The following is a 55207-nucleotide window of genomic DNA, read 5'->3' as shown; positions in this document are numbered from 1 at the left end:
GCCGCGCTCGACGGACGCGCCGCCCTCGCACTGCGCCTGCGCCAGGGCCAGGACGGCCGCGGCGGAGTTGCCGCACACGCTGATCGGCACGCTGATCGGCGCGAACACCTGGTTTCCATTCAGCGCCCCGACGTTGCCGACCGAGGCCTGGTTCACCTCGGGCCCGCCGCCGCGCTCGACGGACGCGCCGCCCTCGCACTGCGCCCCCGCGGCGGCGAGCACCGCGGAGACCGCGTTGCCGCAGACGCTGATCGGCGCGTTGATCGGGGCGTACACCTGGTTGCCGTTGCCCAGGCCGACGTTGCCGTAGCTCAGCTGGTTCAGCTCGCCGCCGCCACCGCCGTGGCGGTGGCCCCCCCGGTCGGCGCCGCGGTAGCCGTTGCCGGACCCGCCGGATCCGACCTGCGCCCCGCCGGTGCACTCGGCCTGGCTGAGCCCGGCGATCGCGATGGCGTTGCCGCACACGTCGATCGGGATGCTGATCGGCGCGAACACCTGGTTGCCGTTGCCCAGCCCGACGTTGCCCGCCGAGGCCATGTCGACGTTCCCGGAGTCGCCGTGGCCGAAGCCGCCTTGCCGGGCGCCGTCGTACATGCTCCCGAAGTCGCCGGGCAGCGTGGCGGCCCCCGCGGTGCCGGCGGAGCCGAAGGCGGCGCCGGCGACGACGGCACCCGCGGCCACCAGGGCGGCGCGGCCGGTGTTCCTTGCCCACTTGCGCATGGTGTTGCTCCTGTTCGCATTGGTGAATCGGTGGTTCGCTGCGCGCATTGCAGGTGAGCGCAGCCGGCAGGGGCCCGATGGGCCGATGCCGCTGGAGGATGGTCCGTGGAGTCGATCACCGGGGTGATCGGGGACGGGCGGCGCGCGTCAGCGCGGCGCGCGGGCCGTCGGGAAGTGGCCGCCTCGGGCCGGGTGCCCCTAGTCGGGGACGACGGAGGGGCCGCCGGGCGCGGACACGTCGGTCAGCGCCGTGCGGTGGAAGGTGCCCGGCTCGACGGCGGGCGGTGCCGCGGGGTGCCGGTTCTTGAGCAGGTCGGCGACCGGCGTGAAGGTGTGCCCGCCGGAGCCCGCACCACGCGGGTTGTCCTGGCCTGAGGGCAGGACCGGGTCGGCCGGGTGCCGGTCTTCCTGGCATCCGGTGCAGTGGCCCGGTGCGTCGTCCGCCGTCGCGGTGCCCGCGAGGGACGACCGGGCGGCGGGGGCGGCCTCGGCGCCGGCGGGCGGCTCCTCGCCGCTCGCGCGGGCCTCGTCGGCCGTCGGGATCTCCGGGGTTTCGCCGGCCTGCGGCTCGTCGTCCAGAAGGCCGGGCCGCACGTCGGTGATGCCCTGCACGAGTTCGCCCCCGAGGGGCGCGGTCGGCCGGACCCCGGCGATCTCCACGCGCGGGACGCCGACCGCGTCGGCCAGCCCCCGCACCTGGTGGACGGCCCGGTCCTTGCCGTCGAACACCTCGTGCCGCCGCTCCTGGAGGTACCGCACGGGGTCGTGCTCGATGTCCCGCAGGCGGTCCGGCACCCCGGAGATCTCCCGCTTCCAGGCCCCGAGGGCCCGGAGCCGGCGGTCGCCGTTCTCCCGCACCTGCGCCGGGACGGCGCCGAGCACGGGCCGGACGCCGGCCTCCGCGCGGGCGGGCCCCTGGAGCGCGGGAGCGGCCTCGCGGACGGTGCCGTCCCCCGGCACGGACGCGCGCGGCCCCGGCTGGGCGGCGGACGCGGAGTCGGTCAGCGCCGCCATGGCGAGCCAGCCCGCGACCGCGAAACCGGCAATGGCGATCACGCGGACGACAACGAGGACGACGGCATGCCGCGGACGACCCTGGGGGCGGTTCGCCCCTCGGTGGATCGGTGCGGACTCCACTGCCGGTTCTCTCCTCGCATGGTCCGGTGCCTTCGGAACGGCACGAACGTAGCACCATGGAACGCGCGATCAATGAGTCGTTGCCCGGTCTTCCGGCGCGTCCCCGAATCATTTACCCGGGCATGAATTCCCGTTTCCCCGGCGCGGAATCTCCCGCCCGCTAGAGCCCATTTCGTCGCCCTTTGTAGCCTTTTATGGGCCGGTGCAAGGTCCCGCGACGGAATCCGGGAGAAGCATGGTGGGCGGTATCCGTTGCGCTACGCTCTGCGAGCAGCCGGTCACGGAGGCCACCCGCCCGAGGAGCATGCCGATGCCCGACACCCCGTCCGCGCTCGCGCGCCTGCGGCCGGCGCGCCGCCGGCGCCCCCGCCGCACGCTCGTCACCCGCACCGAGGTCCGCGTCCTCGTCGTCCCCGTCGTCCCCGAAGCTCCGGGCACCCGCGCGGAGCGGCTCCGGTCCGGTGCCTGGACGCTGTACTCACGCTGGGAGTGGTGGCTCGCCAAGGCGCGCACCGACCGCGCGCGCCGAGCCGCGCACCCGTACTGGCGGTGACACCCGCACTGGCAGTGACGCGGCCGGCGGGCCGCCCGGACGGGCGGCCCGCCGGCCGGAGGAGGATCCTTCACCGCATGTCGGGCTCCAGGACGGCGGCGTGCCGCCCCGCGGAAGGCCGCCTGCGCGGCGTCCGCCGGATGATGTGGTGCGCGATCCGGCGGGCCGCGAAGTCGGCGCCGTGCACGAACCGCATGACCGGCCCGAACGTCGGCGCCGCGGCGAGGCCCGCGAAGTACAGCCCCTGCAGGGACGACTCGAAGTCGCGGCTGAGCACCGGCGCCCCGTGCCGGGTGGTGACGCGGGCGCGCAGCTCCGGCGAGAGCATCGTCAACCGCGCCACGTCCGGGACGAACCCGGTCGCGGCGATCACGTGCTCCACCTCCGTCACCAGGCGCCGCCCGGCGCGGTCGACGGTCGTCAGGGCGACACCGTCCTCCTCCTCGACGACCTTGGCGATCCGCCGACCGGTCGAGACGCGGATGCGGTCGTCGAGCCGGTCGCGCAGCCACCACGAGCCCGCGGGCGGGAGCGTCTCCCGGACGAGCCGGTCCCGGGTGGCCTCCGGAAGGTGCCGGACGAGGCCGGGCTGCTCGGCCCACAGCCACGTCCGGTAGCCGGTGCCGAGCCCCGACCGGGGGCCGCCGCGCGCCAGCTTCCAGAGCGAGCGCCTCGCCTCGGGCACCGTGTTCCAGTCGAGTTCGGCGCGGCGGGCGATGACGTGCGGGCGGGCGCCCGCGTCCGCGAGCAGGACCGCGGTCTCCAGGGCGGACTGCCCGGCGCCGACCACCGCCACCTCCTTGCCCGCGAACAGGCCGAGTTCGTGGTGGGCGCTGCTGTGCGAGACGAGCCAGGACGGCAGGCCCGCCAGCTCGTCCGGGATGTGGGCGAACGGGCCGACGCCGACGGCGGCGACGACCGTGCGCGCCGCGATCGTCTCGCCGGTGGACAGCGTGACGGTGTACCCGGCCCCGCCGCCGCGCTCGACGTTCACGACCTCCGTGCTCTCGGTGCCGGGGATCGCGACGGCGGCGAACCAGCGCCCGTAGGCCACGAACGTGTCCAGCGGGATCGGCTGCCCCAGCCGCCAGTCCGGGTGGCGGTCGGTGAAGCGCATGCCCCGGTGCGGCGCCCCGAGGCTGGACGCGAACGGTTCGGACTTCAGGTACATGCCGGCCGGCATGTTCTCCGCCCAGAACCGCATCGGCTTCCCGATGATCCGGACGCCCAGCCCGAGGTTCTGCAGGTGGGCGGCCGTCGACAGGCCGTAGGGCCCGGCGCCGGCGATGACGACGTCGCTGGCCGAGTCGCTCATTGTTCGATCCCCCGTTTGAGTGTGGTGTTACCTGGTGCGGAGCCGCTCGACCGCGCGGAGCACGCTCTGCCGGCCCATCGCGAGGAAGGGCGGCAGGTCGTCGCCTGCGTACCAGGCGAACTCGTCGGCTTCGCGGAGCGGGCGGAGGGTCCTCGGCCGCAGCAGCGGCCGGCCGGCGGCCTGCTGGAGGTAGTGGTTCTCCACCAGCAGGTTGCGGCCGAAGGCGGGACGCGCGCCGGGGACGCGGCGGCCCGACTGGTGCAGGTGCAGGACGCGGGCGAGGTCGAGCCCGGCGCGGTCGGTGAACAGCCGGAACTGCGCGCCGATCCGGGGGTTGAAGTCGAGCAGGTGGTACGCGCCGTCGCCGGCGTCGTAGCGGAAGTCGAGGTCGACGAGCCCGCGGCAGCCGAGCAGCCGGACGATCCGGACCGCGAGGCGCCGCAGCTCGGGGTTGGGCGCCCACTCCCCGGCGACGGTGTGCCCGGCCTGCGGCGGGTGCGCGAGGTGCTTGCGGCCGGTTCCGCCGAACAGGCAGCCGAGGGACTCGTCGAAGTAGCCCTGGAAGAACCAGTCGCCGGTGGCGGTCGGGATGCGCCGCTGCAGGATCAGGGGGCCGGCGTCGCCGTCCGGGTCGCGGTCGCGGGCGGCGCCGAACAGCCGGTGCGCCGCGCCGAGGGTGGGCACGACGGTGGTGCTCCGCATACCGGGGGCGAGCCGCCACGGGCGGGCCCACTTGGCGATCAGCGGGAGGCCCAGGTCGGCGGCGGCCTCGTCCACCTCGCGGGCGGACGCGGGCGTCCGGCTCGGCGGGCAGGTGATGCCGTGCCGCTCGCACGCCGCCGCCAGCAGCGCCTTGTCGGCGACCCGGCGCGGGACGTCCGGGTCCTGGTGGGGGAAGACGAAGTGGGGCGCCAGCGCGTCGGCGTGCTCGGCGATGAAGATCGCGCCGGCGTCGTCCACCGGGACCAGCAGCGCGGGGCCGCCGATCCGCTCGCCGACCACCCGCAGATGGCTCAGCAGCGCGGCCGGCCGCTCGGCGGGCGGGGCCCACGGGTGCCCGCGGTAGAGGTAGCGGGAGCGGGACGCGGGGTTGGCGCGCCCCTCCAGGATCGCGTGCACCGGCACGCCGGCGCGGCCCAGGCTCCTGATCACGCCGAGCGTCCCGTGGTGGAACACGTTGCGGTCGGTGCGCAGCAGCAGGACGGGAAGGCCGGCGTCGAGGCGCGTCCCCGGCGGGGCCTGTGTGTCGAAGAACATGCGGTCAGCGGACCCATTTCAGCGAATTGTGGGGCAGGACGCCCTTCCGAAGATCCGGAAACGTAAATTCTGGCGCCGCCCGCCCGGTCCCTTTGTTCGGTGGCGGACACCTTGGGCATACCATACGCATGCGAGCTCCCGATATCCATTCGGCGGGGCGGCCGTGCGGGCGCCGGCGAAAATGGACGATTCCGTTCTGTCCGCTCCCTTCCATTTTGGCCGTGTCGGTCACGATGGCGGCGCTCACCGCTTCGACATTGGCGACAGGGCCGTTCACTCCGGCGGTGCAGAAAACACGGAAGTACGTGCCGCTGGGGGCTTTTCTCGGTTCGGGCGAGGACGGCGTCGCACGGGTCGGCCCGTTCCAGCGGTGGCTCGGCTCCACGGTGACGGTCGGGCGCACCTACCTCCCGGGAAACCACTGGGCCGACATCGACGGCCCGCCGCGGATGCTCGACGTGTGGGCGCGGTGGAAGGCGGCCGACCCGCGCCGGATGCTGGTGGTCAACGTCCCGATGATGGCGCCGAACGAGTCCGGGTTGCCGGAGCCCGTGGTGCGCTCGCTGCTGCGGGGCGGCGCGGCCGGCGCGTTCGACGGCCACTACCGCACGCTCGCCGGACGCCTGGTCTCCCTCGGGGCCGGCGACTCGGTCATCGTGCTCGGCTGGGAGATGAACGGGGAGACCTACACCGGCCGCTGCGCCCCCGACCCCCTCGTCTGGAAGGCGTACTGGCGGCGGATCGTCACGACGATGCGGGCGGTGCCGGGGTCGCGCTTCCGTTTCGACTTCGCGCCGACGCGGGGACGGGACGCCATTCCGTGGACCGAGTGCTATCCCGGCGACGACGTGGTGGACATCATCGGTTCCGACAGCTACGACCAGCCGGCGGGCGAGTCGTTCGAGGATTTCGTCAACGAGGAGCACGGGCTGCGCGCCCAGGCCGAATTCGCCGCCGCGCGCGGCAAGCCCATCTCGTTTCCAGAATGGGGCCTGTTCCGCAATTCCGACAACCCGGAATATATCCAGGGAATGCACGACTGGATCATGTCGCACGATGTCGTGTACCAGACGATCACGGACTACTGCCCGCACGGCGTCTGGGCCTGCGGGGCCAATCCGCGTTCGTCCCACGTCTACCGCGAGCTGTTCGGCGGGGTGACGGCCCCGGAGCCGTCCCCGGCGCATCCCGCCGTACCGACGCCCTGGACCTGGCCGCCCGTGCCGCCTTCCACACCGCCCACCCCGCCGCCTTCCTCGCGGCCGCCCACGCCGTCCGCCGAGCCGTCCGCGACTCCTTCGCCCAGGGCTCCTTCGCCGCGGGCGCCGAGCAGGCCGCCCGCGACCGCCCGCACGTCCCCGAGGACCTCCTCAGGCGTCTCGCCGAGCCCCGCGACCTTGCGGGTGACGGCGGCCAGCAGCGACAGCGTCCGCGCCACGTCGTAGGCGGCCGACGCGGCGGCGGCCTCCCGTCCCTCGCGCTCGGCGAGCCCGGGGACGAGGAGCCGCACCGCGATCTGGTCGGCGAGCGCGGCGGGGTCCTCGACGGGCACGAGGGCCCCGAGCCCGGGCCGGAGGACCTCGCTGATGCCGGGGACGTCCGTCCCGACGAGGGGACGCCCCGTGGCGAGGGCCTCCAGCGCCGTCAGCGGCAGCCCCTCCCACCGGGACGGCAGGACGACGACGTTCGACGCGGCCAGCCAGGGCCGCGGGTCGGCAACCGCCGGGACGAACAGGACCCCCGGTACGGCCTGCCGCTTCAAGGCGCCGAGGTCCTCCCCGTCGCCGACGATGGCGAGCCGGGCGTCCGGGCAGCGCTCGATGACGTCCGGCCAGGCCGCGAGCAGGACGTCCTGCGCCTTCTGGCGGGTGAGGCGGCCGACGCAGACGGCGAGCGGCGCTCCGGCGGGGAGGCCGAGGCGGGTGCGCGCGGCGCGCCGGGCGTCGTCGCCGGCGGGCGTGAACCGCCGCCGGTCCACGCCGTTGCGGACGAGCCGGTACGGGCCGCGGACACCGGCGCGCCTTCCCTCTTCCAGTTCGCCGTTCCCGACGCAGATCAGCGCGTCGCTCCGGCGGGCGGCGAGCCGTTCCCAGCACCGGCTGACGAGGACCTGCGGCCCGGTGGCGGCGAGCCACGACCAGCCGTGCGGCTGGAAGATCACGGGCGTGCCGCGGCGGCGCAGCAGCCGTCCCGCCAGGCCCGCCTTGGCGGAGTGCAGATGGATCACGTCGGGTGCGAAGCCGCGCACCAGGCGGCGGAGGCGGAGCACCTCCGGCAGCGTCCGGGGGCCGGGCGCCCGCCCGGCGGGCCACCTGAACCAGGGCACGCCCGCCGCGGCGCACCGTGCGGACAGGTCACCGCCGGGCGGCGCGGCCACCGCGACGTCCCAGCCGCGCCTGCGCTGGTCGCCGGCCACCTGCGCGACGTAGCCGGCGACCCCGCCCGCGGTGGGCCAGCTGACGTGCAGCACGCGCAGCGGTGCGGCTCCGCCGGAGCGCTCCCCCGCGTCGGCCTCGGCCCGGTCTTCGGCCCCGTGTTCAGCCCCGTGTTCAGCCCCGTGTTCAGCCCCGTGTTCAGCCCCGTGTTCAGCCCCGTGTTCAGCTCCGCCTTCAGCCATGGCCTCCCCACCGCCCGTGCCGCCGGGCGGCCAGGTGCGCGCGGGCGCGGGCCAGGCCGGCGAACGCGGCCGCGGAGGCGGTCCGGCCGAGGATGATCCGCTGGTTCTGCACCGGGGTCGGGCGCCATTTCAGCTTGTACGGCTCGTCGCCGCGCAGCAGGCTCACGCCCTGCCGGTTACGGTCCCGCGCGAGGGCCAGGTTCTCGCGCAGCAGCATCAGCGAGACGTCCACGGAGCCCCGCAGGTCGGGGATGGACCCGTACAGGTAGGCGCCGACGTACCGGTGCCCGATCAGGACGAGGTCGGCGGCGACGAGCCGCCCGTCCCAGCGGTACTGCAGGACGGCGGCGCGCCCGTCCCGGACCATCCCGCTCGCGGCCTCGGCCAGGTGGCGCCGGAACCGGTCGCGCGTGTGCTCGGGGTTGACGGGACGGCCCCGCCACTGACGGAGGTGCAGGTCGACCAGCGCGTGGACGGCGTCCGGCACCCCCTCGTACGGCACGGGCTCGACGGTGATGCCGCGGACGTCGACCTTGCGGAGCTTCGCGCGCATCTTCCCGGCGGTGCGGCGCGGCAGCCGCGCGAGGACGTCGTCGATCCCGGCGGCGGGCAGCTCCAGGCAGACCGAGGACGGCATCCGCCACGACCGGCGCGGCCACTGCTCCGCCACCAGCTCCGCCGCCGACCCGGGGCGGACCTCGCGGAGGTCCAGCGCGCACCAGCCCTGCTCGTCCAGCAGGGCCCGGGTCAGGTACCGCACGGCGCCGTCGGCGTACACGGGGTCGATGAGGAAGTCGGTGAAGTCGCTCTGCTCCCCGGCCACCGGCAGGAGCACCGGGAACCCGTGCCGGACGCCCGCCATCAGCGGCGCCGCCGCGACGACCCGGCCGCGGCACCGGACCAGCGCCAGGCGGAGGCGGCCGCTCGTCCCGTACCAGCCCCACCATGCCTTGAGCCACTCGTACGTCTGGAACGGCGTCGCCGCCGGGCAGCGGTCGTACAGGTCGCGCAGTTCGCCCGCCAGGCCGACGAGCGCCTGCTCGTCGCGGTGCACCTCCACCGACCACTCGGCGGCGGAGGGCGCGAACGCGGCGGGAGCGGCATTGCCGCGGGTGAGACCGGACAGGCTCACGATCCCACCCCCGCGTGGCCGGCACCGGCCGGCGCCGCCGTCTCGGTGCTCCTGGCCGGGGCGCCGGCGGACGGGCCCGGCACGGCGACGCCCCGGCCGCGGGCCGCGGCCGCCCGCCCGCGCCGGCCGCTGAGGACGGCGGCGCTGAGCCCGGCGAGCAGCCCGCCGGACACGGTGCCGACGAGGACGTCCAGCGGCGGGTTCGGCGACACCGGCGCGGCCGGCGGCTGCGCGGGCGTCATCAGCGCGACGCGGACCCCGGTGTCGGCGCGATGGGCCGCCCCGTACCGGACGAGCGCGTCGGCGGCGGCGTTGGCGTACGCGGCGGCGTCGCGCGCGGTCCGCCCGCTGCCCGCGAGCCGGATCAGCGGCGTGTCCGGCGAGGTGGACGCCTGGATGTGCTCGCGGGTGGCGCCGGGCGCCGTCGCGGGCAGCCGCACTCTCGCGTGTCCGAGGGTCTCCGGCATCGGGGCGAGCCGCCCGTACGCCTGCGCGAAGCTCACCGCCGCGGGCCCGGACTGCCCGCCGGCCGCTTCCTCCTCGACGACGATCACGAAGGCCGCCGCGGTGTAGGTGGTGGGCGCGAGCAGCCCGTACCCGAGACCGCCGAGGAACCCGGCCACGACGAAGGCGATGGGCAGCCGGAAGCGCACGAGCAGCGCGCCGGCCGGCCGGCGCGCGCGCCCCGCGGCCACGACGATCGCGCGCCGCGGGCGGCGGCGCACGGGCTCGCCCGGCGGCCGGACCCGCCTCCCCGCGGGTCTCCGCTTGTCATCATGTTGCGGCATCATGCGCCCTTTCTCGTGTCGGAGCGCCCGCGCGGAACGACGGCTCGGAGACGGTGGTCAGGCCGTCCTCGTAGAGCCGGGCCAGCCGGGCGGCCTGCTCGGCGATGGCGTACCGGGCGACGACCGGCGGCACCGGCGTCCGCTCCCGGGGCCCGCGCATGACGCGTTCGAGTTCCGCGCTCCAGATCCGCGCGTCGGTCGGGAGCCGCCGCGCCTGCGGCGCCTCGCCGGGCGGGCGGTCGTCGAGGGCCGGGCAGGTCGTGTACAGGACGGGGAGCCCGGCGGCCAGCCCCTCCAGGACGGCGAGGCCGAACGACTCCTGGACGGACGGGGCGGCGAGCACGTCCATCGCCGCGAGGGCCCCGGCGACGTCCGAGGTGCCCCCGGCGAAGAGCACCCGGCCGGTGGCTCCGAGGTCCCGGGCGAGCCGTTCCAGCCGCGCCCGCTCGGGGCCGGTCCCGACCAGCAGCAGCCGGACGCCGCGCAGCGGCGCGACCGCCTCGACCAGCAGGTCGAACCGCTTGGTCGGGACGAGCCGCCCGACGGCGCCGACGATCCGCTCGTCCGGGGCGATGCCGAGCCGCCGCCGGGTCGCGGCGCGGCGCGCGGCGTCGAACGCGAACCCGGCGGCGTCGATGCCGTTCGGGATCACGACGATCCGGCCCGGCCGCACCCCCCAGCCGCACAGCCGCGCGGCCACGGTCGGCGACACCGCGACGGTCGCCGACCCGAGCCGCTCCGTCGCCCGGTACAGGACCCGGACGCCGCGCGACGGGACGCGGCCCTCGATGTGGCCGTCGCCCAGCGAGTGCTCGGTCGCGACGATGCGGGGCGTGCCCGCCAAGCGGGCGGCGATGCGGCCGTAGACGCACGCCCGGTACAGGTGCGTGTGGACGACGTCGTACCGCCCCCGCCGGATCAGCCGCGCGAGCCGGGGCAGCGCCGCCAGGTCCCGGTTGTGCCGCATCCCGATCTCGTGGACGGGGACGCCCGCGGCCCGGAGCTGGGCGCCGAGCGTCCCGGTGCGGGTGAGCGTCGCGACCTCGCAGGCCACCGGCAGGTGGCGCAGCAGCAGCACGAGCTGGCGTTCGGCGCCGCCGTGCTCCAGCCCGGTGATGACGTGCAGGACCCGGGTCACACGCGGCTCCGGCTGCGCAGCTCGTGGCGGAGGAGCTTGGCGCGCATCCGCAGCGGCCCGTCCCGGTCGCCGACGTAGGCGCGGGGCAGCGCGTGCCGGGACGCCTCGTCCGGGCGGATGTGGCAGGCGTAGTCGTAGCCGGCGGCGCGGGCCGCCTCGACCTCCCGCTCCGTGGCGTGCCCGTAGGGGAAGGCGAAGCCGGTGACGGGCCCTTCGACGACCTCCTCCAGGCGGGCGCGGCTCTCCTCCAGCTCCTCGCGGAGCTCGGTGTCGTCGGTCTCCGGCAGCGACACGTGGTGCCTGCCGTGCGACGCGATCTCGATGCCCGCGGCGGCGACGGTGCGGAGCTGCTCGTCCGTCATGAGGGGTTTGCGGGGGCCATCGTCCCACGCGTTGTAGGTGCCGGTCCGCCCGGACACGATGAACGCGGTCGCGCCGAACCCGTACCGCACCAGCACCGGGAGGGCCCTGGTCGCGAAGTCGGCGTACCCGTCGTCGAACGTGAGCCCGACGAGGCCGCGCTCCCGGCCCGCGGCGCGGGCGTCCAGCAGCTCCGCCACGCCGACGCCGCGCAGGCCGCGCGCCCGCAGCCACGCCATCTGGCGCTCGAACCGCGGCGGGGACACCGTCACCAGGTGCGGGTCCTCACGGAAGTGGTCGACCGAGTGGTACATCAGCACCAGCGGCGCCCGCCGGATCCTCTCCGCCGGGCGGATCCCGCCGGGCCGGGCGGTCTCGGTCAGGTGTGTCGTCGGTTCGGTGGGCTGGGTCACTGGTCTCCCCCGAGTCGGTGCGGAAGCGGCGTCCGAGCGCGCCGGACGGTCCCGCGGTGTGCCATGAAGCGGTGATCCACGAGGCGACGGGGCCGGGTCCCGCCAGGACGGTCAGGACGGCGAAGGCCGCCGCGGTGCCGGCGGCGCCGGCGGCCAGCCGGACGAGCACGGGCGTCCCGGCGCCGAGCACGGCGTCCATGCCGAGGCCCGTGCCGAGGCCCGCCGCGCAGGCCCCGGCCGCGATGAGCATGAGCCGCAGGACGTCCGCGGCGATCCGGCGCAGCGGGACCGGCGCGACGTCCGGCCGCAGCCCGGCCAGCAGCAGGACGGCGGCGAGCGTGATCCCGGCGGCGTTCGCGGCGGCCAGCGCGAGCGTCCCGGCGGACGCGGCGAACACGCCCCCGATCGCGGTGGTGACGGCGAGGCCCACGCCTATGAAGGCGGCCGGGCGCCACGTCGGCCGCCGCTGCGCGAAGAAGGCGCGTGCGGCCAGGCCGACCGCCGACTGCCCCCACAGGCCGAGGGCGTAGACGCGCAGGATGGCGGCGGTGCGCCGGGTGTCGTCCGGCGTGAACTCGCCGTGCTCGAACAGCACCTTGATGACGGCCGGCGCGAACGCGATCAGGAACGCGGCCGAGGCCAGCACCATCGCGCTCGCGACCGCGAGGTCCTGCCGGATGCGGTGGGCGACCCGGGCGGTGTCGCCGTCCGCCATCGCGCGGGCGAGGCTGGGGAACGTCACCGTCACGATCAGCAGCGACAGCACCATCGGCACCTGCGCGACCTTCTGCGCGTAGTTGAGGTGCGAGATCGACCCGGCGGCGAGCTCGGAGGCGAAGAAGCGCTCGACGAACACCTGCGCCTGCCGGGTCACGGTGTAGACGACGATCGGCGCGACGGCCAGCAGCACGATGCGCGGCTCGACGTCCCGCTCCCGGGCGGCGGGCGGCGCGGCGGGCGACGCGCGCAGGCAGCGCACGAAGGCGGGCGCCTGCACGGCGATCATCAGGACGCTGCCGCAGGCGACGCCGACGGCCGCGGCGGTGATGCCGACGAGGCCCGACAGGCCCGCGAGGAACGCGAGGATGCCGACGTTGTAGGCGAGGTAGATCGCGGCGGGCGGCCCGAACCGGTGGTGGGCGCGCAGCGTCGCGCTCATGAACCCCGCGACGCCGAACGTGACGACCGTGACGGCCGTCAGCCGGAAGCACCGGACGGCCGCGCCGCGCTCGGCGAGGCCGGGCGCGAGGACGTCCACCACGAAGGGCGCGGCGGCCACGAGCACGAGCGCTCCGGCGGACAGCGCGATGACCAGGCGGGGCAGCGCCGTCCCGACGAGCGCCCGGGGGCCGTCGCCCCGGGCGAGCAGCCGGGTGACGACGGGCACCATGAGCAGGGCCATGGCGTCCTCGATGAGCAGCGGCGAGACGGTCTCCGGGATCGTCCACGCGACGAGGAACGCGTCGGTGTCGGCGCTCGCGCCGAACAGGTGCGCCACCAGCAGGTCGCGGACGAACCCGAGTCCGGTGCCCGCGCCGATCAGCACGCCCGACAGGGCCGCGGCACGTCCCACCGAAGTGGCGCGGGCGGCCGGGGTCATGGCCGCGCCTCCGCGGACCCGTGCTCGGCGAGACCGTGCTCGCCGAGCTCGCCGAGCGCCCGGCACGCCACGATCCCGAGGACGATCGCGAACAGCGCGCAGGTCGGCCCGCCCAGATCGGCGTACAGGAAGTTGACCAGCAGGAACGCCATCAGCGACACGGCCACCAGCCAGAACGGGTCGCGGACGCGGCGGCGCGTCCACAGCCCGGCGAGGAGGACGCCGATCATCGCCGCGAGCCCCGCGAGGCCCACCACGCCCTGCTCGGCCAGGAACAGCAGGTACTCGTTGTGCGGCGACAGGAGCGGCTGCCGGATGTACCCGTGCACGGGGTCGGCGGTCTCGCTGCCCGACGACAGCTCGATCCCGGCGTAGGAGTCGCGGTAGGCGGGGAAGTTCTTCGCGCCGACGCCGGTGACGGGGTTGTCCTCCCAGATCCGCACGGCCGCGGCCCACAGGTGGTAGCGGTCCGCGACGGACCGGTCGGGATCGCTGATCGACGCGGCCATCGACCCGGCGCGGTCCAGGACGGCCGCGGACCCGCCGCCCGCGAGGACGGGCACCACGAGCAGCAGCGCGCCGCAGCACGCCAGCACCTTCGCCGCCGTCCACCGGTCGAAGACCACCAGGGTGAGGACGGCGGCGGCGCCGAGCGCGAGCCACGTCCCGCGGCTGAGCGCCAGCGCGAGCGCGAGCGCCAGCACGCCGAGCCCGAGCAGCGCGGCCGGGAGCGCGGCGCGGCCGCGGCCCGGCGCCCACAGCGCGAACACGGTCAGGATGAGGAACGCCATCCCGGCCACGACCGACATGGCCATCACGTCGACCGCGCCGAACGTGCCGACCGCGCGGATGTTCTCCCCGTTCAGCGACGCGCCGTTCCCCGTGACCGACTGCCAGATCCCGTAGCCGGCCTCCCCGAGCCCGAGCGCGAGCACCGCCGAGCAGACGATCGCGAGGTCGCGGCGGTCCCGGACGAGCAGGACGACGGCCAGCGGCACCAGCACGAACAGCTGCACGTTCCGCACGAAGCCGGGCAGGCTGACGAGGATGTCGGCCGAGCACACCGTGCTGACCCCGAACGCGGCCACCAGCGGCCCGAACGCGGGCAGCGCCGCGGACGGCATCGCGACTCGCCGGGTGACCAGCAGGAACGCGGCGGCCGCCACCAGCAGGACGCTCGCGACGTCCCCGGCCGCGACCTGGACGCCGGGCCGGAACGCCTGCGAGCCGGACGGGATCGCGATGCTCGCGACCGCCGCGGCCACGAGCCAGCTCGGCCGCGCGAGCGACGCCCGGACCGCGCGGGCCGCCTGGACGGCCCGCCGCGGCCTGCTCACCGGAGCCGCGTCAGACCAGGCGAACGGGGAGGCGTAGTGGGTCATCCGGCGTCCCTGCACAGCATCGCGCGGACGGTCAGCAGCAGGATCTTCAGGTCGACCGCGAACGACCAGTGGTCGATGTAGTGGTTGTCGAGCCTCGCGCGCAGCTCGATGGACGTGTCGCCGCGGAACCCGTGGATCTGCGCCCAGCCCGTCATCCCGACCGGGACGCGGTGCCGCAGCAGGTAGCCGGGGCAGCTGCGCGAGAACTGCTCCACGAAGTGGGGGCGTTCCGGGCGCGGACCGACCAGGCTCATGTCGCCGCGGATGACGTTCCACAGCTGCGGGAGCTCGTCCAGCGAGGTCGCCCGCAGGAACCGCCCGACCCGGCCCATGCGGTCGTCGTCCTTGACCGTCCAGCGGGTGTCGGACTCCTGCTCGTCGGCCGGCTTCAGCGTGCGCAGCTTCAGCAGCACGAACTCCTCGCCGCCGAGCCCGATCCGCCGCTGCCGGAACAGCACGCCGGGGCCGCCCTCCAGCCGCACGGCGAGCGCGCACAGCGCCAGCACCGGCGACACGGCGACCAGGAGCACCGAGGCCGCGACGAGGTCGAGGAGCCGCTTCGCCCACCGGGCCGCCGGCTCGCGCAGCCGCCAGTCGACCCGCGCGCACGGCAGCCCGGCCAGGTACTCCCGCCGCGCCGGCGCCACCGGGACGACGTCCGACGGCGGCTGGACCAGCAGCGTCTCGCAGGGCAGCCCGAACGAGATGCGCAGCACGGCGTCCAGGTGGCCGGGATCGACGTCCTCGGCGACCACGATCAGCATGTCGATCCCGTGCTCCTCGACGAGCGCGGGCAGGTCGGAGGTCTCCCCGAGCACGGGCGCGACCGCCCCGCCCGGCCCGGTGTCCGGGTCCGCCGCCGCGACCTGCCCGACCGCCGCGAGCCCGAACTCGCCGCGCTCGCCCAGCAGGGCGACCAGGTGCGCGGCGGTCCCGCCCGTCCCGACGACGAGGGCCGGGCGGGCGCGGGATCGGCGGCAGCGGTACGTCCTGACCGCCGCGTTCGCGAACGCGCGGACGCCGAACGACACCGACACCGTCACCACCGCGATCCACAGCCACGCGGCCGCGGCGCCGCGGGCCGGTCCCGGCAGCAGCACCGCCGCGAGCGCGCCGACGAGCAGCGTCCGGACGAGCAGCGCCGGCGCCTCGGCGAGCAGCGAGGGGCTGCGGCGCGTCCGGTACAGGCCGCCGGCCGCGTTGCACGCGACCACGGCCACGGCCGCCGCGCCGGGCACGACAACGCCCGCGGCGGGCCGGAACACGGCGACGGCCATCGCCGAGCCGTCCGCCGCGGCGAGGCACACCGGGTACAGGACGGCCAGGATCCGGGGGCCCACCGGGCCGCGGCGTCGCGGGACGACCGGGGCGAGAACCGCCACGGGCCCGCCCGACGCGAGATCCGCCGGGGCCGCGCCCGAGTCGATGGTGGGACTCAGCCCCTGGGCACTCATCGCGCGTCCCTTCAGACAAGAACTCACCCGGGAGGTGACTTTGCGGGGCCGTCGCGGGCGGCCACGACCCAGCATCGCAGCGCTTTCCGGCAAGGAACACCGCTTTTAACCACCACCTCCCCAATCTTGAATAGAAGATCAGGGGAAGCGGCCTGACCTGCGAGAACACCTCAAGAAAGCTGCGATATCAGATCAAAGCGGAGACCATTCGGCGCCATTGATCACCGCATTTTCTTTTTAGCCGGAAAGGGCCGAATATGGTGCGGCGCGTCCGGGAGCGCCCCGCTCCGCGCCGCGGCCGCGCGACGGGAACGCGGCACCGAGATCCCGGAACGGCCCACCCGCGGCGAACCTTCGCGGGACGATGGACGTACACGTGAATGGACGCCGCCGACCGGCCGTCCCGCCGGGACCGAGGCCGGTTCCGTGGACGATCCCGGTGCCGTCCCGTGCGACGCGGGTCCGGCGGGCTGATGAGGGAGAACGGTGCGAGGAAAAGCGTTTGTGATGACGCTGGTCCTGGGGCTCGTCGCGGCCTGCGGCGGCGGTGACGACGGCAAGGGCGGCGGCGGGAAGACCGCGGCGGGCGGCGACGAGGGCACGCCGCGGGTGGTGATCGTCCCGGCGCACGGCAGCGGCGGGGCCCGCCCCGACCAGGGCGTGACGGTCACCGCCGCGGGCGGCACGCTCGGCCAGGTCTCGGTGAAGCTGAAGGGCGCCGACGTCCCCGGCCGCCTCTCCCCCGACAAGACCACCTGGCGCTCCAGGTGGACGCTGCAGCCGGGCGGCCGCTACCAGGTGTCGGCGACGGCGACGTCGCCCGAGGGCAAGTCCACCACCGCGACCAGCGCGTTCCGGACCAGCCGCGCCACCGCGGCCACCCGCGTCAACAACGTCGTCCCGTCCGAGAACGAGACGGTCGGCACCGGCATGCCGGTCTTCGTCCAGTTCAACAAGGCCGTCCCCGAGCGCGCCAAGCCCGCCATCGAGCGCAGCGTCGAGATCTCCTCGACCACCCCCACCGAGGGCGCGTGGCGCTGGCTCAGCTCCGGCGAGTCGTTCAACGGCCTGCCGTCCCTGGTGTTCCGGCCGAAGCGTCCCTGGAAGCCCCGGCAGAAGGTCTCGGTCACCGTCCACTACGCCGGGCTGCGGATCGGCGACAAGGTCTTCGGGGACCGGGACGTGACCCGCACCTTCAAGATCGGCGACTCCCACACGGTCACCATCAACGGCAAGACCCACCGCCTCGTCGCCAAGCAGAACGGCCGCACCGTCCGCACCTGGGGCGTCAGCCTCGGCTCCGGCGGCGAGGTCAAGAACGGCGTCGACACCCTGCTCACCACCAGCGGCGTCCATCTCACCATGGACCGCAGCCGCATGGAGCGCATGGTCTCGCCCGGCAAGAAGAAGGGCGACCCCGGCTGGTACGACGAGAAGATCCCGTGGGCGACCCGCATCACCAACAGCGGCGTCTACATCCACCAGAACACGGCCGACCCCGCCTGCCTCGGCCGGCGCAACTGCAGCCACGGCTGCATCCGCTCCCCCACCGCCGACGCCAAGTGGTTCTTCCACTGGGCCTACCGCGGCGACATCGTCAACGTCACCGGCACCAAGCGCGACCTGGCCTGGACGAACGGCTGGGGTTACTGGCAGCTACCCTTCTCCAAGTGGGCGAAGGGCAGCGCCCTGGGCAAACCGGTAACCACCACCCGCGCCTGACCCGTCAGGCCGACGGAGCGACCTGTGCCATCCAAGATCGTCCTGCACATCGGCCTGCAGAAGTCGGGCACCACGTTCCTGCAGCACATGCTCCAGGACAACCACGAGACCCTGGCGGAAGCGGACGTCCTGTACCCGATCCCGCGGGACTGGCAGCGCGGCCGGCGCACCGTGGCCAACCACGAGTGGGCGAGCTACGGTCTTCTCGGCACCGAGTACCCGTGGGTGTCGGAGCTTCGGGCGGCCAAGGAGGAGCCCTCGTGGCGAGCGCTGCTGGAAGAGGTCAGGGCGTGTCCCGGGACGGTGCTGCTGTCGGCCGAGGCCCTGTCGGTGATCCGGTCCGACGCCGCCTCCCGGCTGCTCGCCACGCTCGGCGCCGACGACGTCGAAGTCGTGGTCACCGCCCGTAGCCTGGGCCGCTCCCTGCCCTCGCTGTGGCAGCAGCACATCCGCAACGGGCTGAGCACGAGCTTCGACACCTACCTCAAGGGCCTCGCCCGGCAGCGGGACGCCGGCATCGAGACCGACCCGGACGCGCACATCTGGCGGGCGTTCATCCTCAGCGGGCTGGTCCGGCGCTGGTCGGGGGCGGGGGCGTCCAAGGTGTCGGTGGTGACCAGCCCCGGCAGGCCCCCTCAGCTCCTCCTGGACCGGTTCGCCCAGGCGGCGGGCCTACCCGGCCTCACGCACACCTCCGTCGCGGACCGCCAGGCCCACACCGGCCTGACGGCGCCCGAGACGCTGGTGCTCGCGTCCCTGAACGCCGCTTTCACGGAGAAGTCCTGGCCGAAGGGAAAGGCCGACCGCGCACGGCAGGCCGTCACGCAGAGCTTCCAGGCCCGCGACCAGCGCGGCGGCAAGGTCACCGTCCCGCCCGCCTGGCGCTCCCGCGTCGCCGAGTGGAGCAAGGAGGACCTGGACGCCCTCCAGGAGACGGACGCCCACATAGTCGGCGACCTGAGCGACCTCCACTACGACCCCGCCGCAGAGGGAACGGACCCGCCGACCCCCGAGGAGACCGCCCGCGCCGGCGCCACAGCAGCGCTGACCCTGCTCAACGCAGAGCCCCAAGAGTCAGCCCTACACCGCAAAACCCGCCGCCTACGCCGCCGCCTGATGCCCTGACTCACCAGGTGGACGGGAACAGGCGGTGCTTCAGGAGCAGATCGACTTGCTCCGCCGCCGCCTTGGCGTCCCCGCAGGGGAAGAGGTAACCGGCCCGTCCCCGCTGCACGTCGTGGTAGGCCCACATCCCACCGGAGACGGCCCGCACGCACACCACGACCCCGACGTCCTCCGCGACCCCGCTGGCGTAGACCCAGAGCAGCGGCCGGGGGAACTCGCGCCCGTACAACCGCACGCACCGCCACCCGCGCGCCTTTACCGCGAGCGCCAGCACATCGAGATAGCGGACGGCGACGCGCCTTCCTTGGTAGGTGCGCCACCACAGCGCGTACCGCTCCACCCTCAGCACGCGACGGCCGCCCAGACCCATTTGCCGGACGGCTCGGTCCTGCGCACTCCGCACTCGGTCGAGAGCGCCTGGACGAGCGGAAGCCCCCAGCCGCCCGTCCCGTCGTCGTAGCCGTCGTCCAGCGCCCGCGCGTCGGGAACGACGTCGTCCAGCGTGAGTTCGGTGACCGGACGCACCACCGGCATCTCATCGGACGGGTCCCACACCGCCAGCACGACCGCCCCTGCCTCCCGCGTGAACCTGACCCGGATCTCCCGATCCCGCGCGATCCGCACCGCATTGGCCACGATTTCCCCGCCGATGAGCAGAACATCCCCGGCGAGCTTCTCCAACTCCCATTCGGCAAGCCGGAACTCCACCAGCGCCCGCACCATCCCCGGCACCGTCCCCGCTGCCAAACAAGAAATGTCCAACTCACCCGAGGTTGTGGCTTTCACAAGCATTTCACCTGCCCTTCCATCTCCGCGTTTCCGGGACAAGCGTTGCTTGAGCGAGTTAATTTCGGAAGGTTCGCGAAGCAGATGCAACAGCAAAGGAGAACCGATGAGCCGCGCCGACTCACTGCGTCCCGACTTCTCCCTGTGGCACCTGATAGCCGTTGAGCTGCGCAGACATCGCCAGCTACGCAAGATCTCCGGTGCCGCGCTCGGCCTCACACTCGACTGCGACCGCTCAACTGTTGCACGGTACGAATCGGGCGACGTTCAGCTTCCCATAGGGCGCGCTCGCGTCCTGGACCGCGAATGGGGGATGCCAGGCTTCTTCGAAAACCTCGTCAAACACGCCAAAAACGCCCAGGACCTCGACTGGTGGGAGACGTTCAAGGAATACGAGCGGCGAGCGAACCTCATCAAGACCTACGAGCCCTCCCTGGTTCCCGGCCTCCTCCAACGCGAGGACTACGCTCGCGCTGTATACACGACCAGCCGCAGGGCCGATGCCGAGGATGCGGTGGCAGAGCGCATGGCCCGCCAAGAGATCCTTACCCGCAGAGATCCGTGCACGCTTATGGCCATCCTGGACACAGCGGCCGTCCTCCGTGTCTTCGGAGACGAGGACGTCATGCGCGCACAGCTCAGCCACCTTCTCGAGATCTCCGAGCGTCCGAACATCTACATACGGGTGACCTCCGACCGCCTCATCGGCTACGGCGGCGTCGGTGGCGGCTTCACGGTGATGCATACACCCACAGGCGACCTCGGTTTCGCCAATTACGGGAGCACTGCCCACATGTCGCTCGACCCTGCCGATATCCAGGAACAGACGATACGGTACGACCAGATCGGCATGTCCTCACTGACCGTCGAGGCATCCCGCACCTTCATCGCCAAGACACTGGACTCGCTCGCATGATCATTGAATGGCGTAAATCTACGCGATCAGACGACTACGGAAACTGCATCGAACTCGCCGCGCTGCCCGACGCCATCGCCATCAGAGACAGCAAAGCCCCCGACACCGGCCACCTCACCCTCACCCCTCGCGCCTTCGCCAGACTCCTCGCTCACGCCAGGCAGGCTGGGAGCTCACACTGATCCCTCCCCTCTGCAAGCTCCTCTTTGTTCTGTGCAGAAGTACATATTGACGGATGGTGATGACATGCTCACCATCTGTAAATAGGCACTCGACCGTGCCGGAGCGATGGGAGGAAACAGGATGGGAAAGCACGGGGACCCGGCGGAGAAGAACGGGCACAAGCCCGATAAGCCGATTCCGCCGCCGGACAAGGACGACAAGGGCGACGGCAAGCGGGGGAAGTAGCGGGTGATGGAAGAGGGCGTTGCGCGGCGTTTGGAGGCGCTGGTCGAGCGGCTTGCGGCTGCTGGGTGGCTTACCCAGGGGCGGGTGCGGACGGCGCTGCGCGACGTCCCTCGGCATGCCTTTGTCCCTCCGGTGGCGTGGACCGGGGAAGGCGATCGGGTGGACAGGGCCACCGCGCCCGAAAGGTGGCTCGACCTCGTTTACCGGGACGACGCGATCATCACGCAGCTCGATGACGGGCGGACCGATGTCGCCACGGGAAATGGCCGTTTCACCTCGTCTTGTTCGGCGCCGAGCACCGTCGTGTCCCTGCTTGAGTTGCTGGACGTCGAGGCCGGGCACCGGGTACTGGACGTCGGCACCGGCACCGGGTGGACGGCGGGCCTGCTCTCCCGGATGGCCGGGGCCGACAACGTGACCAGCGTGGAGATCGACCCGCTGGTTTCGGCGCGGGCCGCAGAGAGCTTGAAGGGGGCCGGCCTGTCTCCGCGTCTCGTCGTCGGCGATGGCGGCGACGGCTGGGCGGACGGGGCTCCGTTCGATCGGGTGCACGCTACCTGCGGGGTGTCGCACGTCCCCTACGCGTGGGTGCGGCAGACCCGGCCCGGTGGCGTCATCGTCACCCCGTACGCGCCGGGATTCGCGTCCAGTCACGAATTGCGGCTGGTCGTCATGCCCGACGGCACGGCGGTGGGTCGATTCACCGGCCATGCCTCGTACATGATGATGCGTTCGCACCGTCAGCCGCCTTGGCCCACGTCGGGCGACGAGGGAGCCAAGTCGGCAACGCAGATCGATCCCCGGACAATCGGCTACGCACCGGCGGGCGCGGATCTCGCCATGGGCGGGTTCCTACCCGGCGTCAACGCCCGAGGCCACCACCAGGACGACACGTACGCCCTTCGCCTGTGGTCAACGCAGGCGTGGGCCACCGCGACCTACCGACCGGGTCAGCGTGACTACGAGGTACGCGGAGACCGGAACCTGTGGGACGAGGCGGTCCGCGCATATTTTTGGTGGGTCGCCCAAGGCAGCCCACCCCGCGACCGCTTCGGCCTAACCGTCGCCCCGGGCGCGGAAACCGTATGGCTCGACTCCCCGACCAACCCCATCCAGTCCTAGCCCAGCGACCACCAACGTCCCCCGGCTTCGGCCCGGTGAACGTGCGTGGACGCCGCACGCCGGCGGGGATTACGCCTCGCGGATGCTGACGGTGGCGCGGTGGTGGCTGGGTGTTTCGATCTCGTCTAGTAGCGCGATCGCGAAGTCGGCGTAGGTGATTCGGCTGGCGGGATCACCGTGGTCGGCGATGCGGTACCGGCCGGTGCTCGTGCCGGTGTGGTCGAAGTCGCCCGCAGGAGCCACGTATGTCCAATCGAGGTCACAGGTTCTGAGTTCGGCCAGGCCCGCCGCGTGGCCGAGGTAGAAGGGGCGGTACTCGTTGGGGTAGCCGGGCTCGTCCATCAAGGGGACACCGGACGCCCCGGGCAGGATCGCCGCGAGGCCGACCACCACCAGGCGCGGTACGCCCGCGTTCGCCAGGCCGGTGGCCAAGGCTCGGGACGAGGCGGTGAAGAAGTCGTGCGGTGGCACGGACAGATCCGCTGCGGCGCTGATGGCCGCGTCATGCCCGGCGCCCGTCCGCTCGACGCTCACCGCGTCGGTGACATCGCCCGCCACGACCCGCGCGCCGGTCAGCTCGCCGTGCCGTCCCGGGTCGCGCACGACGGCGGTGACCCGGTGGCCGCGCCGGTGCGCCTCGGCCACGGCCTGCCGCCCGGCCCGGCCGCCCGCGCCGAAGACCACGATGTTCATGACGAACCGCCTCTCACCAGGGCCGGAGCCCCTGTGCCCGGCCGGTTCGCCGACGTTAACCGCGGCCCCGGTTACCGCCGGGATACCGGCTATCGTGAGCCCATGAGGAGACCGCTCCCCGCCGACATGTTCGACGAGCTGTGTCCGTCCTCGCTCAATCCGATCCGGTTCGGCGACAAGTGGGCGGCGCTCGTCATCCGCTGCCTCGAGGACGGGCCGCGCCGCTTCTCCGAATTGCGTGTGCCGCTGAGCCGCGTCACTCCGAAGGTCCTCACCCAGTCGCTGCGCTCCCTCGAACGGGACGGTCTCGTCAAGCGCACCGTCTACGCCGAGGCCGCCCCGCATGTCGAGTACGAGCTGACCCCGCTGGGCCGCAGCATGCTCGAACCAATGGCGGTCGCCTGCGCCTGGGTTGAGCAGCACTGGGACGAACTGCTCGATGCCCGCGAGACGTACGACGACGCCCGCCTCCACCAAGCCGGATGACGGGACGGCGCCCACCCGGCAGCTGACGTTCTCGCCCCGCCGCGGTTTGTCGGAGGCGGGACATACGCTCGCCTAGGTCGTGCGACGGAGGCGGTACGGGACTTTCGGCCGAGTCGAGCGTCAAGGCGGAATCGAGTGCCCCTTTGACGACTTCCTCATTCGCAGGCGACCGGCGGCCGACGCGGCCGGACGCTTGAGCAACCCGGCGAGGAAGGAATCGAAATATGGCGACCGTCCCCAGACGGTGGATCGGGCTGGCCGTGCTCACGCTGCCCACGCTGCTCATCTCGATCGACATGACCGTGCTGCACCTGGCGATCCCGCAGCTCGGCGCCGACCTGGACCCCAGCGCGGACCAGCTGCTGTGGATCCTCGACATCTACGGCTTCATGATCGCGGGATTCCTGATCAGCATGGGGGTGCTGGGCGACCGGATCGGGCGGCGCAAGGTGCTGCTGGTCGGCGCGGGCGCCTTCGGCGTCGCGTCCCTGCTGGCCGCGTACTCCACCAGCGCCGAGATGCTCATCGTCTCGCGGGCGCTGCTCGGCGTGGCCGGGGCGACGCTGATGCCGTCGACCATGTCGCTGATCCGCAACATGTTCACCGACGACGCCGAACGCACCAAGGCCCTGGCCGTCTGGATGGCCGGCTTCATGGTGGGTTCCGCGATCGGCCCGCTGGTCGGCGGGCTGCTGCTGGAGTTCTTCTGGTGGGGCTCGGTCTTCCTGCTCGGCGTTCCGGTGATGGCGATCCTGCTGCTCACCGGGCCGTTCCTGCTGCCCGAGTACCGCGACCCGGAGGCCGGGCGGCTCGACCTGCCGAGCGCCGTCCTGTCGCTGGGCACCGTCCTCTCGCTCATCTACGGCATCAAGCGCGTCGCGACCCACGGCATGGACGAGACGGTGGCGGTGTCCATCGCGGCCGGCCTGGTGCTCGGGGTCGCGTTCGTCCGCCGGCAGCGTCGCCTGGCCGACCCGATGATCGACGTGCGGCTGTTCCGCTACCGCGACTTCAGCATCTCGCTCGCCTCGCTGATGGTGGGGCTCGTCGCGATGGGCGGCGTGATGCTCTTCGTCAACCAGTACCTGCAGCTCGTCCTGGGTCTGTCGCCCTTGGAGGCGGGTCTGTGGATGCTCCCGCAGGCGGCCTCGGTGCTGCTGAGCACGCAGCTCGCGCCGAGGGTCACCGGCAGGTTCCGCCCGGCGGTGGTGCTGACGGGTTCCATGAGCGTCGTGGCCGTCGGCGCGCTGATGATCAGCGTCGCCGGTCTGGCGTGGGTCGTCGTCGGGCTGGTCGTCATGGGCGTGGGCTTCGGCCCCTGGGTCCTCCTGGCGATCGACCGGATCATCACCACGGCACCTCCGGAGCGGGCCGGCGCGGCCTCGGCGATCTCGGAGACCGGCCAGGAGTTCGGGCTCGCCGCCGGGATGGCGCTCCTCGGCAGCCTGGGAACGGCGATCTACCGGGGCGGCCTGAGCGACTCCCTCCCGGCCGCCGTCCCGGCCGCCGCCGAGAGCGCGGCCCGGGAGAGCCTCGCCGGCGCCGTGGAGACCGCCGGACGCCTTCCCGGAGCGGCCGGCGCCGAGTTGCTGGACGCCGCACGCGACGCCTTCACCACCGGACTGCAGGTGACGACACTGATCAGCGCCGCCATCGTCGCCGCCGGAGCCGTCGTGATCGGCCTCCTGACCCGCAACGAACAGCCCCCCGCCCCCGAAGTGACCCTCAGCCCAGTGGACGTCTCCCCGGAGACCTCCGACGTCCTGACCTGAGCAGGGAATCGAACCGGAGGTCCGGCAGTGGCTGGAACTCCTCACCGACCGGCACTGCGACAAGGCCGAACGGGCGGCCGACATGCTCGCGTCCCAGCCGACCACACTGGGCGAACCGTACTCACGCCACCTCGGCGGCAATGTGCGCGAGCTACGCTTCAGCCTGGACGGCAACCCCGTCCGAATCACCTACTGGCTCGCCCCCGCAGCAACGGATCGTGCCGCTCACCGTGTTCCGCAAGACCCGGCAGCGCGAGGAGGCGGAGATCGAACGGGCACGGCAAGCGCAGAAGGTTTGCGAGGTTGAGCATGAGCCGGCTGCGCACACCTACGACCGGAGCAAGGAGGGCACGCCGTGAATCACTCCCAATGGAAGACGCGCCGAAGCAAGAAGCTCCTGAACGAAACGGTCGAAGAGTCCCCCGCCTACGTCGAGGCCGGACACGCCCTTGCGCTCGGCCAGGCCGTCTATGACCGGCGCTCCGCCCTCGCCATCTCGCAGACCGAACTGGCCCGTCGTGCGGGCATGACGCAGCCGCAGATCTCCAATATCGAGAACGGCGACTCGGTGCCCACCCTGCCTTTGCTCACCCGACTCGCCGACGCACTGGACTCCTCCCTGACCATCCGGCTGGACGACGGCGACTCCACCTTCGTCTTCACGCCGCACCACGCGCCCAGCCCCGACGCGTCGTCCAGCGGCGGGCGGACCTCAGCCGCATGAGCTGATTAGCACCGCCATCGTTCGGCGCCGGGGCAGTCGTGATCGGCCTCCTGACCCGCAACGAACAGGCCCCCGTCGCCGAGGTGACCCTCAGCGCGGTGGACGTCTCCCCGGAGACCTCCGATGTCCTCACCTGAGGGAGGCGCGGGAAGCGCGAGATCAGCTGTGTTCCGGGGGCTGGTCCGGCGTTAGGAATGCGGCGAGGGTGCCGCGGTTGTGTTGGAGGTCCGCTATGCGGGTGTCCAGGGCCGCCAGTTCCCGGGACAGGAGGTCGCGGATGTCGGCGCACCAGTCGAACTCCGGGCGGTCGTCCCGAGTGCACGGGAGGACCGCCCGGATCACCTCGCTGGTCAGGCCCGCGTCCAGGAGGACGCGGATTTTGCGGACGGTGAGGACGGCGGCTTCGTCGTAGTGGCGGTAGCCGTTCGGGCCGCGTCCGGGCTCCAGCAGGCCCTGCTCCTCGTAGTACCGCAGCAGTCGCGGGCTCACCCCGGTACGCCGGGACAACTCGCCGATCAGCATGTCACCGTCCCCGCGGGTTGACCTTCTCACCGGTGTGAAGGCCTAACGTCGTCCCGCCGGCTGATCATTCCGCATTGCTGGAGGCACGCATGTCCGCTTTCGTCGCTCATCGCAATGGCCGCGCGGCGACCGCCGAAGAACTGGCGTCACTCGCCTTCGCGGGCTATGCCCACTTCACCGCCATGCAGGTACGCGGGGGCAAGGTTCGGGGCCTCGACCTTCACCTGGAGCGGCTCCGCCTCGCTTCCATGGAGCTGTTCGGCCGGGCATTGCCCGACGATCGGGTGCGGTCCCGGTTGCGGGCGGCGCTGGAGGGCGGTCCCGCGGACGTCTCACTGACCGCCACCGTGTACTCGTCGCCCGGGGAGTTCACCGGAGACGTAGGGGACGCGGAGATCGAGGTCCTGGTCCGGACGGGACCGCCCTCGTCGGGCCCATCGGGACCGCTGGCGCTGGCGACGGTCGAGTACGAGCGGGTCCTGCCGTCCGTCAAGCATGTCGGCGAGGTGGCCAAGACCTACTTCATGCGCCGGGCCGTCCGGGACGGCTTCGACGACGCCGCCTTCGTCGACCGCCGGGGGCGGCTCAGCGAGGGAACGATCTGGAATCTGGCCTTCTGGGACGGCGACGCCGTGGTGTGGCCCGACGCGGAGATGCTGACCGGGACCACGATGGGCATCGTCCGCCGGCAACTGGACCGTCTCGGCTTCCCCCAGCGCGTAGCGGAGATCACGCCCGCCGACCTGCCGACGCTGGCCGGTGCCGTGGTCATGAACTCTTGGACGCCGGGGGTAGCGGTCCAGCGGATCGGTGCCGTGCCCGTTCCCGCAGCGCCGCGTTTCCTTGAACTGCTTCACCGGGCTTACCAGGCCGAGCCGCTCACCGCGTGCTGAGGGAGCGGTGGGTCAGCAGCAGGCGGGGGCCGGTTCCTCGTCGGTGGCCGGGGTGCAGCAGTGGGAGGTTTCGGGCTTGGTGAGGGTGTCGGCGTCGGACTTGACCACGTACACCTCCCACGGCTCGTTGCCGGGGGCGGTGACCCAGACCTTGTCCTGGACGGCGTAGCAGCAGGTGGTGTCCTTCTCCTCCAAGGTGACCAGGCCGGACTCCTTGAGTCGCTCGGTGGCGTCGGTGACCTGGGCGGTGTCCTCGACCTCCACGCCCAGGTGGTCGAGGCGGGTGGTCTCCTCGTCCTCGCCCTCGATCAGGACCAGCTTGAGCGGGGGCTCGGTGATGGCGAAGTTGGCGTAGCCGGCACGGACCTTGGACGGGTCCGTGGCGAACAGCTTGGAGTAGAAGGCGATCGACGCCTCCAGGTCGGGGACGCGCAGCGCCAGCTGAACACGGGACATGATCGCTCCTTGATTCGATGTACGTCTAAACAGCTTCGAGTCTGCGTCCCTGCTTAGGCGGATGTCAAATTAGAGGTCCGTCGAATTAAGCGTGGCCGACGGTGCCCGCCGGGGGTTGCTGCCCGCCGCGCTGGACCGTGACCCACGGCGTAGCGGACCGCTCAGGCCCGCCAGACCCCAATGACGGGACGAGCGGTGCAAATCCGGGCGTTTTCACTAGGATGCTCGCGTGCGCGAAGATCAGGAGATCACGGACGACGGTACGCTGACCGCGCCGCTCCGGCTGCCGGGCGACAGAACCGGCGACGACGAGCCGGTGGCGGCCCGGAAGGGCGTGGCCATCGCCCGGGTCGATCCCGCGCCCGTGGTGGCCTTCGAGCAGGACGTCGAGCGGCTCGCCGAACTGGTGGAGCGGCTCACCGCGACCGCCGCCGCGCTGGGCGACCGGCTCGACGGCGAGGCGCGGGCCGTCCTCGGCAAGGCCGAGAGCGCCCTGGCCGAGGCGCGTGCCGCGCGGCAGGCGGCGGCGGACGCCGACGCCCGGACCGCGCGGGCCGAGGCCGAGGCGGAGGCGGCCCGCAAGGAGGTCGCCGAAGCGCAGGAGGAGCTGCGCAAGGGACTCGCCGCGGCGAAGGCCAGCGTCGCGGCCGCGCAGGAGAGCGAGGCCAACGCCTGGAAGGAGGCGGGCGCCCACCAGCAGGCACGGGCGACGTCCGCCAACGAGGCCGCCAGCGCGGAGGGGCTGCGCAAGCGCGCCGAGGCGGCGTGGAGCACCGAGCACCAGGCGCGGACCGAGGCCGAGAAGGAGCGCGACGACCTCGCGACCCGGCTGTCCGCCGAGCAGGCCGCCCTGGCCACCGCGCGCAGCGAGCTGGCCGACGCGCGCACCGAGCTCGCGGACGCGCGGGCCAAGCTGGAGGCCGCCGCCGACACCGAGCGGCGGCTGCGCGCCGAGCTGGCCGCCGCCCAGGGCGAGATCGCGGGGCTGACGGTGGAACGCGACTCCGTCGCCGCGCGCGCCGCCGAGCTGGCCACCCGCGCCGACCGCGCCGAGCAGGTCGCCGACACCGCCGAGGCCCGCATCGAGACCGAGCGGAAGCGCGCCGACCGGGCCGAGGAGCGCGCCGACGACGCCGAGGTCCGCATCAACCGGGACGCCGCGACCGTCCGCGCGCTGCAGGACACCATCCGCTCGGCGCTGGACCTGCCGGCCGTCGAGGAGCTCGCGGACGGGCACGGGATCAAGGTCGGCGCCGGCACGGTCGCCGCCAGGTCCGGCGGGATGATCAGCGTCGACCAGGTGCCGGAGCTGCTGGACGGCGAGCTGGCCGCCCGGTTCGCCCGCGCGCTGCTCGCCGTCCGCGTCCACCAGGCCACCCGCCGCGTCGCCGAGGAGCGGGCCGAGGCCGCCGGCGAACCGGTCACCGAGACCGAGACCGCGCCCGAGGACTCCGACTCCGGCGATTGAGCTACCTGAGGGCGGCCGGGGCGTGCTCCGGGACGGCGGGGTCGTCCGGCATGACCCGCTCGACGCGCTCGTAGGGGGCGCCCGGCTCGGGACGCGGGTCCTTCTGCCCGCGGTTGGGCCAGAACGCCATCGCCCGCTCGGCCTGGGCGGTGATGGTGAGGGACGGGTTGACCCCCAGGTTCGCGGTGACCGCGGAGCCGTCGACGATGTGCAGGCCCGGATGCCCGTGGACGCGGTGGTACGGGTCGATGACGCCCGCCTCCGGCGTCTCCCCGATGACGCAGCCGCCGATGAAGTGCGCGGTCGTCGGGATGTTGAACAGGTCGAACCACGTTCCGCCCGGCGTGGCGTCGAGCTCCTCGGCGAGCATCCGGACGGCGTCGTGCGCGACGGGGATCCAGGTGGGGTTGGGCTCGCCCACTCCCTGGTTCGCGACGAGCTTGCGGCGGCCGAGGCGGCCGCGCTTCTCGCCGACGGTGATGGAGTTGTCGGCGGTCTGCATGACCAGGGCGATGACCGTGCGCTTCGCCCAGTCCCGGAGGGACAGCCCCCGCAGGATGACGGTCGGGTGCCGGGCCGCCTGGCCGAGGAACTTCAGCCAGCGGGGCGGGCCGCCGCCGTCGACGAGCAGGGTGCGGATGACGCCCATCGCGTTGTTGCCCGCGCCGTAGCGGGTGGGCTCGATGTGGGTCTTCTCGTCCGGGTGGAAGGACGAGGTGATCGCGAGGCCCGTGCTGTGGTCGACGTCCTTCTTGCGGTGCCACACGGTCATGCGCTCGACGCCGAGGAGCGCCTCGGAGTTCGTGCGGGTGAGCTCGCCGAGGCGGGGCGACAGGTTCGGGAGGCGTCCGGTGGCCCGCATCCGGTGCAGGAGCCGCTGCGTCCCGTAGGTTCCCGCGGCGAGGACGACGTGTTCGGCGGTCAGCGTCCTGCGGCGCTTGCGCAGCGGGCCGGTGCGCTCGGTCGCCACCTCGTAGCCGCCGGACGGGAGGGCCGTGAGCGCGGTGACCGTCGTGTCCGGGACGACCTCGACGCCCGCCCGCTCCGCCAGGTACAGGTAGTTCTTGGTGAGCATGTTCTTCGCGCCGACCTTGCAGCCGATCATGCAGGAGCCGCAGGCGGTGCAGGTCCGGCGGCGGGGGCCGGCGCCGCCGAAGTACGGGTCGTCCGCGTCCTCGCCCGGCTTCTCGCCGAACAGCACGCCGACGGGCGTCGCGTGGAAGGTGTCGCCGACGCCCATGCGGTCCGCGACGCGCTTCATGGCCTCGTCGGCGGGGGTGACGAGCGGGTTGACGGTGACGCCGAGCATCCGGCGGGCCTGGTCGTAGAACGGCTTGAGCTCGTCCTGCCAGTCGGTGATGTGACCCCACTGCCGGTCGGTGAAGAACGGCCGCGGCGGCTCGTAGAGGGTGTTGGCGTATACGAGGGAGCCGCCGCCGACGCCCGCGCCCGCCAGCACGAGCACACCGGCCTTTCCGCCGACGAGGTGGACGCGCTGGATCCCGCGCATCCCGAGGCGCGGCGCCCACACGTACTTGCGCAGCCGCCAGGACGTCTTCGGGAGGGTCTTCTCGTCGAAGCGGCGGCCCGCCTCGATGACGGCGACGCGGTAGCCCTTCTCCGCCAGCCGCAGCGCCGACACGCTGCCGCCGAACCCCGAGCCCACCACGATCACGTCGAAGTCGCAGGCGTCTCCGGTCACTTGCACACCAACCTCGGTCGCGGGATCAGGAAGGCACCCGAGTGTGGACCCGCGCACCGCCCGCGCGCCATGCCCGGGGGTGCGGCAATCCGGCTCCGCGACTATAAGCGAAGTGACAACTCGTTGATCAATGCGGATGCGATTCCCCCCGATGCACCCCAATAAATCCAGATCGCTGAAAGTTGCGCACCAAAAGCGCGGCACGCGCCCGTTGGATATCGTCTAGGCCCCCGCTCCACTGGAGGCACTCCGTGAACAGACGTCATCTCGCGGTTCTGCTGCTCGTGCCGGCGCTGGCGCTCAGCGCGTGCGGCGGTGACGGCGGTCCCGAGCCGACGCCGTCCGCCCAGCCCACCGCGGAGAGCCCCGCGGCGACCCCGTCCGGTGACGCCGGCGGGGGCGACTCGTCCACGGGCGGCGGCGCGACGCCGGGGCTGCCCTCGGCCGTCCCGTCCAAGGTCGTGAACGCGTTCGTCGCGTGCATGCGCAAGCAGGGCGTCAAGGTCCCCCAAGACGTGACCACCTGGCAGCCCGACCCGCAGGACGGCCGCACGCAGAAGGCCCTCATGGCCTGCATCGGACGCTCCGGGGCGCCGGGGTCCTGAGCCGGGCCGGGGCCGTCGCGGGCGGCACCCAGGAAATGACCGGGCGCCGCCCGGCGTCCCGGGCGGCGCGGGCGCGGCGCTCGTGGCGGGGGAACGCCAGCAGCGCGAGGACGGCGAGGCCGACCCCGGCGACCCGCAGCAGGAACAGCCCGGACTCGTGCGGCCACGGCTCCCCGTAGAGCAGCGTGGCCGACAGCAGCAGGTGCGTCTTGGCGGTCACCGTGACGACGGTGACGATGATCGTGAGGCGGCAGCGCTGCAGCCCGATCGACAGCATCCCGAGGCCGAGGACGCCCGCGAGCAGGAACAGCGCGGGGTACGCGGTCGCGGGCACGGCCCAGGGGTCCGGCCCGGCGAGCATCATCGCCATGCCCATGCCGAAGACCTCGGTCGCGCCGAGCAGGACGCCCGCGCCGAGCCCGTAGGCGATGCCGGTCAGCGGGCGCGCGTGCCGGCCGCCGACCTGCCGGTCCCGGACGCCGAGCAGCCACAGCGGCAGCGCGAGCGACGGGACGAAGACGAGCGCGGCCTTCCACGGCGACAGCGCGGCCGCGGCCGCGGCGCCGCCCGTCCGGTGCAGCGCCTCCGCGAGGGACTCGCCGTGGCCCGGCATGACCGACAGCGCCGCGGTGACCATCGCCGCCACGGTGATCAGGGCGGCGAGCCACTCCCGCGACGTCGGCCGCTCGCCGAACCCGCTCATCCCCACCACCAGCAGCAGGACCAGGCTGAGCCCGAACGCGGGGAGCGTCGCGACGACCGGGAGCGTGACGAGCGCGGTCGCCGACAGCGCGAAGCCCGCCAGCAGCACGAGGACGCCGGTCAGCCAGCGCGGGCTGCGCACCAGCCGCCCGGCGGCGTGCAGCGGATGGCGGCCCCCGATCGGACTCATCCGGCCGGTGGCCGTCTTGAACAGGACGTAGGCGACGATGTAGACGGCCTGCGCGGCGCAGGCGAGGACGACCGCTTGCATGGCACACCTCCTGGCCCGGATGGTGACACGGGAGAAGCGGCGGAGGATCCAGCGCGAAACGCAGAGTAATTGCCCGATTTGTGTGTATAGGTGAGCAATATTCTGATCACGAGAGGGAAGGCCCCCAACACGGTCGGAACGGGCACGGCCCGGGTATGTGCTGGAGTGAGCAAGAACGTGGTCGATGTTTCATATTTTCGCAATGCGCCGATGCGGCGGCAACTCGTACCGTAGGCTCCGCGACTAGCGCAGTAACCCTCCCGGAAAGGCCGAGATCAATACGTCCAGGGCGTTGCCCGATCACTCACCGGAGGTGAATGATCGCGGTGCGCTTCCGAGTTCCGACTGTGTGGTGATGGATTGACCGTGGGGATGGAACGACTCGGTGAACCGTTCGCGTTCACCGGCGACGGCGACGGCGGCCGCAGGGCCCGGCGCGCCGTCCGCGAGCGCGCCGCGAAGGTCATCGCGGACGAGACGCTCCTGGACGACGTCGAGCTGATGGCCGCCGAGGGCGTCGCCAACGCCATCCTGCACGGCACGGGGATCGTCACCGTGACGATCGCCACCGACGGCCGGCGGATCCGCGTCGACATCACCGACGACGGCCCCGCCCAGGCCGACACCGCCGGCGCCGACCCGCGCCTCGACCACGGACGCGGCCTCACCGTCATCGACGCGCTGGCCGACGAGTGGAGCTTCGAGCAGTCCCCCCACCGCACCCGCTTGTGGTTCCTCGTCGACTCGTTGGCCGCAGGCCGGGCCCGCTAGGCCCTGACCGTCAGGACGGGTCGTTGTCCTGGTGGGTCTGGAGGTCGCGGCGGACGATCTTGCCTGTCGCGTTGCGGGGGAGGGCGTCCAGGAAGTGCACGTCGCGGGGGACGGCGTAGCGTGCCAGGTGGTCGCGGACGTGGTGGCGGACGGCGTCGGCGTCCAGGGTCTCCCCCTCGTGCAGCGCGAGGAAGGCGGCGGCGCGCTGGCCGAACTTCTCGTCCGGCACCCCGATCACCGCGACCTCCCGCACCTGCGGCAGCCCGCCCAGGACCTCCTCGATCGAGCTCGGGAAGACGTTCTCCCCGCCCGAGACGATCATGTCGTCGTCGCGCCCCTGCACGAACAGCCGGCCGGCCTCGTCCATTCGCCCGACGTCGCCGAGGCTCATCAGGCCGTCGCGCATCTCCTTGGTGTCGCCGCTGGTGTAGCCCGCGAACGGCAGGTCGTTCGCGACGAATATCCGTCCCGTGGTGCCGGGCGGGACGGGCTCGCCGGACTCGTCCAGGATCGCGACCTTGGTGCCCGGCGGCGCCGTGCCCGCGGTGTCGGGGCGGGCGCGCAGGTCGGCGGGCGTGGCGATGGTGACCCACGACGCCTCCGTGGACCCGTACAGGTTGTAGAGGACGTCGCCGAACTCGTCCATGAACGCCGTCGCGAGCGTCGCCGGCAGCGTCGAGCCGCTGAGCGCCGTGATCCGCAGCGAGGACGTGTCGTGCCCGGTCCGCGCCGAGTCCGGGAGGTCCAGGATGCGCTGCAGCATGACGGGCACGGCGATGAGCGCGGTCGCCCCGGTGGCCTCGACCGTCTTGAGGGTCTGCTCGGGGTCGAAGCGGGACCGCAGCACGATCGTGGCGCGCAGCGGGAGCGCCGCCTGGAACATCGCGTATCCCCAGGTGTGGAACAGCGGCGCCTCGATGAGCATCCGCTCGTGCACCCGGAACGGGATGCGCGACAGGATCGCCACCATCGGCGACAGGCCGGGCCGCGAGTGCCGGTTGGCGCCCTTGGGCCGGCCGGTCGTGCCGGAGCTGAGCACGATGGTGCGGCCCGGCTTGACCGGTGGTGCGACCTTCTCCGCGGGCGCCGTGTCGATGAGCTCTTCCAGCTCCGAGTCCGTCCCGCCGGCCTGGACGGTGTGGACCGTCTCCGGGAGCGCCGCGAGGAAGTCGCCGAACTCGCCGTCGGCGATGACGACCTCGACCTCCTGCTCCCCCACGACCGACACGAGCTGGTCGTTGCTCATCCCGGTGTTCAGCAGGACGAGGTCGGAGCCGCGCTTGCTGCACGCGACGAGCGTCTCGACCATGCCGCGGTGGTTGCGGCACAGCACCGCGACGCGGGGCGCGGCGCCGAACCGGCCGAGGGCGGCGGCGAGCCGGTCGGTGCGGGCGTCGAGCTCGGCGTAGGTCAGCTCCCCCGCGTCGTCGATGACGGCGACGCGGTCGGGGTCGCGGGCCGCGGACGACACGAGCGTCCCGCCCAGGAGCGTCCCCCAGCGGCGCAGCGCGTCGAGCTGCCGGACGACCTTCAGCGGCGGCCCGGGGCGCCCCATCCCGCTGCGGACGAACATCGCCCCCGCCCGCGCGACCAGCGCCGCGCGGCGCCCGAACTCCGACGATCGTCCGCTCATCTGCCGCCTCCGGCCATAAGTGCGAGGTTACGTTCTACGACCGTACGGATAACCGTTTTCGTCCTCTTCTGCATGGAGACAGTTATTCGGTCGCGCATCTATCACGTTTCTGACAACCGGAGGTCGTCGAGCAGGGCACCGCCCACCGGGCGCTGCTACGGACGGGGGATGTTGCGGAGGTTGCTGCGGGCCAGGTCGAGCATCTTGCCGACGCCGCCGGTGAGGACGGTCTTGCCCGCGGAGAGCGCGAAGCCCTTCACCTGCTCCGAGGTGATGCGCGGCGGGATGGAGAGGGCGTTCGGGTCGGTGGCGACGTCCAGCAGGTAGGGGCCGGGGGCGGCGAGGGCGCGCTTCAACCCGTCCGCGACCTCGGCCGGGCGCTCCACGCGGGACGACTCGATCCCCATCGCCCGCGCGACCGCGGCGTAGTCGACGGCCTCGTGGTCGGTCTCGTAGGCGGGGAAGCCGTCCACCATCATCTCCAGGCGCACCATCCCGAGCGACGCGTTGTCGAACACGATGATCTTCACGGGGACGCGGTGCAGCCGGACCGTGAGGAGTTCGCCGAGCAGCATCCCGAGGCCGCCGTCGCCGGAGACGGAGATGACCTGCCGTCCGGGCGCGCCGTACTGGGCGCCGATCGCGTGCGGGAGGGCGTTCGCCATGGAGCCGTGGACGAACGAGCCCATCACGCGGCGCCGCCCGTTGGGGGTGATGTAGCGGGCGACCCACACGTTGCACATGCCGGTGTCCACGGTGAATATCGCGTCGTCGTCGGCGACGTCGTCCAGGACGCTCGCGACGTACTCGGGGTGGATCGGGATGTGCTTCTCGATGTCCCGCGTGTAGGCGGAGACGACGTTCTCCAGAGCGCGCGTGTGGCGATGCAGCATCTCGTCCAGATACGACCGGTCGTGCTTCTGCTCGACCTTGTCCAGGACGAGCCGGAGCGTCTCCTTCACGTCGCCGTGGACGGCCAGGTCCAGCGGCGTGCGCCGACCCAGTCTCGATGGGTCGCTGTCCACCTGGACGGTGTTCTTGCCAGGCAGGAACTGGTCGTACGGGAAGTCGGTGCCCAGGAGGACGACGAGATCGGCCTCCTGTGTCGCCTCGTAGCAGGCGCCGTAGCCGAGCAGGCCGCTCATCCCGACGTCGAAGGGATTGTCGTACTGGATCCACTCCTTGCCGCGCAGCGCGTGCCCCACCGGTGAGAGCACCTTGTGCGCGAGCTGCATCACCTCGGCGTGGGCGCCCTTGACGCCGCCGCCGCAGAACAGCATCACCTTCCGCGCCCGGTTGAGCGCCCCGGCGAGCTTCTCGACCTGGTCCGAAGGCGGCTGGACGATCCCCTTGTGGACGAGGAAGTCGTGCTCGCCGGCGGGACCCGCGACGTCCTTGCCCGCCGTGTCGCCGGGCAGCGTCAGCACGGCGACGCCGCCCAGCCCGATCGCGTGCTGGATCGCTGTCCGCAGGATGCGCGGCATCTGCTCCGGGGTGACGATCGGCTCGCAGTAGTGGCTGCACTCGGCGAAGAGCCGCTCGGGATGGGTCTCCTGGAAGTAGCCGCTGCCGATCTGCGCGCTGGGGATCTGCGACGCGAGCGCCAGCACCGGCGCGCCCGACCGGTGCGCGTCGTACAGGCCCTGGACGAGGTGCGTGTTGCCCGGGCCGCAGCTCCCCGCGCACACGGCGAGACGTCCCGTGGTCTGCGCCTCCGCCGCCGCGGCGAACGCGCCCGCCTCCTCGTTGCGGACGTGCACCCAGTCGATGCCGTCGGTGCGGCGGACCGCGTCCACGATGGGGTTGAGGCTGTCGCCCACCACCCCGTAGATGCGCCGGACGCCGGCCTGCCGCAACACCTCGATGAACTGGTCGGCGACCGTCGCCATCGTCCCTCCCGCTCCCGATTACGCTGCCTTGTCCCGAGAGATGCCCGATGATCTCCTCCTGACACGCACGTCTCCAGCGGGTTAAATAGTTAATCCATGAACCACTTTCACCGGACGCGACACGGCTGCGGGCCGCCGAGCGGAGCGAGGCCATGAGCACTGATGAGCCGGATTTCTGGTCCTTCGTCGATCTCGCGGGACGCCGGCTGTCCGAGGAGTTCGGGTTCCCGCACCCGCTCGCGACGCGACTGCTGCTGACCCTCAATAGGGCGTCCGCGATCGTCACCTACGACCTGGAGTCCACGGTGCACCGGCCGCGCGGGCACTCGTGGGCGGGCTTCCGGCTGCTGTTCGTGACCTGGCTCGCCGGGCCGCTGGAGCCGGGCCGGGCGGCCACGCTGGCCGGGATGAGCAGGGCCGCGGTGTCCAACCTGGCCAAGACCCTGGTCGCGGACGGGATGCTGGAACGCACCCCCGGCGAGCGGGACGGCAGGTCGGTGATCCTGTCGCTGACCGAGCACGGCCACCGCGCCATGCTGGACGTCTTCGCCGGGCAGAACGAGCGCGAGCGGCAGTGGGCGGGCGTGCTGACCGAGACCGAGCAGCGGATGCTGATCATGCTGCTGGACAAGCTCATCGACGGCCGCACCCGGTTCGACGTGCGCGAGCGGAGCTAGCCGCCGCGTCCGATGGCGGAACGCGCGCGGCCGAACACGGTTAGGCCCTTCCCTGGGCGGCAGATGAGTCGTAGGGTCGCGACAAAGTAGTTTATGCATTAACCATCGGAGGCGATGGAGCATGGCCCACTACCGCCGGGTCGGCCGCGTGCCGCCGAAACGCCACACCCAGCACCGCCACAGCGAGGCCGGGCACGGCAAGCGGCGTCTGTACTTCGAGGAGCTCATGGGCGAGGAGGGCTTCTCGTCCGACTCGTCCCTGCTGTACCACCGGGAGATCCCGTCCGCGATCGTCGACTCGCAGGCTTGGGACATCCCGGACGCCTCCACGACGCCCAACCATCCGCTGAAACCGCGCCACCTCAAGCTGCACGAACTCTTCCCCAAGGAGACGTGGGCGGAGACCGACGTCGTCACCGGGCGGCGCCTCATCCTGGGCAACGGCGACGTCCGGCTGTCGTACGTCGTGTCCGCCGCCGACTCGCCGCTCTACCGCAACGCGACCGGCGACGAGATCGTCTACGTCGAGTCCGGCACCGCCACGGTCGAGACGGTCTTCGGGACGCTGTCCGCGCGGGAGGGCGACTACGTCGTCATCCCGGCGTCCACCACCCACCGGTGGCTGCCCACTGGCGACCAGCCGCTCCGCGCATACGCGATCGAGGCGAATGGCCACATCGCGCCGCCGAAGCGCTACCTGTCGCGCTACGGCCAGTTCCTTGAGCACGCCCCGTACTGCGAACGCGACCTCCACGCCCCGGACGAGCCCCTCCGGATGGACGGCGCCGACGTCGAGGTGCTGGTGAAGCACCGGGACTCGCGCGGCATCACCGGGACCCGGATGACCTACGCGCACCACCCGTTCGACGTCGTCGGCTGGGACGGCTGCCTGTACCCGTTCACGTTCAGCGTCCACGACTTCGAGCCGATCACCGGGCGCGTCCACCAGCCGCCGCCCGCCCACCAGGTGTTCGAGGGACACAACTTCGTCGTGTGCAACTTCGTCCCCCGCAAGGTCGACTACCACCCGCTGTCGATCCCGGTGCCCTACTACCACTCCAACGTGGACTCCGACGAGATCATGTTCTACTGCGGCGGCGACTACGGGGCCCGCAAGGGCTCCGGGATCGGCCCGGGCTCCGTCTCCGTCCACCCGGGCGGCTTCGCGCACGGCCCGCAGCCCGGCGCGTACGAGCGCAGCATCGGCGTCGAGTTCTTCGACGAACTCGCCGTCATGGTCGACACGTTCCGCCCGCTGGAGCTCGGTGAGGGCGGTCTGGCCTGCGAAGACCCGGACTACGCCTGGACCTGGGCGAGGGGGCGGGCATGATGGTCCCGACGTTCGCCCGCGGGCTGTGCGACGACGCGGCCGTGTTCCCGCCCGGCCTCGCGCCGCTGACCGAGGCCGTCCCGGCCCACCGCGCGCACCGCGCCGCCCCGTACGCCGGACTCGTCGGCCCCCTCGTGCTGCCGGCGAGCGCGCTGCGCGACCTCGACCGCCTCCTCGACGACCGCGACCCGCTCGACCTGTCGGTGACGGCGCCGGGCGGGCCGTGCGAGGCGGCCAAGGCGCTCGTGACGGCGGCCGACCTGCCCATCGACCTGCGCGGGCTGGAGGTCGCCGTCCCGCCCGGCATGCGCCCGGACGAGTTCTTCCGCGTGCTCGGCCGCGTCGACGTCCCCCTCTACGTCGAGGTGCCGAGGGACGAGCGCCGCCCCGCGATGATCGCCGCGATCGCCGCGCGCGGGCACCGCGCGAAGTTCCGCACCGGCGGCGTCAAGGCCAACCTGTACCCGACCCCGGAGGAGCTGGCCGCCGCGATCCAGGCGGTCGCGGGCGCCGGCGTCCCGTTCAAGGCGACCGCCGGGCTGCACCATCCCGTCCGCAACACCGACCCGGAGACCGGCTTCCACCAGCACGGCTTCCTCAACCTGCTGCTCGCGGCCGACGCCGCCCTGAACGGCAGCCCGCTCGGCGACCTCGCCGCGATCCTCGCCGACCGCGACGCCCGGTCCGTCGCGCACCGCGTGGCCCGGCTCGGCGAGTCCGGGACGGCCGCCGCCCGCGCCCTGTTCCTGTCCTTCGGAACGTGCAGCATCACCGACCCCGTCACCGAACTCACGGACCTCGGGCTGCTCGGACCCGTGCTCCAGGAGACCATCCGATGACCCGCGTAGAGATCCCCGAGGACTCCCTCTTCGGGCTCGCCAACCTCCCCTACGGCGTGTTCTCCGCCCCTGGCGCGTCACCCCGCGTGGGCGTCCGCGTCGCCGACACCGTCGTGGACCTCACGGTCGTGGACCCCGTGTTCGCGACGTCGTCCATGAACCCCTTCATGGCTCAGGGGCACGCACGGTGGGTGGAGGTCCGCGAACAGATCCTGGACCTCGTCGCAGGAGAGATACCGGACGCGGCCGTGCATCCCGTGGACTCGGTCACGATGCACATGCCGTTCGAGGTCGCCGACTACGTCGACTTCTACGCGTCCGAGCACCACGCGTCCAACCTGGGCCGCCTCTTCCGCCCGAACTCCGAGCCGCTCATGCCCAACTGGAAGCACCTCCCCGTCGGCTACCACGGCCGCGCGGGGACGGTCGTGCCGTCGGGGACCGGCATCGTCCGCCCCACCGGCCAGCGCAAGGGCGAGGACGTCCCGACCTTCGGCGAGAGCCGCCGCCTGGACATCGAGGCAGAGGTCGGCTTCGTCGTCGGCACCCCGTCTCCCCTGGGCAGCACCGTGGGCGTGGACGACTTCGACGAGCGGGTCTTCGGCGTCGTCCTGGTGAACGACTGGTCGGCCCGCGACATCCAGGCGTGGGAGTACGTGCCCCTCGGCCCGTTCCTGGGGAAGAGCTTCGCGACCTCCATCTCTCCTTGGGTCGTCCCCCTGCTGGCCCTGGAAGCCGCTCGCGTAGCCACCCCTCTGCAAGACCCCGAGCCTCTGCCATACCTCCGCGAGAAGAACCCGTGGGGTCTCGACCTCTCCATGGAGATCGCATGGAACGGGCAGGTGGTCTCCCGCCCGCCCTACCGCGAGATGTACTGGTCGCCCGCCCAGATGCTCGCGCACATGACGGTGAACGGCGCCTCGTCCCGCACCGGCGACCTGTTCGCGTCCGGCACGGTCTCCGGCCCGGACAAGGACCAGCGCGGCGCCTTCATCGAACTCACCTGGGGCGGAAAGGAGCCCGTGACCGTCAACGGCGAACCCCGCACGTTCCTGGAGGACGGCGACGAGGTGGCCATCTCCGCCACCGCCCCGGGCCCCTCCGGCACCCGCATCGGCTTCGGCGAGGTCAGCGGGCGGGTCCTCCCCGCCCGCTGACCGGGAAGCGGCGGGTCAGGAGCGGCTGCCGGGCTCGTCGACGACCTCCTGGGCCAGTTCGGCGTACCAGGACAGGACCGTGCCCGGCTCGGTCGTGAACGGCTTGCCGTTCTCCGGCCTCCACGTGTGCGCGCGGGCGACGTCTTCGCGGGTGCCGAGGTAGGCGTACGTCTCCGGGTCGAGGATGATGCTGGTCCGCTCGCCGAGTTCGTTGCGGGAGCGGACGGTGCCCACCGGGATGTCGAGCGCCGCCGCGACCTCCTCGTAGGTGAGCTCGGCCCAGGCGACCAGCAGCAGTACGTCGCGGTCGCGGCGGTGCAGCGCCGCGAGCGCCCCGGCCAGGCGGCGGTCCCCGGCCTGCGCGTCCACCCGCCGGACGACGGCCTCGGCGAGCGGTTCGGGGAGCGGGTCGAGCCCGGTGCGCTGAAGCGCCCGGTACATGCGCTCCTCCGTGTCGGTGCGTCATGGCGTCCTCCTTGGGCATCCGATGGTTGTTGCCCGAAGGGACCCCCGGAGTTCACGCGCGGGTGCTGCTCCGGCGGACGATCGACCACGGCGCGGTCCGGGAGGCCGGTTCCCGGCCGAGGACGGCGTGTGCGCAGGCCGCTCCCTGGTCGCGTAGGGACTGGGCGACCGTCGTCAGCCCAAGGTCCGCCGCCACCGCCGCGTCGTCCCAGCCGGTCACCGCCAGGTCGCCGGGGACGGCGCGGGCGGCAGCGCGGGCGGCGCGGAGGACGCCGGCCGCCTGCTGGTCGCTCATCGCGGCGATCGCGTCGGGCGGCTCGGCGGAGGCCAGCAGGGTCGCGGCGAGCCGCTCGGCTTCGGCCGCGTCATTGCGCGCGCATACCGCGACGGTCACCTCGCTCCAGGCGAAGCCGGCCCCCTCGGCCGCGCGCCGGTAGCCCACCAGCCGGTCCCGCGTGACCGGGAACGACGCCTCCGCGATGTCCGCGCCGGCGGTGATCGTGCTCGTCCGCTCGCGGGAGAGCGGAAGGCTCAGCACCGCCGGACGTGCGGCGCCGGCGAAGGCGAGGGCGCCCACCGCGGCCGCCGCCGCGCGGTTGTCGATGCTCACCAGGCCCATGCCGCGGACGGCCGGGCCGCCGTGGACCACCGCCGGACGCCGCATCGCCCGGACCGCCGCCAGGACGGGATCGTCGTCGTACGTGGTCCAGATGACGAACCCGTCGACGGCGGCGTCCCTGATCCGCGCGACGTCGTCGGCCGCGCCCGAGATCGGCAGGATCGTCACGCCGTAGCCGTGGCCGGCGCAGACATCGGCGACCCCGGCCAGGAAGGACACCGCCTCCGGGTCGTCGAACGCGTAGCTCAGGTGCTCCCCCAGGACCACGCCGAGCGTGCGGGTGCTGCCGCGGCGCAGCGACCGGGCGCTCGGGTCGGGTCCGGCGTACCCGAGGGCGGCCGCCGCGGCGAGCACCTTCGACCGGGCCTTCTCCGACACGCGGTCCGGCCGGTTGTAGGTGTAGGAGGCGGTCATGACGGACACGCCCGCCAGTTCCGCCACCTGGGCGAGGGTCACCCGCTTCGGTTCCATGGGCACCAGACTAGGTTGTGTATCGTTACACCTATGCCGTGGAGATGCGCCGGGCCGCACCGCCCACTGATCGTTTCGGCGATCGCGGCCTTCGCCGCGTTCGGCGCGTTCTGGGGCGTGTGGGGCGCCTCGATCCCGCAAGTCCAGCAGCAGGCGGGCATCGGCGACGGCCGGCTCGGCTTCGCGCTGCTGTTCGTGGGCGCGGGCGCGCTGCCCGCGATGCTGCTGGCGGGCAGGGCGCTCGACCGCTGGGGCCTGCGTGTCGCCGCGCCGGCCGTCGCCGCCCTGGGGTGCGCGGGTGCCGGAGTGGCGGTGACCGCGGTGGACCTGGCGAGCCTGTGCGCCGGGCTGGCCGCCGTCGGCGCCGCCAGCGGAGCGGCGGACGTGGCCATGAACGCGGTCGCCGGGCGGGCCGAGAAGATCGCCGGCCGGCCCGTCATCACCCCGGCCCACGGCGTCTTCTCCGCGCTGGTGGTCGTCGCCAGCCTCGGCACCGGCCTGGCGTCGGCCGCGTCGCTGCCGCTCGCGGCGCCGTTCGGGGCGGTGGCGGTGCTCTCCCTGGTCGCCGGTGTCTTCCTGCTAAGGACGCTGCCCGCCGAGGTCGTCACCGGTCGGCACGTCCCGGCGGCGAGTGCGTCGCCGTCCGGCCGGCGCGGCATCGTCCCGTTCCTGAGCATCGGAGTACTCGGCGCGCTGGCGTTCGCCAGCGAGAACGCGCACCAGAGCTGGAGCGCGGTCTTCGCACGGGACGAGCTCGGCTCGGGTGACGGGCTGAGCGCCGTCGCGCCCGCCGTGTTCGCCGGGACGGTCGCGATCACGCGGTTCTGCGTCGGCGGCGTGAAGGCCGCCCACGCGCGCGCCGTCCTCCTCATCGGCGCGTCAGCCGCCGCGGCCGGCGCGGTGCTGATAGCCGCCGCGCCCACCCTGTCGGTGGCCGCACCGGGGCTCGTGCTGGCCGCCGCCGGAACCGCGGTGCTCTTCCCGACCCTGCTCGGCATCGTCTCGCGGAACGTCGACGAGGCCCGCCGGGGCCGGGCGACCTCCGTCGTCACGACCGTCTCCTACCTCGGGTTCCTCGCCGGCCCCGGCTACGTCGGCCTGTGGGCCGAGGCCGCGGGACTGCGCGGAGCCATGGTCGCGGTCGCCGCCCTCGCGGCCGTCCTGCTCGTCCTCACCCCGCCGCTGCTGCGCCTCCCGTTCACCGGGACACCGCTGGACGGCGCCCCGCCCATGCCGGATGGTCGAGCCACCATGCCGCAGCCACCGGGTCCCGACCTCGCCGAGCGCATCGCCCGGCTGGAGGCCGTCGAGGAGATCAAGGCGCTCAAGCACCGCTACCTGCGGGCCTGCGACGCGAAGGACCCCGCGGGGTTCCGCGCGTGCTTCACCGCCTCCGGGGCGTCGATCGACTTCGACCGCCTCGGCGCCTTCGACGACGCGGACGGCATCGCCAAGGTCTTCGAGCGCATCGCCCTGCAGCAGGTCGGGGGCCGGAACGCGATCCTCGACATGCACCACGCGACGCATCCGGACATCACCGTCCACGGCGCGAAAAGCGCGTCCGGCCGCTGGACGCTGAAGTTCCGCCAGGTGAACCTGCTGGACGGCACCGAGACGGTCAGCACCGGCGAGTACGACGACGAGTACGTGGTCGAGGACGGCCGCTGGAAGATGTCCAAGTGCCACTTCCGCCGCCACTGGTCGATCACCCGCCCGATCGGCGACGACTGCCGCGTCGACCAGCCGGGGCTCACCCGAGCCGTATAGCGTCGGTGACGGCCCCCGACCCTGAGGAGCGCGCGTGCGGTTCGCGCTGGACGATCTGCTCACCGACCTGCCTGCGCAGCAACTTGATGAGGCTCGCGACTTCTACGCTTCGAGGGGGGCCCGACGCGGCCCCGACAACCCCGAGGAGCTGGCGGAGGCACGCGCGAAGAGGTCCGCGCCTCCCCCAGCCGATCCGCCCGGCATCGAAGAGGTGGCCGAAGCCGATGGAGCCCGTGTCCCGGTACGGGTCTTCACTCCCGCCGGCGGGCGCGCACGAGGCGTCTACCTGGACATCCACGGCGGCGGTTTCTACATGGGCTCCGCGGCGCAGGGAGACCTGCGCAACCGCCGGCTCGCGGACGCCCGCCGCCTCGCGGTCGTCAGCGTCGACTACCGGCTGGCCCCCGAGCATCCCTGGCCCGCCGCGCCCGACGACTGCGAGACGGCGGCGCGCTGGCTGCTGGCACAGGCCGGTGATCGTTTCGGCACGGCCCGGCTGGCGATCGGCGGGGACTCGGCGGGAGCGACACTCGCACTGGCGACCCTGCTCCGGCTGCGGGACGGCGGGGCCGTCGACGGCTTCTCAGGCGCCGTGCTCCAGTTCGGCACCTACGACCTGAGCGCGCAGACCCCGGCCGGGCGGCAGATCGCCGACGAGTACTTCATCCAGACCTACGCCGGCCACGTCGCGGACCGCACCGTCCCGGACATCTCTCCCATCTACGGCGACCTCCGCGGCCTCCCCCCGACGCTCATGGTCATCGGAAGCGCGGACATCGTCCTGGAGGACAACCTAGCGATGGCGGGACGCCTCGCCGCCGCAGGCAACCGCGTCGACCTGCGGATCTATCCGGAGGCGCCCCACGGCTTCACCGGCCACCCGACGGCGATGGCCGCAACGGCGCGCGACGGCATCGAGACCTGGCTGCTCGACCGGATCGCGCAACCGTAAGGCCCTCCATCGCGAGCGGTTCGCCGGGCGGCCGCCGCTACTGGCCGATGGGCGCCGGGCGGCGTATCGGCCAGTAGCGGCGGGGGTCAGGGGCGGGCGGCCACCGCGTCCACCTCGAACAGCATGGTCGGGTACGCCAGGGCCGCTACGCCGGAGAGGGTCTGGGTCGGCGGCTCGTCCTTCCAGATCTCGCGGATGTGGTCGGCGAGGACGGCGAGTTTGCCGGCGTCGTGCGCCACGATGTGCGTGCGCAACTGGACGACGTGCTCGAAGTCCAGCCCGGCCGACAGCAGCGCGGTGCGCAGGTTGGCGAAGGACTGCCGGACCTGGTCGGCGAAGTCCGCCGAGACGACTGCGCCGTCGCCGTCCGACGCGAACTGGCCCGCGATGAAGACGAGCTCTCCGGACACCGTCGCGACGTGGCTGTAGGTCGAGGGCCGGTAGAGACCGGCCGGGTTGGTGATGGAGTGGGGCAACGTGCTCCCTTTCAGGCGGCGGGGTTGCGGACGGTGACGCTGATGCGGTTCCAGGCGTTGATGGCGGCGATCGCCATGACGAGGCCGCCCAGGGACTTCTCGTCGTAGTGGTCGGCGGCCTCGTTCCAGACGTCGTCCGGAACGCCGGCCGGGTTGTCGCCGATCCGCGTGGCCGCCTCGGCGAGCGCCAGCGCCGCCCGCTCCTCGTCGGTGTAGAAGGGGGCCTCGCGCCAGGCCGCCACCGACCAGAGGCGCTCGTCGGTCTCGCCCTCGGCCTGGGCGTCGCGGGCGTGCATGTTGACGCAGAACGCGCAGCCGTTGATCTGGCTGACCCGCAGCTTGAGCAGGTACAGGGTGCTCTTCGGTACGCCGCTTTCCCCGAGGGACGCCTCCAGCGCCAGCAGGGCCTTGTACCCGCCCTGGGCGGCCCTCGCGACGTTCATCCGTGCCTGCATGATGACCTCCTGGATTCTGGATATTTGATGTCTAGAATTAGGGCCGACGACTCCCCCGAGGTCGTTGGACGGTGAAATGTCAGGTCCGCCGGTCGCGCAGGCCCCGCAGGATCTCACCGGGCGCGGCCGGGTGCCGGCTCTCGACGATCTCCTTCAGGTCCGCGATGGTCACCGCGGCCAGCTCCCTGCGCCAGGCGAGCTCCGCCCGGCGCATGGACTGGGAGATGATGCAGGACTTGCGGTAGTCGACGCCCTCGTGGTCCCCGGGGCTCCGACGGAGGACCTCCTCGCAGCGGAACGCGCCGTCCGGTCCCTCGATGGCGGTCACCACGTCCATCATCGTGATGTCCTCCGGGCGGCGCGCGAGCCGGAACCCGCCCCGGGGGCCGGGCGTGGAGTCCAGGATCCCGGCGCGGGCAAGGGCTTGGAGCTGCTTGTTCAGGTAGGCGGCGGGCAGCTCGTAGTACTTCGCCAGGCGGGCGGCCGTCACCGCCTCCCCCGGCTCCAGCCAGGTGAGGTTGAGGCACTCGTGGAGCGCCCACTCGACGCCCTCGCTCATCCGCACAATCTGGATACTAAACATCCAGTATTGCCGCGCGCAACCGCGTTCGGCCGCGGGTAGGTCCAGGGCGTTCCTGGTGCTGCGCTAGCTTTTGTTCCGATGGATCCCGCGAAGCCGACATTCCGTGCCGCCACGAAGGCCGACGTCCCCGCCCTGGTCACGCTCATCGAGCGGGCCTACCGGGGCGACGAGAGCCGCGCCGGGTGGACGACGGAGGCCGACCTGCTCGGCGGCCAGCGCACGGATCCCGACATGGTCGCGGCCGTGGTGGACGACGCGTCCGGCCGCCTGCTGGTCGCCGATGCGGACGGCGTCCCGGTCGCCTGCTGCCAGCTCGAGAACCGTGGCGGCCACGCCTACTTCGGCATGTTCGCCGTGGACCCCGGCGTCCAGGGCGGCGGGCTCGGCCGGCGGGTCCTCGCCGAGGCCGAGCGCGTGGCGCGCGAGGAGTGGGGCGCGGACGAGATGCGCATGACGGTGATCACCGTCCGCGCGGAGCTGATCGCCTGGTACGAGCGGCGCGGCTACGTCCGGACGGGTGAGAAGCAGCCGTTCCCGTACGGCGACGAGCGGTTCGGCCTCCCGAAGCGCGACGACCTTGAGTTCGAGCTCCTGGTGAAGAAGCTCGCCTGAGTCCGGGGCGCACTCGCGACCACGCGCAACCTCGGCGGACTCCTGCGTCCGCGTACCGGACCTGCCGGCACAGCCGCATCAGCACAGCCGCATCTAACACAGCCGCGTCCAGGGCGGAAGCGCCTTCTCCGCGTGACCGTTTGATAGATATTACGTAGTTACGTAGTATTGGAATCGTGGAGAACGAGGAGCTGGCGGAGCGGGTCGAGCGCCTGGAAGAGCGCGTGGCCCGCCTGGAAGGCGCGGAAGCACAGGCCGAGAGGCCGAAGGCGGACGGCACCTTCTGGGCGCTGGACGGCCTGAAGGACCGGGTCGACGACCCGGGCGCCGTGCTGTTCACCGGCTCGGTGACGCTGCCGTCCGGCGAGCACTGCGAATGGCAGCAGGGCCACACGGTGGAGGACCTGCTCGCCGACGACTGGTCCCAGGCGGCCGAGACGCTGTCGGCGCTCGCGCATCCGGTGCGCCTGCTGCTGCTGCGGGAGATCCTCCACGGCGCCCGGACGACCGCCGAGCTGGCCGCCCACGAAGGGCTCGGCACCACCGGGCAGCTCTACCACCACCTGCGCCAGCTGGTCGCGGCCGGCTGGCTGCGGACCCCGGCGCGCGGGCGGTACAGCGTCCCCGGTGAACGGGTGGTGCCGCTCCTCGCCGTCCTCGCGGCGACCCGCCGCTGAACCCCCAAGGAGGGAAGATGCACAGGACACTCGCCCGCTTCAGGACGCTGTTCGTCCTACTCGGCCTGGCACTGGCGTTCAGTACGCCGCTGCACGGCCGCAGCGCGCTGTCGATGGCGGGCACGGTCCTCATCGTCGGCGGCCTGCTGCTGTTCTTCGTGCCCGGCGCCGCCCCCGGAAGGGAGCCGGTCGTGGTGCGGAGCCCCGTCCGGGGACGGTGGGTGCCGGTCAACAGCCCCGCGGACAAGGTCCCCAGCCACGGCACTCACGAGCTGGGGCAGACGTACGCGATCGACCTCGTCCACGTGCCGGAGGGAACGGCGGAGTGGCAGCCGCTGCGCAAGGGGCCGCTCGCGTCGCGGCCGGAGTCGTTCCCCTCGTTCGGGCAGGAGATCACCGCGCCCGCCGACGGCGTGGTCGTCCAGGCGAGCGGATGGCAGCGCGACCACTGGAGCCGCAACTCGTGGCCCGCGTTCCTCTACCTGGTGGTCGAGGGCGTCCTCTTCCGCGCGCTGCTGTCCTACTTCACGCTGTCGGCGGGGCGGTTCGTCGCCGGCAACTCCGTGGTGCTGGACCTCGGGGACGGGGTGTACGCGTTCCTCGCCCACATGCGGCGCGGCTCGGTCCGCGTCCGGAAGGGCGACCGCGTCCGGGCCGGGGACGTGCTCGGCGAGGTCGGCAATTCCGGCAACTCGTCGGAGCCGCACCTGCACTTCCACCTGATGGACCGGCGGCGGCCCGTGGCCGCCGCCGGTCTGCCGTTCGCGTTCCGCTACGAGAGCGGCGGCGAGGTCCGGACCGGGGTGCCCGGCGGGCGCCGGCCGTTCGTCCCGGTGACCGAGGAGAAGGTCGGCGGCGACCAGGCGGCGTGAACCGGCGCCGGGCGGCCGGTGCGGGTCAGCGGGCCGGGGGCCGCCAGCGGGGGTCGCGCCCGGAGGCGGCCACGGCCCGCTCGAAGCTCGACGCGTCCTCCGCGACGGGGGCGGGCGCGGCGAACCCTTCGTACTGGCGGTACATCTCGGCGTTCTTCTCAACGGTCTTGAGAACGAAGCGTCCGGTATCGGCCGAGACCCGGTACTCCTGGCCGGTGGCCTTCGCGACGTCCCAGCCGTGCAGGGCCATCTCCAGGACCATCATCGCGGCGGTGTCCGCCGCCGGGGTGCCGGAGATCTCCCCGCCCCACGCGGCCGGGTCCGCCCAGGCGGCGACCGCGCGGTCGATCTGGTCGGCGTAGTCCTGGGCCCAGGCGTCGTCGGCGGTGAAGTCGCGTCCGGTCAGCTCCTCCGGTAGCTCCTTGCGGAGCGCGCGGTGCTCAAGGCCGTGGGACGTGTAGAGGACGAGGTGGTTCACGAGCGCCCGGAGGTCGTACTCCCCGCATGGGGTGGGGCCCTCCAGCCCGTCCTGCGGGACGCCGCGGGCGATCCGGGCGGCCTCCGCGGCGCATTCCTTCATGTAGGCGTGTTCGTGCGTGTAGGCGTTTTCCTGCATGTCCAGCACGCTACGAGCGCCCGCGGCCGCGCTTCTTGGACAAACGCGCCAACTATCCTGGTCACGTGGCGGATATGGGACGTGGGGTGCTGTACCCGCACGTACAGGCGGGCATCGCCGAGATCGACCGGAGGCTCCCGAGCGCCGCTCTCGCGCCGTTCGTGGAGTTCTACTGGCACGTCCGGTGGCGGACGGACGAGCCCTACGACACGAAGGTGCTGTCCCACCCGAACGTGCACCTCGTCTTCGAGGAGCCCGTGCCGCTGGTCTACGGGGTCGACCGGACGCTCTTCGTCCGCCGGCTGGAGGGGCGGGGGCAGGTCCTCGGTGTGAAGTTCCTCCCCGGCGGCTTCCGCGCGTTCACGGCCGGGCCGGTCATCGACCTCGCCGACCGCCGGATCCCCGCCTCCCGCGTCTTCGGCCCGGAGGTGGAGGACGCCTGCCGCGCCGTCCTCGCCCACGAAGACGTCGACGCGATGGCGAGGCGGGCCGAGGAGTTCCTCCTGCGCGACCTCCCGGCCCCGGACCCCGTCGCCGGTGAGGTGGCCGCGATGGTCGAGGCCATCACCTCCGACCCCGCTCTGTTCCGCGTCGACCAGGCCGCCGAAAAGTTGCACGTCTCGATCCGCACTCTGCAGCGGCTTTTCGCCGAGTACGTGGGGGCGAGCCCCAAGTGGGTCCTGCGCCGGGCACGCCTCCACGAAGCCGTGTCCCGCGCCGACCAGGGCGTTCCCATCGACTGGACGTCCCTGGCCGACGACCTCGGCTACTCCGACCAGTCGCACATGACCCGCGACTTCACCGCGACGGTGGGCGTATCACCGGCCAAGTACGCCGGAACCTGAACCCCTCACGCGGAGACCAGGCGGAAGGCGATGAAGGCCGGAAGCACCTCCAGCTTGGCGTGGTCCTCCGGGTAGCGCACGGCCATCTCCGGGGTCGGACGAGGTTCCAAGAGTTCCTCTATGACGAACCCCGCCTCGCGGAAGTCGGCGCATACAGCGGTCAAGGGGCGGCGCCAGGCTCGGATGGGCCAGTCCCGGTCTGAGTGCAGTGACTCCTCCACGCGTTCCTCGGCGAAGTACGAGCCGCCCAGGCGAACCCAGTGCATGACGGGGTGTTCGGTTGACAGGACGACGGCGCCGCGCCGGGTCAGGATGCGGCGGAACTCCCGCAGGAGGCCGACCCGGTCGTCGATGTAGTGCAGCGCCAGCGCGCAGACGACGAGGTCGGCCGAGTCGTCCGGGACCCAGGTCAGCGGCTCGGCGAGGTCGTGGACGCGCAGGTCGGCGAGGCCGTCGCAGCGCGCGCGGGCGAGGTCGACGAACGTGGGGCTCACATCGCAGCCCATGACGCGCGCTCCCCGCTCTAACAGTTCGCGGGCGTAGAGCCCTGGACCGCAGGCCGCGTCGAAGACCGCGAGGTCCGCGACGTCCCCGGCCAGCGCGAGCACGGCGGGACGGTCGTAGAGGGCGTTGTAGGCGCTGTCCTCGGCATGGGCGGCGTACTCGTGGGCGAAACGCTCATACATGCCTCGATCGTCCCAGAAAGATCAACAGGACGTGTCAAGAAGCGGGGCCGATCTCGGTCAACTCCCCCGGGTCGCGGACGGCCGGGCGTGCGGCGGAGGGCGCGCGGAGGGGCGGGCAGCAAAGAAGGCGCGGAGGTATCGCGGACCCCGACCGACCCGCGAGCCCTCCGCGCCTTCGCCTGTGGGGCGGCTCCGGTGCGGACTCGGCTACTCGGCGACCGCCGCCTGTCATGTGACCGCCGGTCCCGTTGAAGAAGTACGGTAAAGCGGCCTGGCGGGGTTCAAACCCCCCGGAACCAGACGACGGCGGGGCGGGTCAAATGCGCGTGCTTCACATCGACGTTTCGCGGGGCGGGCGGCCGTGACCCGCCGTGACGGCGCCCCCGCGGACGGCCCGCTCAGCCTCCGCAAGGAGCGGCCGCCCGAACCGCGTCCGGGACCGGCGTGGCTCGTGGTCCCCGTCCGCGTGGTCGCCCTGGTCGTCCTGGTGCCGCTGCGGCTCGTCCACGACCTGGCCGTGCAGGCCGGGCGGGGCGTCCGTGCGGTCTGGAACAGGCTGATGCGGGCGCCGGGACGGCTCGCCCGCCTCATCGGCCGGATGCTGCACGCGGTCTGGCGCGGGCTGTACCGGTGGCTGCTCGCCCCGATCGGACGGCTGCTCGCGGCCATCGCCCGGGGGATCGGCGCGGTGCTCGACCTCCTCGTCGTCCGGCCCGTGCGCTGGCTCGCCGTCGTGGTGATCTACGGCTTCCTGCGGTGGCTCGGCCGCGGGACGGCCCACCTGGCCCGCTGGACATACCGCACACTGCTCGTCCCGATCGGTGCGTTCCTGGCCATGATCGGACGCGGCTTCGCCATGATCGGACGCGGTCTGGCCTGGCTCGCCGACCGGATCCTGCTGCGCCCGCTGCTCGCCCTCGGGCGCGGCCTGCACTGGCTGCTGACCTTCACCGGCCGCGCGATCGCGCTGCTCTTCACGGGCATTCTCGCGGGGCTCCGCCTGCTGGCCAACGTGCTCGTCGTCATCCCGGCCCTGTTCCTGTGGCGCTATCTGCTGCGGCCACCGCTCCTCGGCCTCCTGTGGCTGGGACGCGCGGTCCAGCACGGCCTCGCCTGGGCGGGACGCGGCCTCCTCGCCGTCCTCGGCGCACTCGCGGGCGCGGCCGCCTGGCTGGGGCGGGTCCTGCTGCTTCGTCCCGTCCAGGCGGTGTGGCGGTACGTCCTCGCCCCGATCATCGCCGGGATCGTGGCGGCGTGGCGGCTCGCGGGCCGCGTCCTGCGGTGGCTCTGGCGGACGCTCGTCGTCCTGCCCGTCCGGACGCTGGTCGTCGAGCCGGCGCGCCGGGTCGGCCGGAGCGTGCTGCGTCCGGTCGGACACGAGGTCCGCGGGGTGTGGCGGGCATCGGTCCGCGACCCGCTCCGCGCCGCCCGCCGGACGGTCCGGGAGACGAGCCGCGACATCCGCCTCCAGCTCCGCCGCACCTTCCGCGGGCAGCAGTGACCGCGCCGGCCCCCTCGCGGGAACCGGCGCGGTCCAGGTGCCGGCCGTTGTCATTCAGCGGCAGGGCCTCACTCGGAGGCGGCGTCCTGCTCCGGGGTAGCGCGACGCTGGTTGCGCTCGCGCATCTTCCTGAGCAGTTCCTTCTTCTCGGCGGCGGGATCGCCGCCGTTGCCGGCCCCCTGCGGCCCGCCCCCGCGCAGCGCGCGCCGCGACAGGTTGTTGCGCTGGCCGCCGACGCCGAGCATGCCGTTGCGGCGGTTCTTGGACATGGTGTTCTCCCGTTCGGCTGGGTGTTCGATGCCGCTGCACCCAGGTCCGGCCGTGCGGGAGCGGGAACTCAGGCCCCGATCGCGTCCCGGCCGGACCCGGCGCCGGAACGGTCGCGGTACACGCGCTTGGGAGCCGACCACCACGCGGTGGCCTCGCCGATCATCAACATGCGGCCAGGCTAGGCGGCGGCTCCGCACCCCTCAACGCATTTTCGGGCGGCCCCGGCTGAGATACTGCAGGCGATGTATCGACTCCTGTTCTCACTGGTCATCGCCCGGATCCCCGCGGAGACCGTCCACCACCTGACCCTGCGGGCGCTGCGCGCCGTCCAGGCGGTGCCCGGGGCGGTGCCGCTGCTGCGGCGGCTCCTCGCGCCCCGCGACCCCGCGCTGGCCGTGCGCGCGCTCGGGCTGGACTTCCCCAGCCCGCTCGGCCTCGCCGCCGGGTTCGACAAGGACGCCGTCGCCTACGAGGCGCTCGGCGGGTTCGGGTTCGGCCACGTCGAGATCGGCACCGTGACGGGACGCCCGCAGCCCGGCAACCCGCGCCCGCGGCTGTTCCGGCTCGTCCCCGACCGGGCGGTCATCAACCGGATGGGCTTCAACAACGCGGGCTCGCAGGCCGCCGCGGACCGGCTGCGCGACCGCGGCGCCGGGACGATCGTCGGGGTCAACATCGGCAAGACGAAGGTCGTCCCTGAGGCGTCGGCGACGGCCGACTACGTGGCGAGCACCGAGCGGCTCGCCCCCCACGCGGACTACCTCGTCGTCAACGTCAGCTCCCCCAACACCCCGGGCCTGCGCGACCTCCAGGCCGTCGAGCACCTGCGCCCGCTCCTGACGGCCGTGCGCGAGGCCGCGGACCGCTCGACGGAGCGCCGCGTCCCGCTGCTCGTCAAGATCGCCCCCGACCTGGCGGACGACGACATCGACGCGGTCGCCGACCTCGCCCTCGGCCTCGGCCTGGACGGCATCATCGCTGCCAACACCACCATCGGCCGGGACGCCCTGCTCAGCCCGCCCGTCCTGGTCAAGGAGACCGGCGGGCTGTCCGGCGCGCCGCTGAAGGAGCGCTCGCTGGACGTCCTGCGGCGCCTGCGGTCCCGCACCGGCGGCCGGCTCACGCTGATCTCGGTCGGCGGGGTCGAGACGGCCGACGACGTGTGGGAGCGCCTCCAGGCGGGCGCCACCCTCGTCCAGGGCTACACCGGCATGATCTACGGCGGCCCCCTGTGGGCGCACCGCATCAACCGGGCACTGTCCCGCCGCGTCCGCGACAGCGCCTCGAAGTCCCTTCCCGCACCCCGTCCCTGACCGGCTCCCGCCCCGGCGGCGGAGGGGCTAGCCGAAGAAGCCGTCGGCGATCAGCCCGGGCAGGACGGCGTCCGCGTGCGCGCGGACCTCGGCCGGGTCCGTTCCGGTGAGCTGGGCGATGGCGTCGAGGAGCGGGGCGAGGGGCATGGTGCCGTCGCAGACGCCCGCGAGCGCGGCCTCGACCGTCCCGACGCCGGCCGCGCGGCGCAGCCGTCCGGTCTGGCGGAGCACGATCCGCTCGGGGTCCTCGGCACCGGGCGGGCCGATCTGCTCCTGGACGAGACCGGGGGCCGCACCCAAGGTCTGTCCACAGGCTGTGGAAAACTCCGCGCCCTTGGTGAGGCCGTCCAGGATGTCCGCCACGTAGGCTCCGACGGGCTGTTCGACGGCGTGCCGGAGCTCCTCGATCCGGACGGCCGGCCGCTCGCTGCGCCGGAGGGTGATCCAGCCGAACCCGATGCCGGTGACGCCCTCCCGCTCGAAGTGATCGAGCCACGCCCCGTACCGCGCCCGGTACTCCGGCGTCCCCGCCTCGCAGGAATCGCGCAGCCACAACTCGGCGTACTCCGCCGGATCCTGGACGTCCCGCTGGACGATCCACGCGTCGCACCCGGCCACCCAGGAGCCGACGCGCTCCTCCCACGGGACCCCGTCCACATGCAGCCAATTGGCCAGGAGCTGGCAATATCCGCCGTCGGTCAGGTGCTCGGGTGCGCCCTGGACGAGCCGCCGGCAGAAGTCGTCGCCCGGCAGCCCCGACTCCCGGTACGTGAACCGCGGGCCCCCGGACGGCGCGACCACGAACGGCGGATTGGACACGATCAGATCGAACCGGCGGTCCCGGACGGGCTCCAGCAGCGACCCCCGCAGCAGTTCGGCGCCGTCCATCCCGGAGAGCGCGAAGCTCATCGCGGCGAGCTCCAGCGCCCGCGGATTGACGTCCGTCGCGGTGACCCGGCCGGCCGGCGAGCGCCCCGCCATATGCACCGCCTGGACGCCGCATCCCGTCCCAAGATCGAGCATGTTGTCCACAGGGCTGTGGACAACCAGCCGCGCCAGATTGCCGGACGCCCCGCCCGCGCCCACCACATGATCGGCCGCCGGAACCCGCCCCGACCCCGGCCGGACCGTCAGATCTGACACGGCATATCCGGCATGCCCCGCGCCGCTCACCGCCTCCAGCGGCTCGACGCGCAACCGCGCCCGCGCCTCCCCGCCCGACACCTCGGCGAGCCCGGCGGCCACGAGTTCGTCCACCCCGCCGACCGCCGCCGCCTCCACGGGCACCTGCAACCAGAACAGCCGCGTCAGCACCTCCAGCGGCGAGCCGCCCCCGGTCGCCCGCAGCGCCGGCACGATCTCGTCCCGCGCCAGCGCGCCGCCCGCGACGGGACCGAGCAGCTCCCGCACCCCCGCAACCGTGTAATCCGCCCCCGACAGGACGTCCCGAACCCGAAGCAGAGCCTCCCGAAGACCACCCACGCCCCCATCC

Annotated in this window: 56 protein-coding genes and 2 pseudogenes (1 of these 58 cut by a window edge); 28 read left to right on the top strand and 30 right to left on the bottom strand. The window is 72.9% G+C overall.

Going from position 1 to position 55207, the window contains the following annotated elements:
• Together E1266_RS06700 and E1266_RS06695 are read right to left on the bottom strand one after the other, a co-directional pair.
• A protein-coding gene (locus tag E1266_RS06700; protein ID WP_132044842.1) for a chaplin family protein crosses the window boundary here: on the bottom strand, positions 1–720 show its 5' portion. 312 nt of this gene lie to the left of the window's left edge; 720 of the gene's 1032 nt are visible here — the first part of the coding sequence; the start codon lies at positions 718–720; the stop codon falls past the left edge of the window.
• Positions 721–918: 198 nt separating this feature from the next.
• Positions 919–1776, bottom strand: a complete 858-nt coding sequence (locus E1266_RS06695; protein ID WP_132044840.1) for a hypothetical protein — start codon at positions 1774–1776, stop codon at positions 919–921.
• Between the two features lie 391 nt (positions 1777–2167).
• Here E1266_RS06695 and E1266_RS06690 point away from each other — a divergent pair, with 391 nt between their 5' ends.
• Positions 2168–2410 (top strand): hypothetical protein, encoded by a 243-nt coding sequence (locus E1266_RS06690; RefSeq protein ID WP_132044838.1) that lies wholly within the window; start codon positions 2168–2170, stop codon positions 2408–2410.
• Between the two features lie 70 nt (positions 2411–2480).
• On the opposite strand, the gene E1266_RS06685 is transcribed toward E1266_RS06690, so the two are convergent.
• On the bottom strand, positions 2481–3725 hold the full coding sequence (locus tag E1266_RS06685; RefSeq protein WP_132044836.1) for an NAD(P)-binding domain-containing protein: 1245 nt from the start codon (positions 3723–3725) through the stop codon (positions 2481–2483).
• Between the two features lie 27 nt (positions 3726–3752).
• Positions 3753–4982, bottom strand: a complete 1230-nt coding sequence (locus E1266_RS06680; RefSeq protein WP_132044834.1) for an ATP-grasp domain-containing protein — start codon at positions 4980–4982, stop codon at positions 3753–3755.
• 284 nt (positions 4983–5266) lie between these two features.
• Between E1266_RS06680 and E1266_RS39275 the strand changes: the two genes are divergently transcribed.
• The gene (locus E1266_RS39275; RefSeq protein WP_243718263.1) at positions 5267–6427 is read left to right on the top strand and encodes a glycosyl hydrolase; all 1161 of its coding nucleotides are present in this window, start codon (positions 5267–5269) and stop codon (positions 6425–6427) included.
• A 65-nt stretch (positions 6428–6492) separates the two neighbouring features.
• On the opposite strand, the pseudogene E1266_RS06670 reads toward E1266_RS39275, so the two are convergent.
• From E1266_RS06670 to E1266_RS06635, 8 genes and pseudogenes are all read right to left on the bottom strand, one after another.
• Positions 6493–7599, bottom strand: a pseudogene (locus E1266_RS06670) (glycosyltransferase); the annotation flags it as partial.
• Positions 7592–8731 (bottom strand): GNAT family N-acetyltransferase, encoded by a 1140-nt coding sequence (locus E1266_RS06665; RefSeq protein ID WP_132044830.1) that lies wholly within the window; start codon positions 8729–8731, stop codon positions 7592–7594. The gene E1266_RS06665 and the pseudogene E1266_RS06670, both read right to left, overlap by 8 nt.
• Positions 8728–9522, bottom strand: a complete 795-nt coding sequence (locus E1266_RS06660) for a lipopolysaccharide biosynthesis protein (RefSeq protein ID WP_132044828.1) — start codon at positions 9520–9522, stop codon at positions 8728–8730. Before E1266_RS06660 ends, E1266_RS06665 begins: the two co-directional genes overlap by 4 nt.
• Positions 9506–10657 (bottom strand): glycosyltransferase, encoded by a 1152-nt coding sequence (locus E1266_RS06655; protein ID WP_132044826.1) that lies wholly within the window; start codon positions 10655–10657, stop codon positions 9506–9508. The genes E1266_RS06660 and E1266_RS06655 overlap by 17 nt, the downstream gene beginning before the upstream one ends.
• The gene (locus E1266_RS06650) at positions 10654–11331 is read right to left on the bottom strand and encodes a polysaccharide deacetylase family protein (RefSeq protein ID WP_132044850.1); all 678 of its coding nucleotides are present in this window, start codon (positions 11329–11331) and stop codon (positions 10654–10656) included. The genes E1266_RS06655 and E1266_RS06650 overlap by 4 nt, the downstream gene beginning before the upstream one ends.
• Positions 11303–13030 (bottom strand): lipid II flippase MurJ, encoded by a 1728-nt coding sequence (locus tag E1266_RS06645; RefSeq protein WP_132044824.1) that lies wholly within the window; start codon positions 13028–13030, stop codon positions 11303–11305. Before E1266_RS06645 ends, E1266_RS06650 begins: the two co-directional genes overlap by 29 nt.
• Entirely contained in the window at positions 13027–14412 is a 1386-nt protein-coding gene (locus tag E1266_RS06640; protein WP_132044822.1) for an O-antigen ligase family protein, read from the bottom strand. The genes E1266_RS06645 and E1266_RS06640 overlap by 4 nt, the downstream gene beginning before the upstream one ends.
• A complete protein-coding gene (locus E1266_RS06635) occupies positions 14409–15866 on the bottom strand; it encodes a sugar transferase (protein WP_165965958.1) in 1458 nt (485 codons plus the stop codon). The genes E1266_RS06640 and E1266_RS06635 overlap by 4 nt, the downstream gene beginning before the upstream one ends.
• Positions 15867–16373: 507 nt before the next feature.
• Here E1266_RS06635 and E1266_RS06630 point away from each other — a divergent pair.
• A complete protein-coding gene (locus tag E1266_RS06630; protein WP_132044818.1) occupies positions 16374–17588 on the top strand; it encodes an Ig-like domain-containing protein in 1215 nt (404 codons plus the stop codon).
• Positions 17589–17612: 24 nt separating this feature from the next.
• The gene (locus E1266_RS06625) at positions 17613–18713 is read left to right on the top strand and encodes a hypothetical protein (RefSeq protein ID WP_207945459.1); all 1101 of its coding nucleotides are present in this window, start codon (positions 17613–17615) and stop codon (positions 18711–18713) included.
• Position 18714: 1 nt separating this feature from the next.
• Here the strand turns inward: E1266_RS06625 and E1266_RS06620 are convergent, their stop codons facing one another.
• Positions 18715–19062: a hypothetical protein gene (locus E1266_RS06620; RefSeq protein WP_132044816.1), complete on the bottom strand. Its 348-nt coding sequence runs from the start codon at positions 19060–19062 to the stop codon at positions 18715–18717.
• Complete coding sequence (locus E1266_RS06615) at positions 19056–19460, bottom strand: ATP-binding protein (protein WP_165965957.1); 405 nt, start codon at positions 19458–19460, stop codon at positions 19056–19058. The genes E1266_RS06620 and E1266_RS06615 overlap by 7 nt, the downstream gene beginning before the upstream one ends.
• A gap of 145 nt (positions 19461–19605) precedes the next feature.
• Between E1266_RS06615 and E1266_RS06610 the strand changes: the two genes are divergently transcribed.
• From E1266_RS06610 to E1266_RS06600, 3 genes are all read left to right on the top strand, one after another.
• Positions 19606–20415: a helix-turn-helix transcriptional regulator gene (locus E1266_RS06610; protein ID WP_132044812.1), complete on the top strand. Its 810-nt coding sequence runs from the start codon at positions 19606–19608 to the stop codon at positions 20413–20415.
• The gene (locus E1266_RS06605; RefSeq protein ID WP_132044810.1) at positions 20412–20597 is read left to right on the top strand and encodes a DUF397 domain-containing protein; all 186 of its coding nucleotides are present in this window, start codon (positions 20412–20414) and stop codon (positions 20595–20597) included. Before E1266_RS06610 ends, E1266_RS06605 begins: the two co-directional genes overlap by 4 nt.
• Before the next feature lie 232 nt (positions 20598–20829).
• Positions 20830–21945 (top strand): methyltransferase domain-containing protein, encoded by a 1116-nt coding sequence (locus E1266_RS06600; protein WP_132044808.1) that lies wholly within the window; start codon positions 20830–20832, stop codon positions 21943–21945.
• Between the two features lie 69 nt (positions 21946–22014).
• Here E1266_RS06600 and E1266_RS06595 read toward each other — a convergent pair whose 3' ends face one another.
• Entirely contained in the window at positions 22015–22638 is a 624-nt protein-coding gene (locus E1266_RS06595; protein ID WP_132044806.1) for an NAD(P)H-binding protein, read from the bottom strand.
• A 102-nt stretch (positions 22639–22740) separates the two neighbouring features.
• Here E1266_RS06595 and E1266_RS06590 point away from each other — a divergent pair, with 102 nt between their 5' ends.
• The 5 genes and pseudogenes from E1266_RS06590 (at position 22741) to E1266_RS06575 (ending at position 25620) form a co-directional block, all read left to right on the top strand.
• Positions 22741–23124 carry a helix-turn-helix domain-containing protein gene (locus E1266_RS06590; RefSeq protein WP_132044804.1) on the top strand — a complete coding sequence of 128 codons (384 nt, stop codon included), beginning with the start codon at positions 22741–22743 and terminating at the stop codon, positions 23122–23124.
• 224 nt (positions 23125–23348) lie between these two features.
• Entirely contained in the window at positions 23349–24896 is a 1548-nt protein-coding gene (locus tag E1266_RS06585; protein ID WP_132044802.1) for an MFS transporter, read from the top strand.
• Between the two features lie 82 nt (positions 24897–24978).
• Positions 24979–25041 (top strand): annotated as a pseudogene (locus tag E1266_RS39270) (hypothetical protein); the annotation flags it as partial.
• 73 nt (positions 25042–25114) lie between these two features.
• On the top strand, positions 25115–25255 hold the full coding sequence (locus tag E1266_RS39265) for a hypothetical protein (protein ID WP_243718264.1): 141 nt from the start codon (positions 25115–25117) through the stop codon (positions 25253–25255).
• A complete protein-coding gene (locus E1266_RS06575; RefSeq protein WP_132044801.1) occupies positions 25252–25620 on the top strand; it encodes a helix-turn-helix transcriptional regulator in 369 nt (122 codons plus the stop codon). The genes E1266_RS39265 and E1266_RS06575 overlap by 4 nt, the downstream gene beginning before the upstream one ends.
• A 159-nt stretch (positions 25621–25779) precedes the next feature.
• On the opposite strand, the gene E1266_RS06570 is transcribed toward E1266_RS06575, so the two are convergent.
• Entirely contained in the window at positions 25780–26142 is a 363-nt protein-coding gene (locus E1266_RS06570) for a MerR family transcriptional regulator (protein ID WP_132044800.1), read from the bottom strand.
• A gap of 89 nt (positions 26143–26231) precedes the next feature.
• Between E1266_RS06570 and E1266_RS06565 the strand changes: the two genes are divergently transcribed.
• Positions 26232–27035: an aminotransferase class IV family protein gene (locus E1266_RS06565; protein WP_132044799.1), complete on the top strand. Its 804-nt coding sequence runs from the start codon at positions 26232–26234 to the stop codon at positions 27033–27035.
• A gap of 12 nt (positions 27036–27047) precedes the next feature.
• Here the strand turns inward: E1266_RS06565 and E1266_RS06560 are convergent, their stop codons facing one another.
• Complete coding sequence (locus E1266_RS06560; RefSeq protein ID WP_132044797.1) at positions 27048–27491, bottom strand: ArsI/CadI family heavy metal resistance metalloenzyme; 444 nt, start codon at positions 27489–27491, stop codon at positions 27048–27050.
• A 229-nt stretch (positions 27492–27720) separates the two neighbouring features.
• Here E1266_RS06560 and E1266_RS06555 point away from each other — a divergent pair, with 229 nt between their 5' ends.
• Positions 27721–28959: a hypothetical protein gene (locus E1266_RS06555; protein ID WP_132044795.1), complete on the top strand. Its 1239-nt coding sequence runs from the start codon at positions 27721–27723 to the stop codon at positions 28957–28959.
• A 1-nt stretch (position 28960) separates the two neighbouring features.
• Here the strand turns inward: E1266_RS06555 and E1266_RS06550 are convergent, their stop codons facing one another.
• The gene (locus E1266_RS06550; RefSeq protein WP_132044793.1) at positions 28961–30661 is read right to left on the bottom strand and encodes a GMC family oxidoreductase; all 1701 of its coding nucleotides are present in this window, start codon (positions 30659–30661) and stop codon (positions 28961–28963) included.
• Positions 30662–30912: 251 nt separating this feature from the next.
• Between E1266_RS06550 and E1266_RS06545 the strand changes: the two genes are divergently transcribed.
• Positions 30913–31266 (top strand): hypothetical protein, encoded by a 354-nt coding sequence (locus E1266_RS06545; protein ID WP_132044791.1) that lies wholly within the window; start codon positions 30913–30915, stop codon positions 31264–31266.
• On the opposite strand, the gene E1266_RS06540 is transcribed toward E1266_RS06545, so the two are convergent.
• Positions 31226–32239, bottom strand: a complete 1014-nt coding sequence (locus E1266_RS06540; RefSeq protein WP_132044789.1) for a hypothetical protein — start codon at positions 32237–32239, stop codon at positions 31226–31228. The two genes, E1266_RS06545 and E1266_RS06540, sit on opposite strands and share 41 nt — an antisense overlap.
• Positions 32240–32611: 372 nt before the next feature.
• On the opposite strand from E1266_RS06540, the gene E1266_RS06535 reads away from it, so the two are divergent.
• Entirely contained in the window at positions 32612–33010 is a 399-nt protein-coding gene (locus E1266_RS06535; protein ID WP_132044848.1) for an ATP-binding protein, read from the top strand.
• A gap of 10 nt (positions 33011–33020) precedes the next feature.
• On the opposite strand, the gene E1266_RS06530 is transcribed toward E1266_RS06535, so the two are convergent.
• The gene (locus E1266_RS06530; protein ID WP_132044787.1) at positions 33021–34643 is read right to left on the bottom strand and encodes an AMP-binding protein; all 1623 of its coding nucleotides are present in this window, start codon (positions 34641–34643) and stop codon (positions 33021–33023) included.
• Positions 34644–34798: 155 nt separating this feature from the next.
• Positions 34799–36532 carry a pyruvate dehydrogenase gene (locus tag E1266_RS06525; protein WP_132044785.1) on the bottom strand — a complete coding sequence of 578 codons (1734 nt, stop codon included), beginning with the start codon at positions 36530–36532 and terminating at the stop codon, positions 34799–34801.
• Positions 36533–36684: 152 nt separating this feature from the next.
• Here E1266_RS06525 and E1266_RS06520 point away from each other — a divergent pair, with 152 nt between their 5' ends.
• The 4 genes from E1266_RS06520 to fahA all read left to right on the top strand — a co-directional run bounded on the left by E1266_RS06520 (position 36685) and on the right by fahA (position 40535).
• Positions 36685–37209: a MarR family winged helix-turn-helix transcriptional regulator gene (locus tag E1266_RS06520; RefSeq protein WP_132044783.1), complete on the top strand. Its 525-nt coding sequence runs from the start codon at positions 36685–36687 to the stop codon at positions 37207–37209.
• 121 nt (positions 37210–37330) lie between these two features.
• On the top strand, positions 37331–38539 hold the full coding sequence (locus E1266_RS06515; RefSeq protein WP_132044781.1) for a cupin domain-containing protein: 1209 nt from the start codon (positions 37331–37333) through the stop codon (positions 38537–38539).
• The gene (locus E1266_RS06510) at positions 38536–39378 is read left to right on the top strand and encodes a hypothetical protein (protein WP_132044779.1); all 843 of its coding nucleotides are present in this window, start codon (positions 38536–38538) and stop codon (positions 39376–39378) included. Before E1266_RS06515 ends, E1266_RS06510 begins: the two co-directional genes overlap by 4 nt.
• Positions 39375–40535: a fumarylacetoacetase gene (gene fahA / locus E1266_RS06505; RefSeq protein WP_132044777.1), complete on the top strand. Its 1161-nt coding sequence runs from the start codon at positions 39375–39377 to the stop codon at positions 40533–40535. The genes E1266_RS06510 and fahA overlap by 4 nt, the downstream gene beginning before the upstream one ends.
• A gap of 15 nt (positions 40536–40550) precedes the next feature.
• On the opposite strand, the gene E1266_RS40010 is transcribed toward fahA, so the two are convergent.
• Positions 40551–40976, bottom strand: coding sequence for a sigma factor-like helix-turn-helix DNA-binding protein (locus tag E1266_RS40010; protein ID WP_132044775.1), 426 nt, complete (start codon positions 40974–40976; stop codon positions 40551–40553).
• Between the two features lie 76 nt (positions 40977–41052).
• The gene (locus E1266_RS06495; protein WP_132044773.1) at positions 41053–42090 is read right to left on the bottom strand and encodes a LacI family DNA-binding transcriptional regulator; all 1038 of its coding nucleotides are present in this window, start codon (positions 42088–42090) and stop codon (positions 41053–41055) included.
• Between the two features lie 33 nt (positions 42091–42123).
• On the opposite strand from E1266_RS06495, the gene E1266_RS06490 reads away from it, so the two are divergent.
• Positions 42124–43857 carry an MFS transporter gene (locus E1266_RS06490; RefSeq protein WP_132044771.1) on the top strand — a complete coding sequence of 578 codons (1734 nt, stop codon included), beginning with the start codon at positions 42124–42126 and terminating at the stop codon, positions 43855–43857.
• 34 nt (positions 43858–43891) lie between these two features.
• Positions 43892–44809, top strand: a complete 918-nt coding sequence (locus E1266_RS06485; protein ID WP_132044769.1) for an alpha/beta hydrolase fold domain-containing protein — start codon at positions 43892–43894, stop codon at positions 44807–44809.
• A gap of 86 nt (positions 44810–44895) precedes the next feature.
• Here the strand turns inward: E1266_RS06485 and E1266_RS06480 are convergent, their stop codons facing one another.
• The 3 genes from E1266_RS06480 to E1266_RS06470 all read right to left on the bottom strand — a co-directional run bounded on the left by E1266_RS06480 (position 44896) and on the right by E1266_RS06470 (position 46299).
• The gene (locus tag E1266_RS06480; protein ID WP_132044767.1) at positions 44896–45285 is read right to left on the bottom strand and encodes a RidA family protein; all 390 of its coding nucleotides are present in this window, start codon (positions 45283–45285) and stop codon (positions 44896–44898) included.
• Positions 45286–45296: 11 nt separating this feature from the next.
• Positions 45297–45740, bottom strand: a complete 444-nt coding sequence (locus E1266_RS06475; RefSeq protein WP_132044765.1) for a carboxymuconolactone decarboxylase family protein — start codon at positions 45738–45740, stop codon at positions 45297–45299.
• A gap of 79 nt (positions 45741–45819) precedes the next feature.
• A complete protein-coding gene (locus E1266_RS06470) occupies positions 45820–46299 on the bottom strand; it encodes an Rrf2 family transcriptional regulator (RefSeq protein WP_132044763.1) in 480 nt (159 codons plus the stop codon).
• A gap of 102 nt (positions 46300–46401) precedes the next feature.
• Between E1266_RS06470 and E1266_RS06465 the strand changes: the two genes are divergently transcribed.
• From E1266_RS06465 to E1266_RS06455, 3 genes are all read left to right on the top strand, one after another.
• Complete coding sequence (locus tag E1266_RS06465) at positions 46402–46935, top strand: GNAT family N-acetyltransferase (protein WP_132044761.1); 534 nt, start codon at positions 46402–46404, stop codon at positions 46933–46935.
• Positions 46936–47111: 176 nt separating this feature from the next.
• Complete coding sequence (locus tag E1266_RS06460; protein ID WP_132044759.1) at positions 47112–47612, top strand: helix-turn-helix domain-containing protein; 501 nt, start codon at positions 47112–47114, stop codon at positions 47610–47612.
• Positions 47613–47629: 17 nt separating this feature from the next.
• Positions 47630–48484, top strand: a complete 855-nt coding sequence (locus E1266_RS06455; RefSeq protein WP_132044757.1) for a M23 family metallopeptidase — start codon at positions 47630–47632, stop codon at positions 48482–48484.
• Between the two features lie 25 nt (positions 48485–48509).
• Here the strand turns inward: E1266_RS06455 and E1266_RS06450 are convergent, their stop codons facing one another.
• A complete protein-coding gene (locus tag E1266_RS06450) occupies positions 48510–49100 on the bottom strand; it encodes a TIGR03086 family metal-binding protein (RefSeq protein ID WP_132044755.1) in 591 nt (196 codons plus the stop codon).
• Positions 49101–49174: 74 nt separating this feature from the next.
• On the opposite strand from E1266_RS06450, the gene E1266_RS06445 reads away from it, so the two are divergent.
• Complete coding sequence (locus E1266_RS06445; protein WP_132044846.1) at positions 49175–49945, top strand: DUF6597 domain-containing transcriptional factor; 771 nt, start codon at positions 49175–49177, stop codon at positions 49943–49945.
• Positions 49946–49950: 5 nt separating this feature from the next.
• Here the strand turns inward: E1266_RS06445 and E1266_RS06440 are convergent, their stop codons facing one another.
• Positions 49951–50631: a class I SAM-dependent methyltransferase gene (locus E1266_RS06440; protein WP_132044753.1), complete on the bottom strand. Its 681-nt coding sequence runs from the start codon at positions 50629–50631 to the stop codon at positions 49951–49953.
• Positions 50632–50992: 361 nt separating this feature from the next.
• Here E1266_RS06440 and E1266_RS06435 point away from each other — a divergent pair, with 361 nt between their 5' ends.
• Positions 50993–52132 (top strand): hypothetical protein, encoded by a 1140-nt coding sequence (locus E1266_RS06435; protein ID WP_132044751.1) that lies wholly within the window; start codon positions 50993–50995, stop codon positions 52130–52132.
• Positions 52133–52200: 68 nt separating this feature from the next.
• On the opposite strand, the gene E1266_RS06430 is transcribed toward E1266_RS06435, so the two are convergent.
• The gene (locus tag E1266_RS06430; RefSeq protein ID WP_132044749.1) at positions 52201–52401 is read right to left on the bottom strand and encodes a DUF6243 family protein; all 201 of its coding nucleotides are present in this window, start codon (positions 52399–52401) and stop codon (positions 52201–52203) included.
• 243 nt (positions 52402–52644) lie between these two features.
• On the opposite strand from E1266_RS06430, the gene E1266_RS06425 reads away from it, so the two are divergent.
• Positions 52645–53715: a quinone-dependent dihydroorotate dehydrogenase gene (locus E1266_RS06425; RefSeq protein ID WP_132044747.1), complete on the top strand. Its 1071-nt coding sequence runs from the start codon at positions 52645–52647 to the stop codon at positions 53713–53715.
• 27 nt (positions 53716–53742) lie between these two features.
• On the opposite strand, the gene E1266_RS06420 is transcribed toward E1266_RS06425, so the two are convergent.
• Positions 53743–55197, bottom strand: a complete 1455-nt coding sequence (locus tag E1266_RS06420) for a methyltransferase (protein ID WP_132044745.1) — start codon at positions 55195–55197, stop codon at positions 53743–53745.
• Positions 55198–55207 lie beyond the last annotated feature (10 nt).

The sequence above is a fragment of the Actinomadura sp. 7K534 genome (assembly GCF_004348575.1).
GTDB classification, from domain to species: Bacteria; Actinomycetota; Actinomycetes; order Streptosporangiales; family Streptosporangiaceae; genus Spirillospora; species Spirillospora livida.
This window is presented reverse-complemented; position numbering and strand designations above follow the sequence as displayed.

What these genes read in the sequence shown, in the direction of transcription:
- E1266_RS06690 (WP_132044838.1), top strand. Translation starts at nt 2,168, where the DNA reads ATGCCCGACACCCCGTCCGCGCTCGCGCGCCTGCGGCCGGCGCGCCGC.
- E1266_RS06685 (WP_132044836.1), bottom strand. Translation starts at nt 3,725, where the DNA reads ATGAGCGACTCGGCCAGCGACGTCGTCATCGCCGGCGCCGGGCCCTAC.
- E1266_RS06680 (WP_132044834.1), bottom strand. Translation starts at nt 4,982, where the DNA reads ATGTTCTTCGACACACAGGCCCCGCCGGGGACGCGCCTCGACGCCGGC.
- E1266_RS06660 (WP_132044828.1), bottom strand. Translation starts at nt 9,522, where the DNA reads ATGATGCCGCAACATGATGACAAGCGGAGACCCGCGGGGAGGCGGGTC.
- E1266_RS06650 (WP_132044850.1), bottom strand. Translation starts at nt 11,331, where the DNA reads ATGTACCACTCGGTCGACCACTTCCGTGAGGACCCGCACCTGGTGACG.
- E1266_RS06645 (WP_132044824.1), bottom strand. Translation starts at nt 13,030, where the DNA reads ATGACCCCGGCCGCCCGCGCCACTTCGGTGGGACGTGCCGCGGCCCTG.
- E1266_RS06640 (WP_132044822.1), bottom strand. Translation starts at nt 14,412, where the DNA reads ATGACCCACTACGCCTCCCCGTTCGCCTGGTCTGACGCGGCTCCGGTG.
- E1266_RS06635 (WP_165965958.1), bottom strand. Translation starts at nt 15,866, where the DNA reads ATGAGTGCCCAGGGGCTGAGTCCCACCATCGACTCGGGCGCGGCCCCG.
- E1266_RS06630 (WP_132044818.1), top strand. Translation starts at nt 16,374, where the DNA reads ATGACGCTGGTCCTGGGGCTCGTCGCGGCCTGCGGCGGCGGTGACGAC.
- E1266_RS06610 (WP_132044812.1), top strand. Translation starts at nt 19,606, where the DNA reads ATGAGCCGCGCCGACTCACTGCGTCCCGACTTCTCCCTGTGGCACCTG.
- E1266_RS06605 (WP_132044810.1), top strand. Translation starts at nt 20,412, where the DNA reads ATGATCATTGAATGGCGTAAATCTACGCGATCAGACGACTACGGAAAC.
- E1266_RS06600 (WP_132044808.1), top strand. Translation starts at nt 20,830, where the DNA reads ATGGAAGAGGGCGTTGCGCGGCGTTTGGAGGCGCTGGTCGAGCGGCTT.
- E1266_RS06595 (WP_132044806.1), bottom strand. Translation starts at nt 22,638, where the DNA reads ATGAACATCGTGGTCTTCGGCGCGGGCGGCCGGGCCGGGCGGCAGGCC.
- E1266_RS06590 (WP_132044804.1), top strand. Translation starts at nt 22,741, where the DNA reads ATGAGGAGACCGCTCCCCGCCGACATGTTCGACGAGCTGTGTCCGTCC.
- E1266_RS06585 (WP_132044802.1), top strand. Translation starts at nt 23,349, where the DNA reads ATGGCGACCGTCCCCAGACGGTGGATCGGGCTGGCCGTGCTCACGCTG.
- E1266_RS06570 (WP_132044800.1), bottom strand. Translation starts at nt 26,142, where the DNA reads ATGCTGATCGGCGAGTTGTCCCGGCGTACCGGGGTGAGCCCGCGACTG.
- E1266_RS06565 (WP_132044799.1), top strand. Translation starts at nt 26,232, where the DNA reads ATGTCCGCTTTCGTCGCTCATCGCAATGGCCGCGCGGCGACCGCCGAA.
- E1266_RS06560 (WP_132044797.1), bottom strand. Translation starts at nt 27,491, where the DNA reads ATGTCCCGTGTTCAGCTGGCGCTGCGCGTCCCCGACCTGGAGGCGTCG.
- E1266_RS06540 (WP_132044789.1), bottom strand. Translation starts at nt 32,239, where the DNA reads ATGCAAGCGGTCGTCCTCGCCTGCGCCGCGCAGGCCGTCTACATCGTC.
- E1266_RS06535 (WP_132044848.1), top strand. Translation starts at nt 32,612, where the DNA reads ATGGAACGACTCGGTGAACCGTTCGCGTTCACCGGCGACGGCGACGGC.
- E1266_RS06530 (WP_132044787.1), bottom strand. Translation starts at nt 34,643, where the DNA reads ATGAGCGGACGATCGTCGGAGTTCGGGCGCCGCGCGGCGCTGGTCGCG.
- E1266_RS06525 (WP_132044785.1), bottom strand. Translation starts at nt 36,532, where the DNA reads ATGGCGACGGTCGCCGACCAGTTCATCGAGGTGTTGCGGCAGGCCGGC.
- E1266_RS06520 (WP_132044783.1), top strand. Translation starts at nt 36,685, where the DNA reads ATGAGCACTGATGAGCCGGATTTCTGGTCCTTCGTCGATCTCGCGGGA.
- E1266_RS06515 (WP_132044781.1), top strand. Translation starts at nt 37,331, where the DNA reads ATGGCCCACTACCGCCGGGTCGGCCGCGTGCCGCCGAAACGCCACACC.
- E1266_RS06510 (WP_132044779.1), top strand. Translation starts at nt 38,536, where the DNA reads ATGATGGTCCCGACGTTCGCCCGCGGGCTGTGCGACGACGCGGCCGTG.
- fahA (WP_132044777.1), top strand. Translation starts at nt 39,375, where the DNA reads ATGACCCGCGTAGAGATCCCCGAGGACTCCCTCTTCGGGCTCGCCAAC.
- E1266_RS40010 (WP_132044775.1), bottom strand. Translation starts at nt 40,976, where the DNA reads ATGTACCGGGCGCTTCAGCGCACCGGGCTCGACCCGCTCCCCGAACCG.
- E1266_RS06495 (WP_132044773.1), bottom strand. Translation starts at nt 42,090, where the DNA reads ATGGAACCGAAGCGGGTGACCCTCGCCCAGGTGGCGGAACTGGCGGGC.
- E1266_RS06490 (WP_132044771.1), top strand. Translation starts at nt 42,124, where the DNA reads ATGCCGTGGAGATGCGCCGGGCCGCACCGCCCACTGATCGTTTCGGCG.
- E1266_RS06475 (WP_132044765.1), bottom strand. Translation starts at nt 45,740, where the DNA reads ATGCAGGCACGGATGAACGTCGCGAGGGCCGCCCAGGGCGGGTACAAG.
- E1266_RS06470 (WP_132044763.1), bottom strand. Translation starts at nt 46,299, where the DNA reads ATGAGCGAGGGCGTCGAGTGGGCGCTCCACGAGTGCCTCAACCTCACC.
- E1266_RS06465 (WP_132044761.1), top strand. Translation starts at nt 46,402, where the DNA reads ATGGATCCCGCGAAGCCGACATTCCGTGCCGCCACGAAGGCCGACGTC.
- E1266_RS06455 (WP_132044757.1), top strand. Translation starts at nt 47,630, where the DNA reads ATGCACAGGACACTCGCCCGCTTCAGGACGCTGTTCGTCCTACTCGGC.
- E1266_RS06450 (WP_132044755.1), bottom strand. Translation starts at nt 49,100, where the DNA reads ATGCAGGAAAACGCCTACACGCACGAACACGCCTACATGAAGGAATGC.
- E1266_RS06445 (WP_132044846.1), top strand. Translation starts at nt 49,175, where the DNA reads ATGGGACGTGGGGTGCTGTACCCGCACGTACAGGCGGGCATCGCCGAG.
- E1266_RS06440 (WP_132044753.1), bottom strand. Translation starts at nt 50,631, where the DNA reads ATGTATGAGCGTTTCGCCCACGAGTACGCCGCCCATGCCGAGGACAGC.
- E1266_RS06430 (WP_132044749.1), bottom strand. Translation starts at nt 52,401, where the DNA reads ATGTCCAAGAACCGCCGCAACGGCATGCTCGGCGTCGGCGGCCAGCGC.
- E1266_RS06425 (WP_132044747.1), top strand. Translation starts at nt 52,645, where the DNA reads ATGTATCGACTCCTGTTCTCACTGGTCATCGCCCGGATCCCCGCGGAG.